Annotated in this window: 44 protein-coding genes, 1 pseudogene and 1 riboswitch (1 of these 46 running past the window's edge); of the genes and pseudogenes, 29 read left to right on the top strand and 16 right to left on the bottom strand. The window is 37.3% G+C overall.

The features are described from left to right. From ACSU6B_RS17460 to ACSU6B_RS17450, 3 genes are all read right to left on the bottom strand, one after another. Nucleotides 1–319, bottom strand: the 5' portion of a protein-coding gene (locus ACSU6B_RS17460) for a competence protein ComK (protein ID WP_410887129.1). It extends 185 nt beyond the left edge of the window; 319 of the gene's 504 nt are visible here — the first part of the coding sequence; it begins with the start codon at nt 317–319; its stop codon lies beyond the left edge, outside the window. 530 nt (nt 320–849) lie between these two features. Further along, nucleotides 850–1065 carry a helix-turn-helix domain-containing protein gene (locus tag ACSU6B_RS17455; RefSeq protein WP_439277366.1) on the bottom strand — a complete coding sequence of 72 codons (216 nt, stop codon included), beginning with the start codon at nt 1063–1065 and terminating at the stop codon, nt 850–852. A 251-nt stretch (nt 1066–1316) separates the two neighbouring features. Further along, nucleotides 1317–2144, bottom strand: a complete 828-nt coding sequence (locus ACSU6B_RS17450) for a hypothetical protein (protein WP_410887125.1) — start codon at nt 2142–2144, stop codon at nt 1317–1319. 495 nt (nt 2145–2639) lie between these two features. On the opposite strand from ACSU6B_RS17450, the gene ACSU6B_RS17445 reads away from it, so the two are divergent. From ACSU6B_RS17445 to ACSU6B_RS17425, 5 genes are all read left to right on the top strand, one after another. After that, on the top strand, nt 2640–2771 hold the full coding sequence (locus tag ACSU6B_RS17445) for a hypothetical protein (protein WP_439277347.1): 132 nt from the start codon (nt 2640–2642) through the stop codon (nt 2769–2771). Between the two features lie 190 nt (nt 2772–2961). Continuing rightward, nucleotides 2962–10029, top strand: a complete 7068-nt coding sequence (locus tag ACSU6B_RS17440) for an Ig-like domain-containing protein (RefSeq protein ID WP_410887123.1) — start codon at nt 2962–2964, stop codon at nt 10027–10029. A 664-nt stretch (nt 10030–10693) separates the two neighbouring features. Then, nucleotides 10694–14215, top strand: coding sequence for an Ig-like domain-containing protein (locus ACSU6B_RS17435; protein WP_410887121.1), 3522 nt, complete (start codon nt 10694–10696; stop codon nt 14213–14215). Between the two features lie 1378 nt (nt 14216–15593). Beyond that, nucleotides 15594–16931 (top strand): DUF3895 domain-containing protein, encoded by a 1338-nt coding sequence (locus ACSU6B_RS17430; RefSeq protein WP_410887119.1) that lies wholly within the window; start codon nt 15594–15596, stop codon nt 16929–16931. 115 nt (nt 16932–17046) lie between these two features. After that, nucleotides 17047–17967 carry an HNH endonuclease gene (locus ACSU6B_RS17425; RefSeq protein WP_410887117.1) on the top strand — a complete coding sequence of 307 codons (921 nt, stop codon included), beginning with the start codon at nt 17047–17049 and terminating at the stop codon, nt 17965–17967. A gap of 463 nt (nt 17968–18430) precedes the next feature. Here ACSU6B_RS17425 and ACSU6B_RS17420 read toward each other — a convergent pair whose 3' ends face one another. Further along, complete coding sequence (locus ACSU6B_RS17420; protein WP_410887115.1) at nt 18431–18997, bottom strand: hypothetical protein; 567 nt, start codon at nt 18995–18997, stop codon at nt 18431–18433. A 551-nt stretch (nt 18998–19548) separates the two neighbouring features. Here ACSU6B_RS17420 and ACSU6B_RS17415 point away from each other — a divergent pair. The 3 genes from ACSU6B_RS17415 to ACSU6B_RS17405 all read left to right on the top strand — a co-directional run bounded on the left by ACSU6B_RS17415 (nt 19549) and on the right by ACSU6B_RS17405 (nt 21640). After that, nucleotides 19549–20001, top strand: coding sequence for a hypothetical protein (locus tag ACSU6B_RS17415; protein ID WP_410887113.1), 453 nt, complete (start codon nt 19549–19551; stop codon nt 19999–20001). A 484-nt stretch (nt 20002–20485) separates the two neighbouring features. After that, complete coding sequence (locus tag ACSU6B_RS17410; RefSeq protein ID WP_410887111.1) at nt 20486–21079, top strand: hypothetical protein; 594 nt, start codon at nt 20486–20488, stop codon at nt 21077–21079. A 126-nt stretch (nt 21080–21205) separates the two neighbouring features. Beyond that, nucleotides 21206–21640 carry a hypothetical protein gene (locus ACSU6B_RS17405; protein WP_410887109.1) on the top strand — a complete coding sequence of 145 codons (435 nt, stop codon included), beginning with the start codon at nt 21206–21208 and terminating at the stop codon, nt 21638–21640. 967 nt (nt 21641–22607) lie between these two features. On the opposite strand, the gene ACSU6B_RS17400 is transcribed toward ACSU6B_RS17405, so the two are convergent. Next, nucleotides 22608–22721, bottom strand: coding sequence for an anti-repressor SinI family protein (locus tag ACSU6B_RS17400; RefSeq protein WP_410887107.1), 114 nt, complete (start codon nt 22719–22721; stop codon nt 22608–22610). A gap of 27 nt (nt 22722–22748) precedes the next feature. Next, nucleotides 22749–22832: riboswitch (cyclic di-GMP riboswitch) on the bottom strand. Between the two features lie 209 nt (nt 22833–23041). Here ACSU6B_RS17400 and ACSU6B_RS17395 point away from each other — a divergent pair. After that, nucleotides 23042–23367 (top strand): annotated as a pseudogene (locus ACSU6B_RS17395) (hypothetical protein); the annotation flags it as partial. A 680-nt stretch (nt 23368–24047) separates the two neighbouring features. Here ACSU6B_RS17395 and ACSU6B_RS17390 read toward each other — a convergent pair. The 3 genes from ACSU6B_RS17390 to ACSU6B_RS17380 form a co-directional block, all read right to left on the bottom strand. Next, nucleotides 24048–24317 (bottom strand): excalibur calcium-binding domain-containing protein, encoded by a 270-nt coding sequence (locus ACSU6B_RS17390; RefSeq protein ID WP_168241120.1) that lies wholly within the window; start codon nt 24315–24317, stop codon nt 24048–24050. A gap of 417 nt (nt 24318–24734) precedes the next feature. Further along, entirely contained in the window at nt 24735–24932 is a 198-nt protein-coding gene (locus ACSU6B_RS17385) for an IDEAL domain-containing protein (protein WP_410887105.1), read from the bottom strand. Between the two features lie 203 nt (nt 24933–25135). Continuing rightward, entirely contained in the window at nt 25136–25270 is a 135-nt protein-coding gene (locus ACSU6B_RS17380) for a hypothetical protein (RefSeq protein WP_410887103.1), read from the bottom strand. A gap of 391 nt (nt 25271–25661) precedes the next feature. Here ACSU6B_RS17380 and ACSU6B_RS17375 point away from each other — a divergent pair, with 391 nt between their 5' ends. Next, entirely contained in the window at nt 25662–26042 is a 381-nt protein-coding gene (locus ACSU6B_RS17375; RefSeq protein ID WP_410887101.1) for a winged helix-turn-helix transcriptional regulator, read from the top strand. Between the two features lie 29 nt (nt 26043–26071). On the opposite strand, the gene ACSU6B_RS17370 is transcribed toward ACSU6B_RS17375, so the two are convergent. Next, nucleotides 26072–27142: an SDR family oxidoreductase gene (locus tag ACSU6B_RS17370; protein WP_410887099.1), complete on the bottom strand. Its 1071-nt coding sequence runs from the start codon at nt 27140–27142 to the stop codon at nt 26072–26074. A gap of 294 nt (nt 27143–27436) precedes the next feature. Next, complete coding sequence (locus tag ACSU6B_RS17365) at nt 27437–28858, bottom strand: PLP-dependent aminotransferase family protein (RefSeq protein ID WP_410887097.1); 1422 nt, start codon at nt 28856–28858, stop codon at nt 27437–27439. A 256-nt stretch (nt 28859–29114) separates the two neighbouring features. Between ACSU6B_RS17365 and ACSU6B_RS17360 the strand changes: the two genes are divergently transcribed. Together ACSU6B_RS17360 and ACSU6B_RS17355 are read left to right on the top strand one after the other, a co-directional pair. Then, nucleotides 29115–29942, top strand: coding sequence for a dihydrodipicolinate synthase family protein (locus tag ACSU6B_RS17360; protein ID WP_410887095.1), 828 nt, complete (start codon nt 29115–29117; stop codon nt 29940–29942). A gap of 508 nt (nt 29943–30450) precedes the next feature. Continuing rightward, nucleotides 30451–31935, top strand: coding sequence for a flavin monoamine oxidase family protein (locus tag ACSU6B_RS17355; protein WP_410887093.1), 1485 nt, complete (start codon nt 30451–30453; stop codon nt 31933–31935). Between the two features lie 216 nt (nt 31936–32151). On the opposite strand, the gene ACSU6B_RS17350 is transcribed toward ACSU6B_RS17355, so the two are convergent. After that, entirely contained in the window at nt 32152–32502 is a 351-nt protein-coding gene (locus ACSU6B_RS17350) for a winged helix-turn-helix transcriptional regulator (RefSeq protein ID WP_308160803.1), read from the bottom strand. A gap of 143 nt (nt 32503–32645) precedes the next feature. On the opposite strand from ACSU6B_RS17350, the gene ACSU6B_RS17345 reads away from it, so the two are divergent. After that, nucleotides 32646–33272 carry a nitroreductase family protein gene (locus ACSU6B_RS17345; protein WP_410887091.1) on the top strand — a complete coding sequence of 209 codons (627 nt, stop codon included), beginning with the start codon at nt 32646–32648 and terminating at the stop codon, nt 33270–33272. Nucleotides 33273–33788: 516 nt separating this feature from the next. On the opposite strand, the gene ACSU6B_RS17340 is transcribed toward ACSU6B_RS17345, so the two are convergent. Continuing rightward, the gene (locus ACSU6B_RS17340) at nt 33789–35219 is read right to left on the bottom strand and encodes a M20 family metallopeptidase (RefSeq protein WP_410887089.1); all 1431 of its coding nucleotides are present in this window, start codon (nt 35217–35219) and stop codon (nt 33789–33791) included. Beyond that, nucleotides 35216–36433, bottom strand: a complete 1218-nt coding sequence (locus ACSU6B_RS17335; RefSeq protein ID WP_410887087.1) for an MFS transporter — start codon at nt 36431–36433, stop codon at nt 35216–35218. The genes ACSU6B_RS17340 and ACSU6B_RS17335 overlap by 4 nt, the downstream gene beginning before the upstream one ends. Before the next feature lie 281 nt (nt 36434–36714). Here ACSU6B_RS17335 and ACSU6B_RS17330 point away from each other — a divergent pair, with 281 nt between their 5' ends. Together ACSU6B_RS17330 and ACSU6B_RS17325 are read left to right on the top strand one after the other, a co-directional pair. Next, entirely contained in the window at nt 36715–38019 is a 1305-nt protein-coding gene (locus tag ACSU6B_RS17330; RefSeq protein ID WP_410887085.1) for a transcriptional regulator, read from the top strand. Between the two features lie 134 nt (nt 38020–38153). Continuing rightward, a complete protein-coding gene (locus ACSU6B_RS17325; RefSeq protein WP_410887083.1) occupies nt 38154–38531 on the top strand; it encodes a hypothetical protein in 378 nt (125 codons plus the stop codon). Nucleotides 38532–38681: 150 nt separating this feature from the next. Here ACSU6B_RS17325 and ACSU6B_RS17320 read toward each other — a convergent pair whose 3' ends face one another. Then, the gene (locus tag ACSU6B_RS17320; protein WP_410887081.1) at nt 38682–39833 is read right to left on the bottom strand and encodes an asparaginase; all 1152 of its coding nucleotides are present in this window, start codon (nt 39831–39833) and stop codon (nt 38682–38684) included. Between the two features lie 610 nt (nt 39834–40443). Here ACSU6B_RS17320 and hutH point away from each other — a divergent pair. From hutH to ACSU6B_RS17290, 6 genes are all read left to right on the top strand, one after another. Next, nucleotides 40444–41964, top strand: a complete 1521-nt coding sequence (hutH, locus tag ACSU6B_RS17315) for a histidine ammonia-lyase (protein ID WP_410887079.1) — start codon at nt 40444–40446, stop codon at nt 41962–41964. 189 nt (nt 41965–42153) lie between these two features. Beyond that, nucleotides 42154–43635: an amino acid permease gene (locus ACSU6B_RS17310; RefSeq protein ID WP_410887077.1), complete on the top strand. Its 1482-nt coding sequence runs from the start codon at nt 42154–42156 to the stop codon at nt 43633–43635. 571 nt (nt 43636–44206) lie between these two features. Continuing rightward, on the top strand, nt 44207–44929 hold the full coding sequence (locus tag ACSU6B_RS17305; RefSeq protein ID WP_410887075.1) for an amino acid ABC transporter ATP-binding protein: 723 nt from the start codon (nt 44207–44209) through the stop codon (nt 44927–44929). A gap of 23 nt (nt 44930–44952) precedes the next feature. Next, nucleotides 44953–45744 carry an ABC transporter substrate-binding protein gene (locus ACSU6B_RS17300; protein WP_410887073.1) on the top strand — a complete coding sequence of 264 codons (792 nt, stop codon included), beginning with the start codon at nt 44953–44955 and terminating at the stop codon, nt 45742–45744. Between the two features lie 62 nt (nt 45745–45806). Continuing rightward, the gene (locus ACSU6B_RS17295) at nt 45807–46523 is read left to right on the top strand and encodes an amino acid ABC transporter permease (protein WP_410887071.1); all 717 of its coding nucleotides are present in this window, start codon (nt 45807–45809) and stop codon (nt 46521–46523) included. Nucleotides 46524–46817: 294 nt separating this feature from the next. Beyond that, a complete protein-coding gene (locus ACSU6B_RS17290; protein ID WP_410887069.1) occupies nt 46818–47438 on the top strand; it encodes a YARHG domain-containing protein in 621 nt (206 codons plus the stop codon). A 298-nt stretch (nt 47439–47736) separates the two neighbouring features. Here ACSU6B_RS17290 and ACSU6B_RS17285 read toward each other — a convergent pair whose 3' ends face one another. After that, nucleotides 47737–48396 carry a FadR/GntR family transcriptional regulator gene (locus tag ACSU6B_RS17285; protein WP_410887067.1) on the bottom strand — a complete coding sequence of 220 codons (660 nt, stop codon included), beginning with the start codon at nt 48394–48396 and terminating at the stop codon, nt 47737–47739. 272 nt (nt 48397–48668) lie between these two features. Between ACSU6B_RS17285 and ACSU6B_RS17280 the strand changes: the two genes are divergently transcribed. The 8 genes from ACSU6B_RS17280 to ACSU6B_RS17245 all read left to right on the top strand — a co-directional run bounded on the left by ACSU6B_RS17280 (nt 48669) and on the right by ACSU6B_RS17245 (nt 56979). Further along, nucleotides 48669–49379, top strand: a complete 711-nt coding sequence (locus ACSU6B_RS17280) for a FadR/GntR family transcriptional regulator (RefSeq protein ID WP_410887065.1) — start codon at nt 48669–48671, stop codon at nt 49377–49379. 482 nt (nt 49380–49861) lie between these two features. Further along, nucleotides 49862–50749, top strand: a complete 888-nt coding sequence (locus ACSU6B_RS17275) for a fumarylacetoacetate hydrolase family protein (protein ID WP_410887063.1) — start codon at nt 49862–49864, stop codon at nt 50747–50749. 2 nt (nt 50750–50751) lie between these two features. Beyond that, the gene (locus ACSU6B_RS17270; protein WP_410887061.1) at nt 50752–51537 is read left to right on the top strand and encodes an SDR family oxidoreductase; all 786 of its coding nucleotides are present in this window, start codon (nt 50752–50754) and stop codon (nt 51535–51537) included. Between the two features lie 177 nt (nt 51538–51714). Next, nucleotides 51715–52890 carry a pyridoxal phosphate-dependent aminotransferase gene (locus tag ACSU6B_RS17265; protein WP_410887059.1) on the top strand — a complete coding sequence of 392 codons (1176 nt, stop codon included), beginning with the start codon at nt 51715–51717 and terminating at the stop codon, nt 52888–52890. 41 nt (nt 52891–52931) lie between these two features. Continuing rightward, nucleotides 52932–54182: a dicarboxylate/amino acid:cation symporter gene (locus ACSU6B_RS17260; RefSeq protein WP_410887057.1), complete on the top strand. Its 1251-nt coding sequence runs from the start codon at nt 52932–52934 to the stop codon at nt 54180–54182. Between the two features lie 324 nt (nt 54183–54506). Next, the gene (gene gdhA, locus ACSU6B_RS17255) at nt 54507–55889 is read left to right on the top strand and encodes an NADP-specific glutamate dehydrogenase (protein WP_410887055.1); all 1383 of its coding nucleotides are present in this window, start codon (nt 54507–54509) and stop codon (nt 55887–55889) included. Between the two features lie 107 nt (nt 55890–55996). Then, nucleotides 55997–56626 carry a fumarylacetoacetate hydrolase family protein gene (locus ACSU6B_RS17250; RefSeq protein WP_410887053.1) on the top strand — a complete coding sequence of 210 codons (630 nt, stop codon included), beginning with the start codon at nt 55997–55999 and terminating at the stop codon, nt 56624–56626. 212 nt (nt 56627–56838) lie between these two features. Further along, nucleotides 56839–56979, top strand: a complete 141-nt coding sequence (locus ACSU6B_RS17245; protein ID WP_410887051.1) for a hypothetical protein — start codon at nt 56839–56841, stop codon at nt 56977–56979. Nucleotides 56980–57219: 240 nt separating this feature from the next. On the opposite strand, the gene ACSU6B_RS17240 is transcribed toward ACSU6B_RS17245, so the two are convergent. Beyond that, a complete protein-coding gene (locus ACSU6B_RS17240) occupies nt 57220–57351 on the bottom strand; it encodes an FbpB family small basic protein (RefSeq protein ID WP_215005878.1) in 132 nt (43 codons plus the stop codon). Nucleotides 57352–57671 lie beyond the last annotated feature (320 nt).

Below are 57671 nucleotides of genomic sequence, written 5' to 3'. Positions count from 1 at the left end.
TAATATGTACAGGATTAAACCATTTTGTATCGTTATGTTTTGAGGATTTATCAGGGAACACACAAATTCTATGTACAGGATTAACCATAATTGGACACATATTTTTATTACCAAGGAGCCACCTGGCTGTTTCCATGGCACCCCTTAAATCAAAGCCAATACATCTGATACTGTCATTTAGAATTTCTAGAGGTGATTTGTCTACGATAAAAGTTCTATCCAGTTCCGTTACTATTGTGCAGAGCTTTGCATTTCGATCATACTGACCAGCCATATACATAAATTGCGGATTGATAATATATTTTTTTAGTATAAACAAGATTTCAACTCCCTTAAATGATTTGACTCCAATACCATCTATTATCTATGTTGTGATATTGGTGCCCCCCTAATTTGCCTTCCAACCTCTACTTAATTAGAAACTTCCTTTCCTCATTATTTCGATAACTTTTCACATCACATCTTGCCCAAACGGGTTTACAAAGATATGAGGATATTTAAAGAAATAAGCAGCTATTCTATCGATAATAGACCTATTTCGTTAAAACGTTTACATTTCTGGTGATGATTTAATGTTGATTAGATTTGTGGAATAAGTATGTATGTGTGTTTTATAGTGGTTACACAATATCTGATCATCGAATGATGAAAGATACACATATGAGGTATCAAGGAGGGGATGAATCACAGAAGTAAATAGCACTTGAGTAGTCATAATGTAGGAAATCTTTATATAGTATTACCGAACTATTTTTCTAACATTTAACCCTATGGCGAATGTGAATTAGAGTACTTCAAAGGCCATTGTCATAGAGCTGTGTTGCCTAACTAAAAAAGAGAGAAAGCGACTTAATCATCGTCGTCGTCGTCATCTGTATCTACCAAGGCAATGATTTGATTCATATCGTTTATTTTTAATGCTTTAGCAATCTTCTCTATATGGCTGAAATTAATATTTTGCCTTTGTTGATTAACTAATTGATTGAGTGCTGCCTGGCGAACACCTGACAAGAGGGATAATTGCCTGATTGACATATTTCTTTCTTCTAGTATTTTAAGAAACATCACGATAACTTTTTTTCCCATAGCGCCTGGTCCACCTGCCTATAAATGACTCTAAGGAAAAATTAACATATAAAAAAAACCAATGTGGTACGCTTAAGCGTCTCATTTTGATTCTTTTGAGAATAATATGGTGATTAATGCGTTTTTTGTCACTTTTTGTACATTGTTGCAGCAATCCGTGCTAACTTGGGGTTGCATATAGTGAAACCAAAAAACTGGATCTCTTCACCAAAACCGTTATCACTAAACTGTTAATAATTCAGATTGGAACCCAGACCAAATACAATTTCCTCATCATTCAAATCAAACTTCTCTTCGAGTGCTTCATGATAAAGGATGAAAAACTTTTGGTCTAAGATTCCATAAAAATAGCCGAATGGGTTCTTGATGTTGCTGTTGAACTTCAGCTTCCTGATGAGCTGCTTAAAGGATTGGATGGCGACATCTAGGATTAGTTCGGGATCATTCTCCCAATGGTGCTGATAGGCAGTGATTTTCACGATTTTCCAATACTCCTCGATTGTCTTTGCTTCAGGAAAGAAACATTTTACCAGCTGAACAAAAGGCTGTGGAACTCGGTCACTCACATAGGTATGATCTAATTCGGACGGTCCTTCTTTACGTTCTTTAATCTTTTGATCTTTTTTAGTTTTTAAAAGATTATTAGTTTCTTTAGGGTGGTTCAAAGTTTTCTCTTTAGGTAGTTCATTTGAAGGAAAGCGATTAAACGAATACAAGTTACTAGACTGCGAACCATTTTTCCTTTCTGTTTCATAAACCGATAGGATGCCCAAGTCCTTTGCTTTTAGAATCATTCGTTTAAAGGTAGAACGTGAGATTCCATGATCGCTGTATTCTTGATGAATCGCTATTAAAATGGTCCCAATTTTCGCATTGCAAACGCCAGGTATTTTGGCAGAAAAACGAACCAGCCGCTTCAATCCAACCAGTGCCCCTTTTGAAAAATCATCCTTGTGCTTCGCCAACCACATCTCGATATGGGTATTCAATTCCTGTAGCGAAGTAAATTGTGAAAACTGCTCAAATCCTTCGATATTGCCAGATTTTAAACCTGCCATTTCATACACCCTTCCACCGCATTGAGTTGTGCTTCCAATCGTCAATTTAACGATTCCAGCACCTCAACGATATCGGGTTTGGTTTCGTAAATCGAACGACTAAAATTCACTTTTGGAGCCGTTTTTGTAACGAAATGCATCAAAAAGGGGGTCAAAAGTGATTTTTGTAGCCGTTTTTTGCATTTTTAGCTAGTTTTCATATCATTTTGCATCTTTAACCCCGGAAGGGGTGTTAGTACCTGATTTTGATAACCTTCTATATTTATTCTGTTAACTAGGTTTACTAGAGGACACTCAGTAAAAAGCCACATATGAGAATTGGGGGCAATCCTAATTCAGCCGCCCAACTGAGTTCCTTTTTAAAAAAGGCATTGTTGGAGACAGCTATCGACATTCTTTTCAGGTATTTAAAACGGAAAGTTCAGTCATGGTGGGTATTGAGGCGAGTTTTAACTAATCGTTTGAGTAGTGTTGAAATGATGGAGAATTTATCACATGAAGGTGGTTCATAAGAAACCTGGTGCATTTTGTGGAAATGTGGGGTATTTCCTGGTGAATATTCTTGCGGTTCTCGACAATCTTCGTTCTAGGTTTGCAGGGAGAATTGTTATACACCGATACTTATAGCTGTTTTAACCAAACGTTTGATTAGTATAGCCTATATGGAATGTAGTCGAATTTAACCTATCAGGAATGTAGAAGTAGGTCGAAAGTTGGAAATAGTTGTTTCAAATAATAGTAGCTTGAATTATACTAATAATATAATTTACATAATTTAGTCGGTGTAACTATTACTTGCAACCGCTATGGAGGACAGATGATGAAAAGAAAGGGTTTTGGTTTATTTTTAGTAGTTTTTTATGTTTTATTTACTAGCTTAGGGGGGATTCATGCTGCTGCAGACACTACTGGTGGGATTAACTATATCAAGGTTGCAAAAGCGAATATCCTAAGTCCAAATCTCCAGACGGTTACTGTTAGTTTGGTAGATAACGCTCTGGTAAAAGATATACAAGTCAATTATCTTAGGCCGGATGGTTATCAATCACAGAAATCCCTGTATATGAATAATGAAGGCGTGTTTGAAGGATATGTAGAACCTTATGTTTCTACCGAAGGAAATTGGACAGCAACTTCATTATTGGTTAATTATCGGGACGGGTCATTTAAGGTGTTGGAGGATAATGATTTTGGCGGAAGCTATGAATTGAATGGAGGCAATTTCAAAGTATTTTTTTCTGATACAAAAAGTCCTGTTTTTAACAAAGTCATCATCGATAAGACCAAAATAGGAACAGGTGGAACGGTTACTGTGACTGTAGGTGCGGAAGATGATCTGAGTGGAATTAAGAATATTTCGCTTGAATATATGCTCCCTAATAATAGTTATATGAGTTTTACTGCCTATAGTATTGGACTCAACCAATACCAATATACTGTTCCTTCCTCCTTAACATCGGGAAGTTACGGGGTTGGGAAGTTTGAACTAGTGTCCCTCACCCTCCAAGATTATAAAAATAACTCCACATCAATCTATGATTACAGCTACAATCGAACGGGAGCATTAGATGGAGGGGATTTTACAACTATTACGGATACAACTGGTCCAGTTTTGAATAATGTATCCGTGGATAAAACCAAGTTAGAACCGGGTGGAACGGTTACTGTTACGGTAAATGCGGAAGATGATCTGAACGATATTAAGAATATTTCGCTCGAATATCTCCTTCCCAATAATAATTACATAAGTTTTACGGCACAATTGACTGGCAAAAACAAATATCAATATACGGTTCCTTCCTCTTTCACATCGGGTAGTTATGGGGTCGGCAAGTTTGAACTAGCTTCGCTCACCCTCCAGGATACTAAAAATAATTCCACAACGATTTATGATTATAGCTACTATCGTACCGGAGATTTGGATGGAGGAGATTTTATCACCTATACCGATACAACTGGTCCAGTAATCAACAAGTTTTCAGTAAACCAAACAAGAATACTGTCAGGAGGAACGGTTACTGTTACGGTAGATGCAGTGGACGACTTAAGCGGAATTAATAGTGTTTCACTTGAATATTTACAGCCAAATAATAGTTATATTACTTTTACGGCTCAAAGTATCGGAAACAATCAATATCAATATACGATTCCTTCCTCTTTTACATCCGGAAGTAACGGGCTCGGCAAGTTTGAACTGGTATCCCTCAGCCTCGCTGATAATAAAAATAATTACACATCCATCTATGATTATAGCTGGTATCGTACCGGAGACTTAGGTGAAGGGGACTTTACTGTTATTCCAGAGGCAAATGCACCTGAAGTAAAATGGATTTCGGTTGATAAGAAAGAAATTACAAACGGAGACAGTTTACGAGTAGCTGCCGAAGTGGAGGATGCTTCAGGAGTAGCGGAGGTTAAGGTTACTTACTTGAAACCTGATGGAAATAGCTATACTGCGATTTTAAGTCATTCGCATGATAACTTATATGAAGCGGAAATTCCTGGATATGCAACGACTAACGCAATCGGGAATTGGAACACGCAGTTTGTCTGGGTAAATGATATTTATGGGAATTCAACTTATGTATGGAGTAACTTTGCCTATTCGTGGGGTGAAGATCTATCAGGTGCAAATTTCAATGTGAAAGAAAAGGATATTTATCCGCCGAATCCTCCAAGTGTAGATAGTGTTGATGAAAATTCGACGGTGGTCTCTGGTAGTACCGAAGCAGGATCTACCGTTTCAGCTTCCGTAAATGGAGTGGTCATCGGTTCGGCATCTGCCGATTGGAATGGATATTATCAAATGAGTATTCCTAAACAAGCGGCTAAAACGGAAATTCTGGTTACAGCTACTGATTTAAATGGAAATACAAGTTCAGCTACGAGTGTCGTTGTTAGAGATGTGACACCTCCTACAAAGGCAGATATTTATGCTGTGTATGATTACGACTATTATGCTACGGGTTACGCAGAACCTAGATCAACGGTGTATGTCTATAAAAATGGATATTACGTAGGGGAAGCTACTACAAATGTTTATGGAGCCTTTAGTGTTCCTATTTATTATCAATCTGCTGGCACTAAGTTGAGTATTTACGTTGCAGATGAGAGCGGAAATACATCTGAGCCAACAGTTGTAACCGTTCTGGATGGAACTGCCCCTGCGAAGCCTGAAGTTTCGACTGTAACAGATCAGTCGAATCGTGTGACTGGTAAGGCGGAGGCTGGATCAGTTGTAAAAGTGACCAAAAATGGAGTATCGATTGGTACTGGGACAACGAACCTAAATGGAGAATTTGCCATTGTTATACCTGTTCAGCCAGTCGGGACTGAGCTATCGATTACTGCAACAGATAAAGCAGGCAATGTAAGTGAAGCAATTAATATTGTCGTTAAAGACGCAACCGCTCCGGCAAAACCTGAAGTAAATGCTGTAACGGATAAAGATCCTGCCGTTAGTGGAAAAGCAGAGGCTGGGTCAAAAGTGGAAGTGAAGGTAAATGATTCTGTAGTAGGAACAGGAACAGCGGGAGAAGATGGCAAGTTTACAGTGACCATTCCAACCCAGAAAGCTGGTACAGAATTAGTGATTATCTCAATCGATCAAGCTGGAAATGTAAGCGACACAGCTAAAGTAGTGGTTAAAGATACTACAGCACCGGCAAAACCTGTGGTAAATGTAGTAACGGATCAAGATACTTCAGTTACTGGATCTGCAGAGACTGGGTCAAAAGTAGATGTGAAGATAAATGAAGCTGTAGTAAGTACAGGCGTAACGGGAGAAGATGGGAAATTTACAGTGACCATTCCTGTTCAGAAAGCAGGGACTGAATTAGTCATTATAGCCACAGATGAAGATGGAAATATAAGTGATGCAGCTAAGGTTGTAGTTATAGACGCAACAGCCCCGGCAAAACCTGTCGTCAATGAAGTAACCGATAAAAATACTTCGGTTACTGGAGAAGCAGAACCAGAATCTAAAATTGAAGTCAAAATAAATGGTTCAGTAGTTGAGTCGGGAACAGTGGGAGAAGACGGCAAGTTTGCTTTGACCATCCCAGCCCAAAAAGCAGGGACAGAATTAGTTATTACCGCAACCGATCAAGCAGGAAATAAAAGTGAAGCAGCTAAAATAGTATTTCAAGACGCAACAGCCCCGGCAAAACCTGCGGTCAATGAAGTAACAGATAAAGATACTAAAGTCACAGGGGAAGCAGAACCAGGATCGAAAGTTGAATTGAGAGTAAAAGGTTCGGTAGTAGAGTCGGGAACAGTGGGAGAAGACGGCAGGTTTATTTTGACTGTTCCAGTTCAAGTAGCCGGAACAGAACTGATAATTATCGCTACAGATAATGCAGGAAACGTAAGTGAGTCAACCGCAGTCGTAGTAAAAGACGTAACTGTACCAGAAAAACCAGTAGTAAACGAGGTAACCGACAAAGAAACTACTGTAACAGGTAAAGCAGAAGCTGGTTCCAAAGTTGAAGTGAAAGTTAATGAATCTGTGATTGGTACTGGAACTGCTGGAGAAGATGGTCAATATAAAGTGAACATTCCCGTACAAAAGGCAGGCACAGAATTAGTCATTATTGCAACGGATAAGGCTGGCAATGTAAGTGAAACAACCACAGTAGTGGTAAGAGATGTAACCGCCCCGGAAAAGCCTGTAGTAAATGAAGTAACCGACAAAGATACTTCTGTTATTGGACAAGCGGAAGCTGGATCAAAAGTAGAAGTGAAGGTAAATGGTTCGGTGATTGGTACTGGAATTACCGGAGAAGATGGTCAATATAAAGTGACCATTTCCGCGCAAAAGGCAGGGACCGAATTAGTCATTATTGCTACGGATAAGGTTGGGAATGTAAGTGAAACAACTACAATAGTAGTAAAAGACGTAACCGCCCCAGAAAAGCCTGTAGTAAATGAAGTAACTGATAAGGATACGACAGTTACAGGACAAGCAGAAGCTGGATCAAAAGTAGAAGTGAAAGTAAATGGCTCCGTGATTGGTACAGGAACTGCCGGAGAAGATGGTCAATATAAAGTGACCATTTCCGCGCAAAAGGCGGGAACCGAATTAGTCATTGTTGCAACGGATAAAGCTGGTAATGTAAGTGAAACAACCACAGTAGTGATAAGAGACGTAACAGCGCCAGAAAAGGCTGTAGTAAATGAAGTAACCGACAAAGATACTTCAGTCACCGGTAAAGCGGAGGCTGGATCAAAAGTAGAAGTGAAAGTAAATGATTCGGTGATTGGTACGGGTACAGTCGGAGAAGATGGTCAATATAAAGTGACCATTTCCGCGCAAAAGGCAGGGACCGAATTAGTCATTATTGCAACGGATAAAGCTGGTAATGTTAGTGAAACAACCACAGTAGTGGTAAGAGACGTAACAGCTCCAGACAAGCCTGCAGTAAATGAAGTAACTGATAAGGATACTACAGTTATAGGACAAGTAGAAGCTGGATCAAAAGTAGAAGTGAAAGTAAATGGCTCCGTGAATGGTACTGGAACTGCCGGAGAAGATGGTCAATATAAAGTGACCATTACCGCTCAAAAGGCGGGAACCGAATTAGTCATTGTTGCAACGGATAAAGCTGGCAATGTAAGTGAAACAAACACAGTAGTGGTAAGAGATGTAACAGCGCCAGAAAAGGCTGTAGTAAATGAAGTAACCGACAAAGATACTTCAGTCACCGGTCAAGCAGAGGCTGGATCAAAAGTAGAAGTGAAAGTAAATGATTCGGTGATTGGTACTGGTAGAGCCGGAGAAGATGGCCAATATAAAGTGACCATTTCCGCGCAAAAGGCAGGGACCGAATTAGTTATTATTGCAACGGATAAGGCTGCGAATGTAAGTGAAACAACCACAGTAGTGGTAAGAGACGTAACAGCGCCAGAAAAGGCTGTAGTAAATGAAGTAACCGACAAAGATACTTCAGTCACCGGTCAAGCGGAGGCTGGATCAAAAGTAGAAGTGGAAGTAAATGATTCGGTGATTGGTACGGGTACAGCCGGAGAAGATGGTCAATATAAAGTGACCATTTCCGCGCAAAAAGCAGGGACTGAATTAGTCATTGCTGCAACGGATAAAGCTGGCAATGTAAGTGAAACAACCACAGTAGTGGTAAGAGACGCAACAGCGCCAGAAAAGGCTGATGTAAATGAAGTAACCGACAAAGATACTTCAGTCACCGGTCAGGCGGAGGCTGGATCAAAAGTAGAAGTGAAAGTAAATGAATCGGTGATTGGTACAGGTACAGCTGGAGAAGATGGTCAATATAATGTGACCATTTCTGCTGCGCAAAAAGCGGGAACCGAATTAGTCATTGTTGCAACGGATAAAGCTGGCAATGTAAGTGAAACAACCACAGTAGTGGTAAGAGACGTAACAGCGCCAGAAAAGGCTGTAGTAAATGAAGTAACCGACATAGATACTTCAGTCACCGGTCAAGCAGAGGCTGGATCAAAAGTAGAAGTGAAAGTAAATGAATCGGTGATTGGTACGGGTACAGCCGGAGAAGATGGTCAATATAAAGTGACCATTTCCGCGCAAAAGGCAGGGACCGAATTAGTCATTATTGCAACGGATAAGGCTGGTAATGTTAGTGAAACAACCACAGTAGTGGTAAGAGACGTAACAGCTCCAGACAAGCCTGCAGTAAATGAAGTAACTGATAAGGATTCTACAGTTACAGGTCAAGCGGAGGCTGGATCAAAAGTCGAAGTGAAAGTAAAAGGTTCGGTGATTGGTAAAGGAACGTCCGGAGAAGATGGCCAATATAAGGTGACCATTCCTGCGCAAAAAGCGGGTACTGAATTAGTCGTCATTGCTACTGATAAAGCTGGTAATGTAAGTGAAGAAACTGCAATAGTGGTGAAAGATGCAACCACCCCTGCGAAACCAGTAGTAAGTCAAGTTAGCGATAGAGATACAACTATAACAGGTGTAGCGGAAGCAGGATCCAAAATCGAAGTGAAGGTAAATGGTTCAGTAATCGGTTCAGGGACAGCAGGACAAGATGGCAAATATAAAGTCACGATTCGAGTTCAAAAAGCTGGAACCGTATTATTAATCACTGCAATAGATGCTGCTGGAAATCAAAGTGAAGGAGCCACAATAAAGGTTATAGACAAAACAGCTCCAACAGTTCTAACAGTAAATACGGTTTCAGACAAGTCAAAGGAAGTAGCCGGAAAGACTGAGGTGGGAGCGACTGTATCGATCTTAATTGGCACAAAGATTTATACAGCTAAAGCTGATACAAATGGGAACTTCAAAGTGATCATTCCTGTCCTAAAAGCAGGTACAAAGTTAATTGTAACTGCCAAGGATGTAGCGGGTAATGTGAGTGTTGCAAAAAGTATCACAGTTATTGATAAAACGCCACCGGTTACTCCAACCGTTTCCAATGTCTCGGACCAAGCAAAAGTGGTAACTGGTAAAGCAGAAGCAGGAGCGATTGTTACTGTTACAATTGGAACGAAAAAGTACATCGCCAAAGCGGATTCAAAGGGTAACTATAAGGTAACAATTCCTGTCCAAAAGGTAGGTACAAAGGTAATTGTGATAGCAAAAGATGCTGCAGGAAATGTAAGTGTTGCTAAGAGTGTGATTGTCATAGACAAAACCGCTCCATTGGCACCGAAAATCAAAACTGCAGTGAAAAGCACAACAAAAGAAGTGACTGGAACTGCCGAAGTATACTCTACCATTACGATTAAAGTAGGTAAAATAGTTATTGGTACAGCCAAAACAGATTCCAAGGGGAACTTCAAAGTGAAAATCAAAGCTCAAAAGAAAAACACGGTTTTAAGCGTGACAGCAACTGATAAGGCAAAGAATGTTAGTAAGGCCGCGACAGTTAAAGTAAAATAATATTTTAAAAGGAAATCCTCTTCACTTTTTGTGGAGGGGATTTTTAATGATAGTTAAAAAGCGGATTCTAGAATGTTAAATCGGGCACAAATCCTCTTTCAATCGATAACTTAGGTTCCTTTTTAAGAGAGTCATTTTTGAAGACATCCCTCGACGTTCTTTTCGGGCATTTGAAGATGGAAAGACAGGAATGGAGAGACCTGAATTTGCTTTTAATCAAACGTTTGGTTAGTTTCGAAAAGGCGGGGGTTTAATAGAATAATGGAAGTTTGCAAGAAACCGATCTGATTTTGTAGAAAGGTGGGGTATTTCCTGCGAAATTATCAAGCGCATCTCGACAATCCTCTTGCTTCATTTGCAGATGAAATTATTATCATCCAGTACTTGGAGCTGATTCAACCAAACGTTTGATTAGTATAGCTTATATGGCATTTAGTCGAATGAGTGTTGTTTACTGACTATTTTGGTTGCATGGGTGAAGTAGATTTGGACGTAAGTTTTAATTAAGAACACGCTATATTAATAGTTAGTAAATTTATAGAATGCATCTTATTTGTACTGATATATAATTTTATCGAAAAACTTACTTTTTTTAGGGAAATAGAGGATATATGCTAGCAAAAGATATATTATTAATCTAAGAAACTATTAGAAAGGGTTTTATATGAGAAAATTATTCAGCATTTTGATTGCAACAATTGTCTTTCTTGGGATTGTTCCTAGTTATAAAGGTGCAGCAGCGCTTGCTACAGAGCCACAGATACAGGTACAGTTAGTCAATTTTTTAGGTAACCAGTCAAGTATTTCATTAAAAATAGTGGGAAGCTACTATTTAAATGGAAATTCTTCGAATCTATTAATTTCTAATAAAAGCTATACGGTAAAGGTAGAGAATGGCACTCTAAGTTTATATGATGGAAATACGGTATTGGCCGAGGGGACGGATGTATCGATTACGCCAGTTAAAGGAAAGGACCATGCCATCATTAACAAGCGTGAATATGCCGGAAGTTTTCGTTTTACGGTAGAAAAAAATCAATATGTTAGACCTATTAACACCATTAATCTCGAAGATTATGTTAAGGGCGTGGTTCCATTTGAAGTATATGAAGATTGGCCGATGGAAGCTCTAAAGGCTCAAGCTGTTGCGGCACGAACCTATGCCTATAAGCGTTTGAACACAACGATCGATGATACGACTTCCAAACAAGTATATGGAGGCGTTACAAGCGAATCACCTAATTCATCGATTGCGGTTGAAACGACAGCTGGTGAACTATTGACCTATAATGGCAATGTCATTGATGCTGTCTTCTCAGCCTCAAACGGTGGAAAAACGGAAAACAAGTTTAATAGCGAGATCAGTATCAACAGCAGTCCTTTATCGTATTTTAAGGTTCAAACCGATGAGTATGATACGACCATCACCTGGAATGCTACATTACATAAACAGCAAATCAATTACACTTCATTGGATCTAAAAAATCCTGATAGCTGGTGGGATTCAACTAATGAATTAGATGCTGACTTTTCCAAAAATATTAAAGGGTGGATGATGAATCATCTCCCGGGGTATAGCAATAAACAAATTAAAATTGTTTCAGTACCTAAAGTCACCTTTTTCGAACCTACCGAAAGTGGTCGATTTTCATACGGTGAATTATCGCTCGTTTTTTTTATAAAGGATGAAATTAATCCAAATGGGGAGCTTGAACTTCAAACCGTAAGTACTGGAAAAAACCTTGCAAATATTCTCCGTCCAATCATCAGCTCAAAAATGAAAAGTAATTTGTTTACTATCGATGAGACCACGGATGCTTATTCGTTTTCAGGATCAGGGTATGGCCATGGAGTTGGCTTAAGCCAATATGGTGCATATTATCGAGGCCTTGCAGGAATTTTATACAAGGACATATTGTCCTTTTACTACCCAGGAACTGTCTTATCCAAGCACTACGCATCCACACCGATTGTAAACGAGATAACAGACAAGGATACTACTGTGACAGGTAAAGCGGAAGCGGGGTCAATAGTAGAAGTAAAAGTAAATGGATCCATCATTGGATCAGAAAAAGCCGGTACAGATGGAAAATTCACAGTGGTCATTCCCGCTCAAGTAGCAGGAACGGAATTGGCCATCACTACAACTGACACTGCAGGAAATGTAAGTAAAATCACCGTAGTAGTGGTGAAAGATGCAACGGCTCCTTCGAAACCTGTAGTGAATGAAGTCACAGATAAAGATACTTCTGTGACAGGCAAAGCAGAAGCGGGTTCTAAAGTAGAAGTGAAGGTAAATAGTTCCGTAATTGGTGCACAAACAGTTGGTGAAGATGGTCAATATAGAGTGACCATTCCAGTACAAAAGGCAGGTACTGAACTAGCAGTTATTTCAACTGATAAGGCTGGAAATGTAAGTGAAATTAGCACAGTACTAGTAAAAGACATAACCGCACCAGAAATGCCAGTAGTAAATGAGATAACTGACAAGGATACAACTGTAACTGGTGAGGCAGAAGCCGGTTCTAAAGCTGAAATTATAGTAAATGGTTCGGTAGTCGGTAGCGGGACGGCTGGTGAGGATGGCCAATATAAAGTTACTATTCCATCACAAAAAGCAGGCACAGAAATAGCCGTTGCAGCTACAGATAAGGATGGAAATGTAAGTGAAACCACCAAAGTAATGGTAAGAGACGTAACCGCTCCAGACAAACCTGCCGTAAATGAAGTAACTGATAAAGATACTACAGTTACAGGACAAGCGGAAGCTGGATCGAAAGTAGAAGTGAGTGCAAGTGGTTCAGTGATTGGTACTGAAATTGCTGAAGGAGATGGTAACTTTGAAGTGACTATTTCCTCGCAAAAAGCAGGGACTGAATTAGTTATTTTTTCAATGGATAAATCTGTAAATATAAGTGAAACCACCGAAGTAATGGTAAGAGACGTAACCGCTCCAGACAAGCCTGCTGTAAATGAAGTAACTGATAAAGATACTACAGTTACAGGACAAGCGGAAGCTGGAGCTAAAGTAGAAGTTAAAGCAAATGGTTTGGTGATTGGTACTGGAACTGCTGGAGATGATGGCCACTATGAAGTGACAATTCCAGTACAACAAGCAGGCATTGAACTAGTTATTATTTCTACTGATAAAGCTGGTAATGTAAGTGAAGAAACTGCAGTATTGGTGAAAGATGCAACCGCCCCTGCGAAACCAGTAGTAAGTACAGTAAGCGATAGAGATACAACTCTAACAGGTGTAGTAGAAGCGGGATCCAAGATCGAAGTGAAAGTAAATGGTTCAGTAATCGGTACAGAGACAGCAGGACAAGATGGCAAATATAAAGTCACGATTCGAGTTCAAAAAGCTGGAACGGTATTAGTAATCACTGCATCAGATACTGCTGGAAATCAAAGTGAAGGAACCACCATAAAGGTTATCGACAAAACCGCTCCAACAGTTTTAACAGTAAATACGGTTTCAGACAAGTCAAAGGAAGTAACCGGTAAGACTGAGGCGGGAGCGACTGTATCGATCTTAATCGGCACAAAGATTTATGCAGCTAAAGCTCATGCAAATGGAAGCTTCAAAGTGATCATTCCTGTCCTAAAAGCAGGTACAAAGTTAATTGTAACTGCCAAGGATGCAGCGGGTAATGCGAGTGTCGCGAAAAGTAACACAGTTATTGATAAAACGCCACCGGTTGCTCCAACCGTTTCCACTGTTTCAGACCTAGCAAAAGTGGTAACTGGTAAAGCAGAAGCAGGAGCGATTGTTACTGTTACAATTGGAACGAAGAAGTACATCGCCAAAGCGGATGCTAAGGGTAACTATAGGGTAATGATTCCTGTCCAAAAGGCAGGTACAAAGGTAATTGTGACAGCGAAAGATACAGCAGGGAATGTAAGTGTAGCTAAGAGCGTGATTGTCATTGACAAAACCGCCCCATTGGCTCCAAAAATCAAAACTGCAGTGAAAAGCACAACAAAAGAAGTGACTGGAACTGCGGAAGCTTACTCTACCATAACGATTAAAGTAGGTAAAAAAGTCATTGGTACAGCCAATGCAGACTCCAAAGGTAATTTCAAAGTGAAAATCAAAGCTCAAAAGACGAAAACAGTTTTAAGCGTTACAGCAACTGATAAGGCAAAGAATGTTAGTAAGGCAGTGACAGTTAAAGTAAAATAATATTTTAAAAGGAAATCCTCTTCACTTTTTGTAAAGGGGATTTTTACATTGAAAGTTAAAACCCGGATACTAGAATGTTAATTTTGGCAAAAATCCTCGTTTAGTCGCTAACTTTGGTTCCTTTTTAATTGAGTTATTTTTGAAGACATCCCTCGACGTTTTTTTCGGGCATTTGCAGAGAGAAAGTCAGGAATGGAGGGTGATGAGGCTGCTTTTAATCAAACGTTTGGGTAGTTTCGAAAAGGCAGAGTTTTAATAGAAATATGGAAGTTTGAGAGAAACCCATCTTTTTTTGTAGAAAGGTGGGTTATTTCCTGCGGAATTTATATACGCGTAGCGACAATTTTCTTGCCATGCATGCATGGGAAAAGCTTATAAATAAATAGCCGCGCATGTTTTAACCAATCGTTTGAATAGTATAGCCTAAATTGAAATTGGTCGAATTCACCTATCTATCATATAGAAATATGATGTGAATTAGTTGTTTCAGTTAGTATTAGCTTGTGATAGAGGAATTATATTAATAATACAAAAGTATTTATAACTATTTTTATAAGGAGTATCGAAAAGTAATACCCAGGCTTTGATTAGCCTGGGTATGGTTATGTGTTTAAATAGTGATCGTACATTTCCAAGCATTCCAGCAGTTCTGTTCTATATACCATTAATGCTTTTTTTATAGTTTCGTTATGATTGTTATTAAGTTCATTGTTGTATTTCTCTAATTCCAGCGACTTAATGGCAGTAATTTCATTATATTCGTTATATTGTAATTTTAATAAATAAATTGGGTGGTAGAAAGTAGGTATATTATACTATAATAAATGTATAGATAATTTTACCAATATGCATGTGAAGACCAAATATTTGATTAAAAATATGACTTTAAATAGGGGGAAACAATAGACTTATATTGAGAGGAAGCTTAATCAAATCCTTCCATGCCACCAGATTGTAAACCCACCATCCCATGACACCCTTTTATTGCTTTGCTGAAGTCGCTCCCTCGCAAGTGCTATGAATCTTGCTGACATTCCGGCACTTCTACTATAAATCGGGTTTGCACTGGTAAATTGAACGGCTTTTTTCAATTTTAAGAGCAGCTTCGGAGTCAAAACATTCATTTTGATGTTCAAAAATGAATTTAGAAGGAGATTTTGGATTTTAAGATTTTTTTTATATCCATTTACCAGGTCTGGGACAGACCACTCAACTAAATTGCAATACCTTTTAAAAACTTGCAGATTGCCCCATGATTATAGCTGATAATTTTTTAACCTATTCATTTAGTTGGTGTTTGTAAGTGGTGAAATTTAACTATATAAGAATGGATTTATAAATCTATGTTCAGTGGATAATATGAAAGGAAGGATATTCTATGCAAGAAGCGATATATGAAGGGAAGTATTTTGATTTAAGTATATACCTAGAATCCAGAACAAATATAAAAGCTGAAATAGAGCAGTTAAAGAAACGTGCGGATAAGGGAGCCTTTCGTTGTCCATATTGCGAGGAAACTTTAATTCTAAGATCAGGTGAAATCAGGGAAGAACATTTTTCTCACCGTCATTCTAAATCATGTGAAATTTCAAATGCAAGCGAGGTATATCAGAAGCAGATTAAGAGAGAATCGAAAAAGCATTCTGTTATAAAGGATATTATATACGATGAATTAAAAGTACAAGAGAAAGTCAATGAGGATCTTGACGTAGGTTATGGGTTTGTTAAAAAAGCAACTGAGAAATGGAAGTGTTACCCTGACATTATTGTAAAAAATAAAGATAATGAACTAGCCATTACTATATTAACAGACGTTACGCACAAAAATGATTTGAAATTAGTAAAGCAAATTAAAAATCGTAATAGTTACTATAAAAGTAAAAAATTAGTTCCAATCTGGTTTATAGAGAATTCAGAGCAATCCATTGATATGGAAAATCGTGTTATCCATTTATGGGAAGCAGAGTTAGACCTTGCGCTTAAAACCCCTGAGGATCACACGTGGGAAGAAACTTTGAAACAATTATCCATAAAGCAGTCTTTATTCACGCTGTTTAATTATTATCATAGGAAACTTCCAGCAACCTACAATGTTCAAAGTCTCTATTACGTACACTCTACAGATACAAACATTGAATTCACTGTTCAACGGTTTATTAAAGATGAGGAGCAATACCCTTATCGGGCATTTGCTCTAAATGAAGGGTATCAAATTAGCTTATCAACTGCTCTTTTGGCCACTCAGTCTTTACAGTTAAGTAACCCGGGAACCGAAAAGAAGCAAAGAGAAAGTTTTATCCAGACTGTTAATCAAAAAGAGGCAGAATATATTAAGAGCCAGCAAAGCCATCATAAGAAGGTGCAGCAGAATAATATTCAAACATATGCCCAAAAATCTAATAATTATCTCCCCCAGCAACCTTTGCCAACCCAAGCTTTTAAGGATAGGATGCAAACATTTAACAAATCTACCATAGTAGGCGAAAATATGTTTAAATCGCACATTATGAATTATATAAAAAAACATGAAAAAGCTTCTGCTACAGAGATAAGTGAACACCTAGTAAATAATGGTGCATCATCAGAAAAGTATTTAACGGGTCGTTATAAAATTTACAATGTTATTTGCACCTACCTTATCTCTTTAGAAAAGGAGGGATTTGTGGAGTTAGTAGAAAAGGATTACGTAAATGATAGGGTATATAAAAGTAAATGAGTCCCTAAAAAATTAATGTATTTCTTAATACAGCAGAAAATTTCAGTGTTTGTCACTGCTGATAATCTACCTATTGCTTTAAAATTTAGAAATTTGTCAAAAGGAGATAGTCGTATTGGGAAAAACAACAAAAGGGAAAGTCATAAATCCGGCACGCAGATATTTGGCTGATATCGTTGGAAGCTATATTGATAACTCCATAAAAAACAAGATTGGTTCAGGGTTTAATATAATAGGAAATTTAGATGATGATTGGAATGATACATTATCACACTTTGAAGGAAAATGTATTTATTGTGGCGAGGAGAAAAAAGGAGCTATAACTCAGGAACATCTCAAGCGGATAGTAGATGGAGGACTCCATTGTAAAAGTAATGTTGTTCCTGCATGTGGAGATTGTAATATAAGAAGAGGAAGTAAAAAATGGGAAAATCATGTTAGAGAAACAAAAAATCCTGGTAGTGTTGAGAGAATTGCAAAGGTAAAAGAGTTTATTAAAAATTGTGGCCTAGATGAAGTGGAAAAGCATCCTGCAAGTAAAAACTTCGGAAATATGATGAGTGTTTATGAAGACTGGATAAAAGAAGATATAGAAGGATTTGCTAAAGGTTGGGTTGAACAAGATAAAGGTTCCCGAGATTACGCCTATTGTATCATGGAATTAGGGGATTGGAAAAAAATAGAGAAGAGGAACAACTTTAAGATAAAAAGAATGACAAAAATCAATGAATTTTCCTATCCCACACTAGCATACTCTGACTATATCCTTACATTTGCTAATGTTCTATATTCTGAAGTGGGGAAAAAGGTGAATTTGATGCTACTCTGCATCGATTTGAGAAATATTAATTATAAACGTCAGAAATTTGGTGGATTTGAAGATTTTGGTGACCTTCCAGTAATTGAAGAAAGTGTTAATTTATCTTGTGTGACTGCTCGGAAATTTGTGAAACAAGGTAGAAGGAAAAAAAGAAAATATGTGATTCCAAATGAAATTAACTGGAATCATCCAAATAATATAATTCGAGAAAAATAGTTCACTTTATATCATTTGGAGGAGAGAATGCATAGAATAATCGAAGCCAATTCAATCAATCTTTGGATTTAACCCCGGTGCCTGTCACGCCCCGGGATTTGTCGAAGATTGATAGGCTTTTAGATTGTGGAAAATGGAAGAAAAAAGACTAAAAACTAAAAACCACCTTGGATCTACTTAATAGTAGAGGCTATAAGGAAATTAGTCATGAGAACAGCTAACAGACCCTTATAAGGTAAAGGAAGTAGGGATGGTGTATACTTTAATTGAAACCTGAAGGCAATGGGGACGGTTCTGGTGGCTAGAAGTAACTTCATTAGGAAACCAAAAGAACTATCCCTGTGTAGTTGTCACCGCCAGAAGGTTGGCGCCAGCGACCATGAGAAGAACGAAATCGCATCCCATGGCCTTACAGCGGCCTTCATTAAAAAGTGAGGGACTGCCCCCTTTTAACAGTTATTGATTAATACTTCCATTCAATAAATTCATATTTCCCCTTAATTTCTTCCCGATATAATCCGATTTCAGACGTAATTTTTTCAAAAGATTTCATCGCATTCACTGTATCATTATGATTAATATTGAAATTTTGACTTTCATATTCGTGATGCAAAGTTAAAGCTAACTTACCACCTATGTCTACCTTAATCCTGTTAATTTCATCTTCAATTGTTTGTAGATTATTTCTTAAATTAAAGTGGGCTTGTCCCATATTTGTTAATGAAGTAATTATGATATTATGACGAATACTTAATAATCGCTTGTCTATTTCATCAAGCATAATCGCATGTTTAAAATAACTTTTTAAAAAGGTATCCTTATCTTTATCTAAAATAGTGTATCTGACGCCAAGCAATGTCAATCCACCAGCAATAATGCCTCCTATGACAGCACCAGCAAATCCAACCCATTCTGAGGTTACCCCAGGATTCCAATTACCAAACCTTAATGGTAAAAATATAAAGACTGAAAACATACAGGTCAGTATAATTCCTAAAAACGTTACGTACAAAAAATTATTTCTTTTCAATTTCCCAACCCCCGCATTAAAAAACTCTCGTGATATTGATAGTTCAACAGAGTAACACTACCTATTGACCTATCCAATAATAACGTTGAACACTTATTAGGCTTATATTATAGGTATTTAGAACCCTGTAACCGTCAAGAACGACACCATGGTGACGGTTCTAGTGGTCGGAAGTAAATTCATTAAAAAACCATGAGAACCGTCCATATGGAATTTTTTTCCAAAGTAAGGGGTTTAGTTATTTGTGGTTATGCCTCAGTGTTCCTCTCTTTTGCATTTAACAAAGGTCGATTAGGGAGTCTCATATCAATTATTAGATAATGACTTCTTAGGCAGCACCATGACAGATAATGTTTATGTTGCTAATTCTAAATTTGCTAATCGATTAATAATCTCTAGATTTTTATCCAGGGATTATTTTTTTAACAAAGTTCTGCTAACGAATTGTCTTAATATTTTTTTCTAGCTTAGAATACAATTGGTTTTCCATGCATACTTAATAATAATGAGGTTGTACGACAGTAGTAGTAAAAAGTAGGGAGAGATTCATAATGTTTAATAAAAGAAAAGAAGAAACAATACCGGTAATGACCTTTTTAACCCCAGGCGTGTATAGATTTTCGCTTCCGTTTTTTTTAGGTCATTCAATCCCATTGTCGGACGAAGGTCAAGAACGTAGGGTATATCATTTTCCTGTGGATGCCTATATTCACACTGAAGAGGTCTCAGAAAAAGGAATAGCAGCGAGATTTGTCATAAACGGAGGTAACCACGGAGTGCCAGGAGGTCACTATGAATCTTTAGCCACAATTTTGCGCAGATCTTATTTCACACAAGTATTAATGGAAACCCCTCCAGAACAAGTTAAGTGGATTTTATATTTCGATGCTGAACATGGTTCGAATGGGGAAGAGGAAATCTTTGAAAAAATGTTAAAATGGGACGAGAAAACCTCAAACTACTATCCTGCAGGACAGAAACTATTGACCAGTGTTTTTGATTAAAACGTGTGTTTTTATCAAAAAGTTCTTACGAATATAATAGAGTTTTTCAAAGCAAAGAGACTTCATTTGTTTATATATGAAGTCTTTTTATTTTGAAAAAGATGAGGTGTTACCATAGTGAGATGGAGACTTGTGACCGCTTGAAAGAGATGACACAGTTTTTGCTTGATAAATTGGGGCACTTTTTCCAGTTTGAAACGTACATTTTTACATGGAGAGACATACATGATTGCCTTGGTTAATCGGGCAGACCTTTGTTTGGATGTTTCTGGAAATTAATTAATGTATGTTTTGGCAGTAAATTTATGAATCTATACTCAAGAAAAAATGTATATAAGCTAATATTTATACATATTTGTGAAGTTATGCTTGCTGCACTAACGGAGCAGGTTAGCTACAGAAGCGGTACCATATAAAACCATTGAAATTCATATGATTTTTTCTATACAATGAAGCAAAAATATACTCTGAGAGAGTGACAACGTTGAAAGAAAATCGACTGTTTTTCTTGTCGTTAGCAAGCAGCATATTAGTTATTTTAGTTATGTTTTTTCAATGGAATTTGGTTGAAATAATTACCGAATTTTTAATGTTACCTATTTGGTTAGTGGTATTTGGATTTTTTATTTTCATTACAGTTAAGACAATTATCAATTTATTCAAAAAGAAGGATTGGAAACCCTTCGTCATACAGTTATTGACTATTTTACTATGGTGGTTCTTTCCTTTCACTCAAGTTATGTTAGATTTGGATTTTAAAATGAATAAATCAGAAAGAGAAGAAGTGGTGCAATTGGTGGAAACGGGTGCATTAAAACCAAACTTGCCAAATAGCCCTTCTACTATTCATTTACCTGAGAAATATGAACAATTATCTAAGGGCGGTGGGGAAATATTCATCGAAAAAAAGGATAATCAATATTCCATTTTATTTTTAACTCACCGTGGAGTATTAGATGGATTTTCTGGTTTTGTTTATTCCCCTGAAGATAAAAAGCCAAATCACAATGACTTTGATGGAGATATTAAAGAGATAGATAAATTAGATAAAAATTGGTATTTTGTAGTTTCTTATTAACCTAACAGGTACGATTCTTCAGTAACGAAGGTCGCTCTTTTCTTATTCAGCTAACAGGCACTTTAGTGGAAAAAGAGGTAATATTATATTAATATATTCCATTCAATTTTTATAGGAAGTGAAAAGATGTTCTTTTACTATGCAATGCTCGTGGTTGGAGCTTCGTTCGTAATAATCGCAGTATTATTTTTCATTGCTATGTATAGTGATAAAGACTATCCATTTTTAGATGTAGGTAGATGCTTAGGAATGTTTTTATTTGGTGTTTTAATTTTAGCCGTTACTCTCCCAAGCCTAAAATATGTTGTGCTAAAGGAATATGATGTCGTCAGTGGGAAATGTGTTATCGAAATAGATTCATCAGGTCGTTCTTCTGGAGCTGACTTTAATATGCTCAATACAGGTGAGATGTTTACTTTCAAAGATATTCCTACGCTTGATGCTTATGGAAAGTCAATCCCTTATTATTGTAAAGTGACAGTAACAAAAGACCATAATTTTGAAATTGGTTATAAAATATATGATGCCAAAACACGAAAGTTAATATTAACAAGTGAATAGCCTGCTTCAATAACAAATTCCACTTACCGCCAGTCTTTTTTCTTTATAGTTATTGAACTAACGGAGCAGCATCCCTGTAATGACTGAAAATGAGGTTTGAACAAAAATATAACCTCTTGGTAGAATAAGAGTGTCCTGAAGCTGGCCAGCGAAAAGGACAACACTCAAATACCAGGAGGCCTAAAATGTCAGCTATATATTTGTATTCCCTCCTTTGTTTGCTTTTTTTTTCGGTGCCACGCCCCGAAATTTGTTGCTATTATCCACTTTATAACGCTATAAAAAACGGTATAAATTTATATGTTGAAACTTATATAGCTGCTGCTCTTTTCTTTCTAATGAGTATTGTAACAACTATCTTATCCACTTGTTCTTCTGTAAAATGGAATTTTGTACTACAGTCAAGAATGGTTTTGATTAAAGAAGACACTTTTACAATTATTGCATCCGATTTACCTTCAATATCCCTTTTCGAGCGGTCGGTAAAAATAACAATGGAATAAAATCCAATTGTAGAGTTATAAATATAGCTGGTGTAATTAGGAAATTAAAAATCCCTTTCGAATATAGATTGATTTTGGTAGATTAATATCTAAAAGAACTGTATATTCATCCCCTAATTTAAGTAATTCTTCATGAACCAATTAGTTCGGCGTCGTCTCCCAAATTTACAGCTCTTTTTGAAGTCCCATGGACCAAAGAAGTCTTGTTTTAAGTTCATAGGTGTGAGTACTATTTTGTATTACTGGATTGTACATGTCTTGAATATTTCATCAAACTAAACCAGACAACATCAACGTCTTTTTAATAAAAAGATTGTGAAGAATTACACTTAGACTATAGGGTGCTTTCCTTAAGAAAAGGCTGCAAAAAGGCAGCATTTTTTCTTCTTCAGCTAACTAGTTTTATGTCGCATTCGACACAAAGTGCGAAGGAATTAAAAAAATAGACCTCACAGAGGTCAAGATTATTTATTTAGAAATTCTTTAATTTCATCAACAGAAATTCCTAAATTACGAGCTTCCAAAATGAGGTCAAACCAATCTTTGTCTAATTCTTTTTTGCCAGCAGTTGCAGTCATAATATTCCCCCTAAAATATGTACTATTATAGGCAACTCAGCCATCTTAGTTTATAACCTTAGACCTGTAGCTTTGCGTCCCATTCTTTCAAATGGTTTGCTTTTTTCTAAAAATTGTTAATAATATGAAACAATTGTACTACAAACGTTCACTATATTGAACAAAATAAAATCGAAAAAATTCGACAATAAATAGGAAGTTATGTCGCACTTCCGAAATTGTGCATTATTAAGGAAGGGATCTATTAAGCTCCTTCAGTTAGATACGATTATCTCTCGAATACTCACTTATTCACAGGATTTCAAATCACTTGAACAAATGCCAACTATTACAATACCAAGTACCGTTTAACAGGACATGTCTATGAAAAACGCTATTATGACAAGGTGATTGAAGATAAAGAAGGAATGTTAGAGGTAAGCCGCTACTTTATTTAAATCCTGTTGATGCAAAGATGGTCAGGCAACCTGAATACTATCCTTGGAGCAGCTTTTATCTATTTAAGTATCCCAGCTCGATACCGCCACGGTTTATGTATATGTACTGCCTTTTAGACTATTACGAAGGGACAATAGAACAGAGGCGGGAGAAGTACTGCAAACCTTTTTATATTCATGCCGAAAACTACGACACTGGTGAAAATTAACCAATCGCAGCAATACAGGGTAAAGGCACAAAATTCTAGTTCAGCAGCTAACTGGGGTTCCTTTTAAAAAGAGTCCTGTTGAAGACATATCTTGACAAGCTTCTTAGATGTTTGAAAGGATAAAGTCTGGAGTGGTGCGTGATGAGGCCACTATTAATTAAACGTTTGTGTAGTGGGGAATGGACGGGCAATTAATAGAATTATGTAAGTTTAATAGAAACCTATCTGATTTTGTGGAAAGTTGTGTTATTTCCTGCGGAATTTATTTCCGGTTCTCGACAATTTTCAATCTTGCTTGGCAGGGAGAATCCTTATATATCAGTGCTTATAGCTGTTTTAACTAAACGTTTGATTAGTATAGCCTATATGGAATTTAGTCGAAAGGGTGTCGATTACTGACAAAAGTGGTTTGGAACTTATAAAAGTCAAATCTCTTGTACATACGGCCGGTTTTGTCCAATAGGGATCGTATAAAGGACAAATCTCTTGCTCCAGCTACGGGTTTTAACCTTTATACCGCTTAGATGGCCAATTATGAATGTCACCTTACTAGTGACTTTAAAAAAATGGATTTGGCGGTAACGAGTAACATATTCTCCAACGAAGAGAGCCACAATCTCTCAGAAGACAACCAAAAATAAAGGAGGACTGATCAGCCCTCCTTTTGACATGTATACCTATTATCGCTCACATGCAATAAAATCTTTATCCCGGTCACTTTTCTTATTAGCGTCATACAGCGCTTTTGAAACATATGGCTTGTACTTAGTTTTTCCACCCTTGTTTTTAACATTAGATGCTCTTGCCACTCCACCTTTGAAATCCTTATTCAAAGCAGTACAGTTTTGGTAAGTTTTAATCTTCACCTGTGCTTCCGCAGAATCAGTCAAACTGAAGGATAACCCCACAACTAATCCCAAAGATAGTAAAATAGTAAACAACTTTTTCATATTTTTCAAACTCCCTATATTGAAATCTAATTTCCATAATAGGATATTATTAGGAAAATATCAATGCAAATATGATAAGTTCCGGTACATTGGCACTACCTCACATAGCCCAATGACCATGGGGTCGGTTCTGGTGGCTTTATTGGACAAGGAAAAATTGATTGAATAAGACCATGAGAACCGTCCCTGTGGAATTTTGACTTATTTTTTACGTTTTGCTTAGCAATCAACGTTTCTGATGGCTGGCGATTTTACGGACTGTCATCTAGTGTTTTATTTAAAAAGTGATATTTAAGCAATAGGGCGCTTTAATTGAACAAGCAGCAAAAAGGATCTTCCGATCGAAGATCCTTTTTCAATGCCGATAATGTCTCATTATGTTAAGTTCAAAATCATCTCGATATATAATACAACATTTTAAGTAATATTTTTCAATTCCTCTGTTAGTCGTAGGAATTTTTCTTTGTTTCGTTCCTGTAATGACTGGTCAATCTCTTTTCGGATTTGCTCTTTTCGTAAATTACGAAGGACTTTATTTAACAACGTTTCAGCAAATTCAGAATCCATGACGTTTACTTCATTTTGTGGTGGTGTATTAAGCAAATTCCTTTCCATAGGAAACCAACTCCTTGACCTTTTTTCTATTATACTAACGATTTTCAGACTATTCAAATATTTTGCTTGGCAGTTCCATGGTATTTATAGCTAATGAGTTTACATCTGAAAGTGTAACTCATTGAAACCTTCTGTTATGGTCTTTAGAATATTTTTAATTCATCTCAAAGACTATTATTCTTTCAGTTTACTTAATCGTTAATCTATACCATTCTATCTTTAGACTGATCCGGATCATTATAATAAAATTGATGGATCAAATAGGTAAGAAAAGAGTTTAGTTCAAATCGATCTTTATTAACAAAATCAGACAACGTTAATTTGCTTTCTCTTGTCACTATTTTACCTCCTTTATTTAACTTCTTTATCTTTATGATTCCCAAGCTATTATTCTTTTATACATATAAATTAATAAAACTGAGAATAAGTATTATGCAACTAGAAATATTCATTATCTTAAACAACTTCTTTTTTTTCATACCGATCATAGACCTTTTCTGGAGTAATAAATGTTTAAATTGCTAATCGTGTTCCATTAAAGGGCCATATTCTTGATTAAGAGAAGGAATTATTCGTATGTAATTGAATTATTCAATTAATGGGGGCAGGATAGCGTAATATTTTGCTTGTAGATATAAAATTCAAAGACGGAAATTTAATGCTTCAATTCATCTGATGTTTACCAGTGACATGTGTCGGAATATTAAAAAAAGGGAGGCGAGGTATGTAATGAAGGATCCTGATAAGATTTACAACACTGCGGTAGAGGCAACTTTGGAAGTAATTGGAGGGAAATGGAAACCCGTAATTCTTTTTCATCTAACCTTTGGCAAGAAACGTAACAATGAATTGAAAAGCTTGATACCCGCAATTACTCAAAAAATGTTAACACAGCAACTTCGGGAGCTTGAAGAGGAAGGCGTGATCTTACGCATTTCTTACAACCAGGTTCCACCCAAGGTAGAGTATGAATTGACAGACTACGGCTGGAGTCTAAAGGAGATCCTGCATCTGATGTGTAGGTGGGGGGATTCGCATATAGAGAAAAAGTACGGGGGAAGGGCTACCGTTCTAGCAAACCCACAGCTTGATGAAGTACATAATATATAAGCCGACCTAATACAAGGCCGGCTTTTCGTTTATGGGATGACTTTGCGTTTGCGAAAGTCGTCGAAGATGTTCATAAACATCGCTTCGGTATCGACGTATTCGTGAAAACCTAAGCGACGGGCCTTAGTTCCGTCGGCGAAGAAATCGTAATCCCAAGAGAACACGAAATCACCGAATCGCCAGGAGGATACGTCTTTATAGGAATGCCGAGCAAGCCCATGATTCTCGACCATTTTGTTCCAAAGCTGCTCCTTGTCCGCCATGACAACGTCCAGTGGCATCTGCAGTGGAGGCGCCGTCTCCAAGCCGAAGTAGTGAGCGATCTTCGGCCATAATTCGTTCCAGCGGAACAGATCGCCGTTCGTGATGTTGAATGCCTGATTGGCACAACGCTCTTCAGTCGCCGCCCATACTGTTGCCTTCGCGAGAAGCCCGGCATCTGTCATCTCCAAGAGGCTGTCGTAAGCACCTGGCTTGCCCGGAAACCGAAGCGGAAGTCCAAGCTCCTTCGAAATTGAGGCGTAGATCGCAATAACCATGGCGAGGTTCATCGGATTTCCAAGCGAGAAGCCGCAGACTACAGAAGGACGTAGCGCAGACCAAGTCCAACCCTTACCTTTTTGCCTTTGTTCTAAGAAATCTTGCTGATCAACATTGAACTCGGGCGGCATATGGTTCGCGTCTGTCTCACGAGCAGGCGTTTTGAAAGGGCCGAGATGTGCGCCGTATACCTTGTATCCCTGCAACAAACTGACATGTTTTAAGCTCGCCGCGATGGGTTCGATCGACTCTACGGTGTTCACTAGCATGGCAAGGTTAGGCGGAACAAGTTCGGCCCAAGTCGGACGGTCCTGATAGGCGGCATAGAAGATGTGTGTTACCTCAGTTAAACTCTTTAGCTTCTTGCGGGTGTCGTCTATATTGAGCAAATCCACAGCCACATACCGGACACGGCCGACAGACTCTCCGCCTCGACGCGATACGCCGATCACGTCCCAATCAGGGAGGGTAATGAGGTGATCAATGAGGTTGCGACCGATGACACCATTTGCGCCTACGACCAAGGCGACTTTGCGTATTGTTTTAGATTCATTATTCATAGTGTGCAGCTCCTTCTGTACTGTGCTTCGTTCACTGTTATTTTGCATCAAGGAACCACACTTGAGAAGTACGCACTTTGAAGTGCCATAAGCACTTTTTTGTAATTCAGCAGTGCTCTTAAGAGTAAGTCTTCTTGAACTAACAGGCAGTTGCTTAATAAGAGACTATAATAAATTCCTTACCAGTCAGGTGAAGTTAGGTGTGACTATAATGTTCTAAAAAAATCGAAGAGCCAATGACATTATTGGTTCTTCGTCTTTTTGTATGCTTATGTTTATAGGTAGTAGCATTAGTTAGAACCAAGCTTTGGAAAGTAAGTGAACTCCCTCATGAATCCTATTCTCATCTAAACCGGCAAATCCAAGAAGCACTTGAGAATATTCTTGAGAAGGTGGTCGCTCATAAAATGAGGACACTGGATACACTAAAACTCCCTTCTCTTTAGCAGTAGCGATAAGCTCTTTCTCTGTCATGTTATTCTTGGGTCCTAATAGCACGTGTAAACCAGAACCTGAACCAATTATTCGGACCTGATCATTCATGTTAGCTTTAATAGATGTGAGTAAAGCGTTATGCCTTTTCTTATAAATATTTCTTACTTTGTTCAAATGCCTTGACCATTGGCCACTTTCCATAAAGAGCTTTAGAGTATGTTGATGTAATCTTGAAACAGTTTGCTTATAACCAATAAAGTTTTCATTGTACTTTACTAGCAACTTTGTCGGAAGTACCATATAGCTCAAACGCAAAGATGGAATTAGTGACTTGGCAAAAGTCCCCATGTATACAACATTTCCATACAGATCAAGGCTTTGAAGCGATGGAATGGGCTTTCCTTCGTATCGAAATTCACTATCATAATCATCTTCGATGACATATCCACCCTTCTCCCTCGCCCATTCTATCAATTCTAAGCGCCGTGATATTGGCATTACGGTTCCTAAAGGGAATTGATGGGAAGGAGTGACGTAGACAACTTTCACTTCGCTCTCTGTTAATTCAGTAACATTAATTCCATTTTCATCAAGATGAATGGGCTTAACTGTTCTTCCATAGTCCTTAAATATAAGGCGTACTCGGTCATAACCGGGTTCTTCTATACCATAAACTAATTCTCTGCCAATCATTTTACATAGCATGCTTAATAGGTATTGTGTACCTGCTCCAATTACTATTTGATCTTCAGAACATTCAACTCCTCTAGATTGATAAAGGTATCTAGCAATGTGTTTTCGAAGTTCAAATTCTCCTTGTGGATCTCCATACAATAACAGCTGGTCTTGTTCGGCAGCGAGGCTTTTCATGGTCAATTGACGCCATAACTTAAATGGAAAATGAGTTAAATCTACATCCCCATACTTAAAATCGTATTCAATCTTTGGTGGTTGATCTTCCTGATGATCAAATTCCCAATTTGCAGTTTTATCCATATCGTTGTTGTTAGAATCTATAAGGAAGAGGTCATTTTTTATCTCTACAACAAACAATCCTTTTCTTTCTTCACTTCTAATATAACCTTCAGCAACAAGTTGTTGGTAAGCAGCATCAACTGTGTTACGACTCACGTTTAAATAATCCGCCAAATTTCTTTGAGAAGGTAACTTACTGTGAGGGGGAATGTTTTTTCTTTGTATTTCTTTTCTAAGATACTCATAAAGTTGGATATAAATGGGCTCTTTTTTTCTAACATCTAAGGTTGGCGTTATTTCTAACATATTTAACCTCCTTATAAACTGGCACTTGAAAATGCTTGTAAACTGGTACTTTTATTGATGCCAGATGCTTTATTATAATAAGTTTACATTTTAGTGATCAAAAAGCAAAAGAGTGTGTTCTAATGTACATCCCATCGCACTTTAAAGTTGTTATTAAAGTAACGGGTCTTTACTTAAATAAGGTTTTGAAACGATCTTCCAGAAACGGTGCAGGTAAGTTGAAGTAGAGATAAAAAAGGATAAAGGAGATAACATTATGCTAAAAGAAACATTTCACATTGCTGTGCCAACTGCATTTTTTGAAGACGAATCTGTAAATATTCAGGGGACAATAGATCATATAAGAGATTTGTATAAACAAGGAGTAAAGTCTGTTCTTGTCTCTGGATCTACTGGTGAGCAGCATAGTCTGAACCTTAAAGAGAAAATTGAAATAATAAACAGTTTAGTATTGGAAGAAGAACTTATTAATAATATGGAAATTTTATTTGGGGTGTCATCTATTAGACAGAAAGAGGCAGAAGAACTCGCTAAAAAGATTCGGACTACAAAAATATCAGGTATTTTGCTTGGGTATCCACCATATGTTCTACCAACACAAGAAGAGGCATTAGTTTATACAAAAACCATTATTAATCTTAGTAAAAAGCCTACTATCTTATATAACAATCCAAAAAGAACTGGATTTAATTTATCAGTAAACAGTATTATTCAGTTAAGTAAGATAGAATTAGTAGTTGGATTAAAAGAAGCTGGTAATAAAGAAAAAGTTGGACTACTAAAAAACAATATTAACAGAAGCAACTTTCATTTTTATGCTGGTGGAGAAGTGGAATTAGAGGAAAAAGTATTACAGGGGTTTGATCGTCTTTCTTCAATCGCTGGAAATATTTCACCTATGGAAATCAGTCAATGGTTTAATAAAATGCTTACGAAAGAAAATATTACTCAACAAGAAAGAGTAAAGATAGAAACCATCATTCAACAAGTTTATCAAGGGTCACCTTTAGTAAACCTAAAGAAAGGTATTAATCAAAAGAGAATTCCAATGGGAATTTGCAGGAGTCCAATTGGAAATATTTAATTAGATAGATCATTATTTTCTTAAACTCGTGTGATTACTACAAAGTTAGCCTCATTTTATATGGGTAGGTATTTATTTTACTTACTCAATGTTCTTCAACAAACGGGCGCAATTCTGTAGCAAGAATTGTGCTCGTTCTTTATGTATTGGGCTATATTGTGGTAAAAGAGATTGTAGTTGTTTTAATTAAATATTCTTATTGAACTGATAGGCAGATTTTTAAGATCAACTTCAGTGATGCATATTATCCTCCCTAACCCCAAAATTCTGAACCTCAACGGATTGATTTGATTTCTCCCTATGCTGAATCTAACTTCATTCTCCTATAGACTTATTAGCTGCTCGTATTCAAGATTCAACGGCTATCAATCCCACCTTTCTGAGTGGTAATGTCAGTATGTCCAAGTTTAATAGATTTTTGTCCTTCCATGCATAATTTTACTTTCTAGTTGAATAGGATGGCAGTAAGCCATATTACGGTCTAATTAGAAGTGTAGAGGAGAAAAATATGTTAAATTACGTATTTCCTAAGCTATCCTCTGATCAAATGATTTCAATCATCAGAAATGGACTTGAAAAAACCACAACACCTAAGAAGATCATTATTATTGGCGCAGGTATGGCAGGACTGGTCTCGGCCTCTTTACTTAAGCAAGCTGGACACAATGTTACAATCCTTGAAGCTACTGATAGGGTGGGAGGGAGGATCTATACGTTAAGAGGCGATTTCAGGGATGGGCAATATCTTGAGGCTGGGGCAATGCGAATTCCTCATACTCATTTGTTGGTTTTGGAATATATAAAAAAATTTAAACTTCCGGTTAATAGGTTTATCAATTCGACTCCTAATGACATTATCTATATTAAAGGAATCAAAACTCATTTTAAGGTGTATGAACAGAACCCTGATATTTTGCGCTTTCCCGTGTACCCACAAGAAAAAGGTAAAACCGCTAAGGAGTTGCTTCAATTAGCAATAAAACCGGTGACAGATTTTATTGAACAAAACCCAAAGAGAAATTGGCCTTGGGTCATAAAAGAATTGGATAAATACTCAATGGACACTTATTTGAGATATAACCCGTTTGGAGTCACATTATCTCCGGGTGCCATCGAAATGATTAAAGTAATGCTTACACTGGAAGGACTTATGGAGCTTTCTTTCTTGGAACTGTTACGTGAACTGTTAATCCTATTTACCCCTGATATCACCTTTTATGAAATCACGGGCGGTAACGATCAACTTCCTAAAGCATTTACGACTCAATTGAAAGATGATATATTTTACGGACAAAAAGTGAGGAAAATTGTGCAGCATGACAACCAAGTAACCATTCATTCTGTCCATAAAATCTTAGAGCCATTTCAAATCACCGGTGATCTTGCGATTGTGACCATTCCTTTTTCAGTGTTACAATTTGTGGAAATCGAACCGCGAAATTCTTTTTCTGAAAACAAATGGAAGGCAATTCGGGAACTTAATTATGCGGGCTCTACGAAGACCGGCATCCAGTTTAAAAACAGGTTCTGGGAAAGGCAAGGTTTGTATGGTGGGCAAACCGTTACGGATCTCCCTATTAAATATATTCAATACCCGAGTTATGACCTCGGTACACAAGGATCGGGTGTTATTTTAGGGAGTTATACATGGGAGGATGATGCTGTACCTTGGGACAGTTTGGAAAATGATGATCGCTTGGAATATGTATTAAAAAACTTGGCTGCCATTTATGGTAAACAGGTGTTCAGTGAGTTTCAAGCAGGAGTGAGCCACAGTTGGGTTCGATATCCGTATTCTGCTGGGGCATTTACGATGTTTAAACCCGAACAGGTAAAAGAATTATCTCCTTATATTTCTACTCCCGAAGGAAGAGTTCATTTTGCTGGCGAACATGCCTCAACTACTCATGTTTGGATCCAAGGTGCAATCGAGTCCGGAATACATGCTGCATTTGAAGTTAATGACTTACCAAGAACTTTATTTCAGGTTTAATCAGCAAAAATAGAAGAAACTCGTCAAAAAAAGCCTTTGCTCAACGAAAGCAAAGGCTTTTATCAATTAAGGAGTTCCTTTTATTTTTCAACAAACGGGCCAGTTGTTGAACAAGGTATTAAAAATGAAAATGAATATTTATATTAAAATGAGGATTTGAGTTTAGTTTAAGATTAATCTACTTGAATAAATCTTTACAATTTATAAAAATTGAATTTAACTATAATGACAACAAATTTCCTCATCTCGATCTATCTCTCTTACAACCGCATAATTATTCCCCCACTCACACATTGTGTTTAAAACTGGTACAAATGATTCACCTAACTCTGTTAAGCTGTATTCTACTTTTGGAGGCAATTCCTTAAATACTTCTCTTCGGACTATCCCATCTTTTTCTAACTGCTTTAATTGATCAGTCAAAACTTTTTGTGTAATTGCTGGGATTCTTTCATAAAATTCTTTTGTTCGCATTGATTTTTGGCTCAAGAAATAGAGGATTAGACATTTCCACTTTCCTCCTACTGTATTCATGAAAATATTAATTCCAGTATTTTGACTCCCCACCCTTTATTCCCCCTCGTATATAATGATTAAGCCTAAATAGGCACTAAAAAGTGGCTATGCCACATTAATGTGCGTTATTTTCTCTTAGTTTAGTGTCTATTATAATCGGGTTTGTAGCAAAAAAAAAATTTGGAGTGGATACCATGAGTGTAAAGGATATTTTGGAAAAAAGACGTTCCGTTAGGCATTATGATTCAAACTTTAAAGTCAGTTCAGAAACGGTAACATCCTTGATTGAAAGTGCTAGTAAGTCGCCTAACGGAAATAATATACAAGCAACGCGATACTTAGTCATAGACGATGCTCATCTGCGAGATTTGTTGTTACCGATAGCCTTTAATCAACAACAAGTGACAGAAGCATCCACATTAATTGTGATACTTGGGGATTACCATGCTTTTGAGAAAGAAAATATCATAAAGATACATGAAGAAGGATTTCAGGCAGGTTTTTTTGATGCAAAACTAAGAGATTATTTGGCAGGTGCTGCTATAAATTATTATGCAAATAAATCAAAAGAAGATTTAAGCATCGAATTAACAAGAGATGCAAGCCTGGCTTCCATGTCATTAATTCTACTGGCTAATGAAGCTGGTCTTGAAACAATTACAATGTCAGGATATGATTCCCAACAGCTTAAGTCGGCATTGCATATTTCTGAGAGGTATTTGGACGTTATGCTTTTAGCAATTGGAAAAGGTATTAAGAGTGGTCACAAAACTGTCAGGCATGATGTGGAGAAAGTAATCTTTAATAATAAAATACAATAACGATTATCAAAGTCGTTTAATAACGTAGACAAACCCATGTTTTAAACATTGTTGAAACTATTGATAATAAACCACTCATACAATACGATGCATCAAAACATTTGGCAGCTTTAATTTAAATAAAAAAATAATAGTAATTTTATGTAGCTTAAAGTTGTATTTATTCAATGTACAGTTGAATGATCCGACTATCTAGTCACAGCAGCTGTTACTTATCCCACTAAAGGGCGCTCTTCTTGAATAAGAAAGAGTCCTAACAAAATTCTTGAATAAGTGAAGAATATATATGGTTAACGGGTAAAGGTTAAAATTAAAAATATGTCTCCGAGGAAACCTAAGTAAAAGTTAGGGTAATATCGTTACCCTAACTGATTTTTAATTCGTAACAAGGACAAATATCGGGCCATTTTTTATATGTGATTTTAGAGAGATTTTGCTGGGATTTGATGAATAGAGAAAAGCGCAAAGCACCATAGGGTCTATGTTTAAGACAATGGTGCCTCGCGCTGTTTCAAATTATCTTCGATTACAAGGTGGTTCCACCTCTTGGGGAATTGGACATTGATAAATATTTTCCCCTAAACGATCTTTGAGTTCTTCTTTAGCTTTTATGAGCAGTTCCTGGTTTTTCATGATTTCAAATGCTGTTCCCGCTAAAACCTTTCCTGCCAAAAGCATTCCTTTATGAGCAATGGATGTCTTTCCGATTGTGACAACCTGCCAAGTGTGTGCAGGTGTTCCTAGTACCCAGCAGGCACTGCCTAGTTGGGCTGTTGGTGTGACCCAGCTTACATCCCCAACGTCGGTCGATCCTCCAAGGGGTTTTTCAGATAATGCTAGAGTATATGGGTTAATCCGATCGGACATGGCTTTTCCCTTCAGATGCCCGGCAACCTCTTTCGGTAAATTATTGATTTCGTTCGCTTTGTCTTCATCAGCTAATGTGGCTTGAAGCTGCTCGGCAAAATGAATTTCTTCGTCATTATAAGTTGGTGTACCAACTTCCGTAAATACATCTGCCATGACAGATTCGAGTGTGGTATTTGGAACCAGATTGGAACAGGCTTTGTCGAAAATAATTTCCACTTCCGTTCCTGTCATCAGTGCGGCTCCACGTGCAATATTGCAGACTCTTTCATAAATTTCCTGGACTTGAGGCGTTTTGGGAGCTCTGATTAGATAAAGCACTTCAGCTTCTGCCTGAACTACATTTGGGGAAAACCCGCCTGTGTTGGTGACGGCATAATGGACTCTTGCTTCTTGAATGATATGTTCACGTAAGTAATTGACACCTACATTCATCAGCTCCACGGCATCAAGGGCACTTCTTCCGAGATGCGGTTGAGCAGCAGCATGTGCACTTTTCCCTTTGAATTTATAGAATACTTGATAATTAGCCAATGAATTCGATGGTAAAATGGTATTTGTTGTCCACGGATGCCAGCATAAGGCGAAATCTACATCGTTAAAACATCCTTCTCTTGCCATATACGTTTTTCCTGACCCACCTTCTTCAGCCGGGCAGCCGTAATATCGGACTGTTCCTTGTAACCCTTCTTGCTGCACCATGTCTTTGAGAGCGACAGCGGCAGCAAGGGAGCCCGTTCCAAGGAGATTATGCCCGCAGCCATGCCCGTTCCCGCCCGAAATAATCGGATCCTGATTGGAAACACCGTCTTTTTGACTTAGTCCGGAAAGGGCATCATATTCACCAAGGATGGCAACCACTGGTTTCCCCCTGCCAAAACTGCCGACAAAAGCAGTAGGCATGCCAACGATTCCTTTCTCGACCGAAAATCCTTCTGATTCGAGGGCTTGACAGATTAGATCAGCGGAGCGGAATTCTTCGAAACGTGTTTCTGCAAATTCCCAAATTTGATCACTTATCTTGATCCATTTGTCCTTTTTCTCCTCGATTAAATCTACAACTTTTTGAATATTATTCATGCTGCGTCACTCCTCATGTCTTGTGTAGCTGTTTTGAAATTAAGAAATAGGCTGGTTACAATCGGGATCATGAGAGCAACAATCAATAGTGTAAACGCTCCGGTGTACGATCCATTAAATAAAGTGATGGTATACCCCATGAGTGTAGGGGCAATCGTACCTGCCATTTGACCTCCAAAATACATAATCCCAACTGTCGTACCCATTGTACTTTGTGAGAAATATTTCAATGGTAACGCAAGCACAACGGAGGTAAGACCTACTCCAAAATAAGCAAGGCAAAGATATGTGAGAGCCAGCGGAACAGAGGAGGCATTCATTGTTAAATAGAGAGAGATAATTCCTATGACAGCACCGGTGATAATAAGGTACTTTTCTTTACCTGCAGCCATTTTATCCAACGCCCATGAGCTGATTGTAATCCCGATCAGCGAACACGCTACCGGCAGCATAGAAATAAATCCTGTTTTAACGAGCGCGAGACCACGCACGTTTACCCAATAGGAAGGCAACCATGAACTTAATCCCCAGTTCACCGTGCTCATTCCAAAATAAATTAGCATCAGCTTCCAGGCTGTAGGATTTTTTAAAACCTTTAAATAAGAAACCTTTTGTACTTCAGTGTTCCCTTTTGCGGCCGTTCTTTCCGGGAGATACTTCCAAAGTAAAAGAAGGAAAAGGAAACCGAGAGCCCCAAAGATGAAGAACATAATATTCCATCCGATACTTTGAATAAGCAATGCAGCAACGAGTACAGCAATGATGGCCCCGATTTGAGTAGCGGCTGATAACACTCCTTTTGCACGCCCACGTTGTTCTTTAGGGAAATTTTCTGCTAAGGCAACAGAACTTGCGGACGGAAAGCTTCCTTCTCCCAATCCAAAAAGAAATCGAATGACGATTAGAGAGATGAAGGACCATGCAAAACCGGTCAGGATAGTAAAGATGGACCAAACAATTAATGAGACGAGAATGATTTTTTTCGATCCATATTTATCCGTCAGCCATCCGCCAATTAATTGCATAATCGCATATGATAGGAAGAAGCTGCTGATGACCATACCAGCTTGGGTAGGAGTTAAACTAAATTCTTTAGTAATGGAAATAATAGCAACATTCATGGAGTTTTTGTCCAAATAGTTGACAATCCATGTCAAAAATAGAAGTGATAAAACGGTGGTCTTTGTCTTATTGTTGTATCCATTTACATTCATAAAAGTTCCCCTTTCAAATAGTGTTCGTAAGAAAGTCCTTGATATTTTATACCAAATAGTACCTGTATTTTGCGTAGAAGGTAGATAGTAGTCTCACTTCAAAGCAAACTATTTTTGGACCTATTTCGGACCTTTCTTAAAATAAATTATAAACTAGCCTAAATATATGTACAAGAATTTTTTTAAATAATTCAGAAAAAAAAGAATAATTGGTGAAGATGAAAGTTTGCTAGTATACTAAAAATAACAGCTTATGTTCGGAGAAAGGAACGATTATAACTATGATTAATATCGGTGTTATTACCGCACCCTATTCTATCGATGAGATTAAACAGATTGAAACTCTTATCCAAGATCAATGTCAGTTAACGTTTATCCCTTATCGCCAAATTAGTGAAATCAAGGAGTTATATGAGAGTAATCATCTTTTTTATGATGGAATTCTTTTTAGTGGTAAATTAGGCTATCATATTGCGCAGCAGGAATTAGGCGTATTCAAAACACCCACGTTTTACTTAGAGATTACGGAAGGGGATTTTTATAAACGCTTATTTGCCATCAGTAATTCCAATAAAAATTTAAATTTCGCACGGGTATGTATCGATTTAACGTTCGAAGAAATCAATTTTATGGGGCTTGAAGGAATATTGAAAAAGGAGGAATTTCCGATCTGTATAGATTTGGAATTCTCAGGAGAAATCTATGAAAGAACGTTCCAACAGCATCAATCATTATGGCAGCAGGGAAAGATTGATTTGTCAATCACTCGTGTAAGCAATGTAGTGGATCGTTTGAATCAGGCGGGCATTCCAAACATTTTTATTTTTCCTTCTAAAGAATCAATGTTAAAGCAAGTGAAACAGATTATTAATGAATTGCAGATTTCGAATTTATTAGAAAATCAGTGGGCCATTGGGGTGATTACGATTGAAAATCAGGATAGGATGACAGACCTGGATTTCAAACAAATCCTTCTTCACAAAGCGCTTTTGGAATTCAATGGGCAAGCGAAAGCTTTATCCGTCATTCAGAAAAAGCATGCAAATTTTGAGGTGATCACTTCCCATGCCGAACTTAGAAACTTAACAAATGAATTTACCCAGTGTTCAGTGCATTCCTTTTTGAATCAAACACTTCCCTTTCATGTGAATATTGGATGGGGGATCGGAACCACACTCTATCAAGCCAAAACGTCTGCACAAACTGCATGCAAGCAAGCTGAATCGAATGATTTTCCGTGTTCTTATGCGATTACAGCAAATGAAGAAGTGATTGGCCCATTAGGAGATGATACTTGTCTCCACTTTGAGAATTCTGTCGATCCCTATATCGAAAAGCTAAGTGAAACATTGGATGTATCCATTCTACGTATTCAAAAATTAATGGCTGTGACTTCTAAGCTGCAGACAGATGAACTAACCGCAGAAGATTTGGCCTACCATCTGGGAATTACATTGCGCCAGGCCAATAGGATATTAAACCAACTGGAAGTAAAGGGTGCTGCTCATATTTCATACAGAAAACAGGAAAAACTTAGAGGCCGCCCTAAAAAGGTTTACAAGCTAGACTTTAGGAATATCCCTTAGAAATCCCGGAGACCACGGAGACCACGGGGACGGTTCTTGCGGTAGGAACGAACCTCATCTTGTTAGTCTAGCGCTGAACTTACTGGAGCAACTAGTGTCTGGAGCGCTTGTAAAAATAAAAAGGAGAATGTAGTATGACATATATTACTTTGGTAGCAAATCTGTTATGTGGTTTATTAGTACTTATGGCAGGGATTATTTATTTTAGAAATACTATTATTTGGACCAAAAGTAACAAGAATGCTACAACTGATGTTAAAGATCTATTAAAAGAATTTGAGGTAGGAGATTTTATGAAACTTCTACTAATTGCGTTTGTTTTGATTACCCTAATAGGCTTTATAAACAACACGGATATGAGTTTTATACCTAACGTATTTTTCTCCGCAGTGGTTATAGCAGCAGGAGTGGAAAGTTTTAGCTATATTTTAAAAAGAAAAAAGTCACATTCATCTGCTTATAAAATTGTTGCACTTATTGCCTTAAGCCTTGTTAACGGTATCTCAATCTAGTTATCGTCACTATAACACGGAGCCTAAAGTAAGTGTCAAATAGCCCCTTATCCCAAAATCGGGATAAGGGGCTATTTGACGATTACATTTAAAATATTCTTTCGTAAGCCTAAAAGGTTAGACAGTAACTTAGCTATGCTGAATCAAGCCTTAGTATTCGTTGAAATACTCTTGGATCTTTTTAGAGTCTTCGGTTTTGGTAAGTGCCAACATCAACAGGATACGAGCTTTTTGCGGGTTAATGTTGCCAGAATTGACGAAGTGGTTGTCTACGTCAATTTGTTCGGGAGTAACCATGCCTACTGGTACACGGGTGTCACGAACAACGACAACACCATTCTTCACAGCATCCTGCAGACCCGGAAGCGTTTTTTCATGGATAGAACCGTTACCTGTACCAGCGTGGATAATTCCCTTCGCACCGGCAGCAACCGTAGCGTCAACTATTACACGGTCATCATTGGCATGTGAATAAACAATATCAACACGATGCAGATTGTCTTCAGTGATCTTGCGAATGTCAAACTCGGACTCAGTGGTGTGCTTTTTAATTGGCAGGTTATAGAAATAGGGTTTACCGCCTTGTATAATGCCGAGGGAGCCGAGCTCCGGATTATTGAAAGCATCAACGTCGGTGGTATTAGTTTTAAATGTGTCGCGAGCACTTCCAATCTTATCATTCAGGGTGATCAGGACGCCCTTGTCGCGAGCTTCTTTGGAACCAGCAAGTGCTACAGCGTTGTACAGGTTCAACGGACCGTCAGCAGAGATTGACGTAGAGGGGCGCATTGAACCAACCACGACGATCGGTTTGTCAGAATGAACAGTCAGGTTGAGAAAGTAAGCCGTTTCCTCCATTGTGTCGGTACCGTGGGTGATGACAACACCGTCACACTTTGGATCATCCAATACCTTTTGGACTTCCTTCGCCAGTTTGACCATTATGGCATTAGTGTTAGACGTACCAGAATCAATGCTTGATACCTGCTCAGTGGAAATGTTAGCAATATCTTTTATCGTAGGAACTGCTTCTATTAGTTGATTTGGGGTTAGGACTCCAGCCTGATAGCCGGTTGTTTGGGTAGAAGTAGAACCAGTTCCTGCGATGGTGCCACCCGTTGCCAGAATTTTAATGTTAGGTAATTTTTTCTCAACAGGATCGGTTGTATTAGATGTTGTAATCTGTTTAGCTTCAACAGGATGCAATGCACCAGTGTAACTTGAAGAGATGGTGATAATCCCGGTTGACATTAATGCTAGTGAGGTGAGAGCAACTTTTTTCTTTGTAGTTAGTTTCTTCATTAGAAATTCCTCCATATATCGTGTGATTGGCAAAAATAAAAGCGAAACTTCCATCAGTGGGATCTTACTGCCCGTTAATTCGGGATAAATCTTAGTAAGCGCTTTCGCATTTGTTCTAAAAAAGGATAAGTTTAATCTATAATAAGAACTACTAAAAACTACAAAAACTCACAAAAAAATGAAAATTTAAAAAAATAATAGTTTTAATACCAGTTAGCTGAAATGAAAACGATCATGTATGTGTATGGCTGAATGAACTATAGGGGTAATATTTTTATGAAAGAAGATTACTACTCGCGACTAGTTGATGCACGTAAATGGAAGTCGGCATTTAATTTAGGGTGACAGTCTTTCATTTGCTATTGTGCTAAAGTATTATTGTGTTAAAATTCTGAAAAATCGATTGACAGATAAGGTTACGTCACATAGAATAATTATCATAGCAATAGGATTAAAGAATATGAATAAAGGGATGATTATCCATGAGGCTGCGAAAAAAAATAGTGCAATATTCAAAAATGGTTATAAAAGAGGCTGGACTCCAATTCTAATAGGAATCGGAATCCAGCCTCTTTCTTTATTATACTAAAGTGCTAGAGGAGGAACGTTAATGATAACATTAACAGGTCAAAGTTTAACATTAAAACAAATGAAGGAAATTTTATTTGGAAATCAGAAGGTAAGCGCTTCAGAAATGAGTATGGAGTCTGCTAGAAGGAGTAGGGAAGCAGTAGAGAGAATAGTTGCAGAATCAAAAGTAGTCTATGGGATTACAACAGGGTTTGGAAAATTTAGTGACGTCCTTATTAATAAAGATCATGTTCAAGATCTGCAGCTTAATTTAATTCGTTCACATGCTTGCGGCGTAGGTGAGCCGTTCCCAGAGGTTGTTGCAAAAGCAATGGTTCTTCTTCGCGCTAACGCACTTTTAAAGGGCTATTCTGGAATTAGGCCGCTTGTTATTGAAAGGTTATTAGATTTAGTAAACAAGGATATTATCCCTGTGATTCCGCAGCAAGGTTCCCTTGGAGCAAGCGGAGATTTGGCACCGCTTTCACACTTGGCGTTAGTGCTAATCGGGGAAGGAGAAGTATTTTATAAAGGAAATCGAATGGATTCACTTGAAGCCTTACAGCAAGAAGGAATCTTCCCAGTAACACTTGAGGCAAAAGAAGGCCTTGCTCTTATCAATGGAACCCAAGCAATGACAGCAATGGGAGTTGTCGGTTATCTAGAAGCAGAACAACTCGCATACCAAAGTGAGCTAATTTCCTCTATGACCATTGAAGGATTACATGGGATTATTGATGCCTTTGCTGAAGAGGTTCATATCGCAAGGGGTTATCAGCAGCAAATTGATACCGCAGCACGAATCCGAGGTTACCTAAGCGATAGTTTATTGACGACGACACAGGGGGAATTGAGAGTACAGGATGCGTATTCCCTCCGCTGTATCCCGCAAGTTCATGGTGCCACGTGGCAAGCACTTGATTATGTAAAAGAAAAATTAGAAATTGAGATGAATGCAGCAACAGATAATCCACTAATTTTTGATGATGGTGAAAAAGTCATTTCCGGTGGTAACTTCCATGGACAGCCAATTGCGTTTGCAATGGATTTTATGAAAATTGCTGTTGCGGAATTGGCAAATATATCAGAACGACGAATTGAACGATTAATCAACCCACAGTTAAATGATTTACCGCCATTTTTAAGCCCTGAACCGGGACTACAATCTGGTGCTATGATCATGCAATATGTTGCCGCATCTCTTGTATCAGAAAACAAAACGCTGGCACATCCAGCAAGTGTAGATTCGATTCCTTCTTCGGCGAATCAAGAGGATCATGTAAGCATGGGAACGATCGGTTCAAGGCATGCTCATCAAATTATTCAGAATACTAGAAGAGTCCTCGCAATTGAGTTCATTTGTGCGATGCAGGCGGTTGAATATCGTGGGGTTGAAAAAATGGCAAGCCAAACAAAGTGGCTTTATGAGAAAGGAAGAGAAATGGTTCCTTCCATTAAAAAAGACCGGATATTCTCAAAAGATATTGAAAAATCTGCTGAAGGTCTGAAAACAATGAATCTCTCAAAATTACTTCAGCAAGTGGACAAAGTAAACAAATAAGAAGAAGACCTACTAACAAACGTAATTGAAAATGAAATTCATATTTTAAGACGCCTTTTAGATTCCTGCTAATCTTCTAGTAATTTTCTCTATGCTCTTAATGAATTGATCGATTAAAAAAAAGAATTATCAACGCAATCAACAAATGCTAGAGTAAGGAGTTACTATAACTATAATAAGAGGTGTTATATGCAAAATACTGCACTTAAATCCCAAGAACCAGTACACGAACTCGAGTATGGAGAACATTTAGAAAGAAAGCTTAAAACACGGCATCTTTCCATGATTGCTATCGGAGGAACAATTGGAACAGGGTTATTTTTAGCCAGTGGAACCACGATTCATGATGCTGGTCCTGGTGGAGCTTTAGCTGCCTATATAATTGCAGGAATAATGGTATATTTTATCATGGGCAGCTTAGGAGAAATGGCATCTTTTATTCCAATTTCAGGTTCTTTTAGTACGTATACCTCAAGGTTTGTCGACCCTGCACTGGGTTTTGCTGTTGGTTGGAACTATTGGTACAATAATGCGATTATTTTTGCTTTGGAATTATCAGCATCGGCATTGATCATGAAATATTGGTTTCCCGATGCCCCAGGTATTATTTGGAGCGCAAGTTTCCTTATACTTATTTTTGGCCTAAACGTTTTATCCGTTAAGGGTTACGGTGAATCAGAATTTTGGTTTTCATTGATTAAAGTTGCAACCATTTTAATCTTTATTGTTGTTGGATTATTAATGATCTTTGGAATATTAAAGGGTCATGCTGGCGGTTTTGAAAATTTCACAAAAGGAGAAGCACCATTTAAAGGCGGCTTGTTATCCATATTTAGTGTATTTATGGTAGTAGGGTTTGCTTTTCAAGGCACGGAGCTTGTCGGAATTACAGCCGGTGAAAGTGAAAATCCTGAGAAAAATTTACCTAAGGCAGTGAAACAGATTTTCTGGAGAATTTTATTGTTTTATGTTTTAGCGATTTTTATTATTGGATGTATAATTAGCTATAACGACCCAAAATTATTAAGCGCAGATTTATCGAATATTGCAGTGAGTCCGTTTACTTTAGTATTTGAAAATGCAGGACTTGCCTTAGCGGCTGCTGCCATGAATGCAGTAATCCTTACTTCAGTTCTGTCAGCAGGAAATTCCACTTTATACGCCGCTTCGCGCGTCCTTTGGGTATTAGCGGAAGAAGGAAAAGCTCCGTCATTCTTGAAAAAGGTAAATAAAGGTGGTGTTCCGATTTACGCATTATACATGTCAACCTTTGTTGGGATGCTGTGCTTCCTTACCTCCTTTTTTGGTGATGGAACTGTTTATTCTTGGTTATTAAACGCTGCGGGCTTAGCTGGTTATATCTCTTGGTTAAGTATTTCGGTTACACATTATCGATTCCGTAAAGCTTATGTTGCACAAGGAAAAGATTTCAAAGACCTGCCCTATAAAGCAAAGTGGTTCCCATTAGGTCCAATTTTGGCGACAGTATTATGTTTAGTCGCAATGCTTGGAACAAATTATGCGGCATTTATCGGCTCTAAGGTTGACTGGTATGGTATATTGGTTTCTTATATTGGACTACCTCTATTCCTAATGAGTTATTTAGGCTATAAAATTGTTAACAAAACAAAAATGGTTCCATTAAAAGAGGCGGATTTCCGCAGAGATTAAGTATTTATTATTCATCTCATAGCATTCTTTTCATTGGTTTTAAAATTTTCAAAGTAGTAACTTGAAGACCCCTATTATTTCAATATTTTGATGTATGGGTGGAATGGTGTAATAACGCTCTCAAAGCCTTGATATATATGGGGTATTGAATAAGAGGGTAAATTTCTAACATTTTGACTATCCGAGGATTTTAACGGAAGCTTCTCATAAGTTGAGTAAACTTTTGGGGAGCTTCTTTTTTATTTCATGCGTAACGTTGAGAGAGGCAAGCACCCTTGAAAAAAAGTGGCTGTGTTAAAGGTTATTGTTGATTTTGCCACTCTGTTGATTGGAGCAGAAGGCGCGAAGCCCATTTTTAATTATTAGAATATTATTTTAGTAGAAGGGAGAATTGAAAAGAGAACACCAGAAACTAACAAACATTTAATATTAATCATTTTTGTATCCGCTTGCAATTTTATACACAATTTGTAATTTTCGGAATTTATTATTATAATAGAGTAAAATTCTATCATTTATGATGTTTCATCAGTTTGAATCCGTTTTTAATTATAGAAAAGGGGGGGTCTTGTTGATTCAGATAAAGCAATTATACAAGTCATTTGATTCATTGGAGGTGCTGAAGGGAATCGATTTGTCTGTTCAGCCGAAGGAAGTGGTGGTATTGGTGGGAGCCAGCGGTTCAGGAAAGAGTACATTGCTGCGCTGCATTAACTTCCTTGAAGTTTATGATAAAGGAGAGGTATGGATAAACAACGAACAGATCGATCCGGGGAAAACGGATTTAAATCGCGTACGTGCAGAAGTTGGGATGGTCTTTCAACATTTCAATCTCTTTCCTCATAAAACAGTGCTGGAGAATATCATCGAAGCCCCGATGCATGTAAAAGGAGAAAGAAAGGAGGATGCCAAGAAGGCGGCCTATAGTCTTCTGGAGAAGGTGGGATTAAGCGATAAGGCCAATACATATCCGAATTTATTGTCCGGGGGACAAAAGCAGCGGCTTGCCATCGCCCGTGCGCTTGCCATGAAACCCAATGTGATGCTTTTTGATGAGCCAACCTCCGCGCTTGATCCAGAATTGGTAGGGGAAGTTTTGCAGGTCATGAAAGAACTGGCCAATGAAGGGATGACTATGGTAATAGTTACCCACGAGATGGGATTTGCCCGGGAAGTAGCAGATCGTGTTGTCTTTATGGGAGATGGACAGATTCTTGAACAGGGGGCACCTAAGACGTTTTTTGAAAATCCGCAGCATGTAAAAGCAAAGCAATTTCTTAACAGTATTCTATAGCCAATGATAAGGGGGAAGAAAATATGAAAAAGTCAATTATCAGTCTTGTAGCAGCCTGTATGGCTGGAGTTTTGATCATGTCAGGGTGTGGAGCGAAAGAACAAGTTTCCCAGTCGACTTCTGCAGGGAAAAAAGAGTTTCACTATGCCATGAGTGGGCTGTTCAAACCGTTTAATTATAAAGAAAGCAACGAACTGAAGGGATTTGATGTTGAGATCGGCAAGGCACTTGCTAAAAAAATGGGAATGAAGGCCGTTCCGGTAACGAATCCTTGGGAAACGATCATCCAAGGCCTACAAGCCAAAAAATACGATGCCATCCTGGGCAGCATGACGATTACGGATGAGCGAAAAAAGGTGGTTGACTTTTCAAATCCTTATTACAGATCAGGCTCACAGGTTTTTGTATCCGAAAATAATACGGATATCAAATCGCCGGAGGATTTGAAAGGGAAGCGTATCGGGGTCGCCAAGGGAACGCCTTATAAAGATTTGGCGTTACAATACACATCAAAAGAAAACATTGTTGAATATGATACAGATTTAGTGGCTCTTATGGATCTTCCTACCAAAAGAATTGACGCTGCAATAACCGATCGAATGGTCGGACTGCCGATTATCAAGGCCGGCACCGTTAAAATCAAGGATGTTGGAAAGGCTATGACACATGATGATCAAGCGATTGCCGTCAGGAAAGAGGATAAGGAATTAATGGACAAGATGAACAAAGCTTTGGATGAAATCATAAAGGACGGCACTTATGACAAAATTTCTAATAAATATTTTGGCCGCAACATTTTAGGAACAAACAACTAGTGGGTGAAAAAGGGCGCCCTCGAGGGGCACCTGATAACAGATCATACGTGGGGTGAATCCATTTGCTAGAAATTCTTCTTTCCAATTATAAACTTTTTTTTGAAGCAACGTTGCTTACGCTTAAGGTTACCATTACATCTCTTCTGATTGGCTGTCTTATTGGCTTAATCTTTGCCTTTTTTCGTCTCTCTAATAACAAATTTTTGAACTTTATTGCTCATGTCTATATCACCTTGATCCGTGGAACTCCACTTATTGTTCAGATCGCGGTTCTTTATTTTGGCATCACATCGATTGTGACTCTGTCGCAGTTCTGGGCCGGAGCGATTGGCTTGGCTATTCATTGTGGGGCTTATATTGCCGAAATCTTTCGCGGGGCCATTCAATCTATTGACCGCGGGCAAATGGAAGCTGCAAGATCACTTGGAATGTCCTATCCGTTGGCAATGAGAAGAATCATTCTGCCCCAAGCGTTTAAATCAGCCATCCCTTCACTCAGTAACCAGTTCATCATTGGTTTAAAGGACTCTTCTCTTGTTGCCTACGTGGGCATGGGTGATTTGTGGGGGGCGGGCCTTAGCGTCGCGGCATCCAGCTTTCAACAATTGAATTCGTATGTGATTGTAGGATTGTATTATTTTGTTCTTGTGTTTATCTTCTCTTTCCTCTCCGGCAAACTAGAATCAAGAATGAATGTAACAGAGCCAGGAAGGAAGCAGAAGTCAAATTCAATATTTAATCCTTTTAAAAAGCCGGCGGAAGAGATAAACAGAGTGTAATTAAAAATAAGGTTGAAAACAAGGGCTGTCAGGTCCTGAAAAAAAGCGGATTAGACACATGTAAATGTGGGTTCTAATTCGCTTTTTTTGGGTGGGCTGAATCCCCCTCTTGTAGAAAGGAAGATTAACTGGATATTTTTAGGGGATTAAAGGACCTGAAATGGTGCTGTCACATCAGAATAATCTGTTTGAAATAATTCCAACCTCTTTTTGTTCTATAATATTTATGATTGAAAAGTATAGAATTTTGGATGTCCTTTACTAAGGAATATTCATAGAAAGGGGAATGTTTAAATGGATTTTTGCACAAATTGTGGTGAAAAATATATGAAACTAGTAGATTTCTGTACAAACTGTGGTTCGAGGGTTGCACAAGATAATAAGAACATGCCCTCAACCTTAAAAACGCGCATGGAAATAAAGAAAAATCGTTCGAAAACGAGATTATTAGTAGGACTCGGATCGATTATCGGTTTGCTGCTCGTCATAAGCGTTACCTTCATGGTTAAAGATTTTTTTCAGCCTGGACCTAAATCGAATGTAGCAGCCACCAAAACGATTGATCAATCAAAAGATAAAGCTGTAGAAAATAAAGATCAATCTAGTCATGATCACTATTCAACAAAAGAAAAAAGTCATGAAAGTTCAAATCTTTCCTCTTCAGATCATATTTTGCCTGCTAGTGATAAGAGGTTGGTGAGTGAAGAAGACATTGCTAATCTTACAAAAGGGCAGCTGCGTTTAGCCAGAAATGAAATCTATGCACGTCATGGGTATGGCTTTAAATCACAGGATCTGCAAGCATATTTTTCAAGTAAGTCATGGTATCATCCAGACCCTTCCTTTGATGGCTCTTTAAATGAAGTAGAAAAAGAAAATGTAGATTTCATAAAGGTGAGAGAGGACAGACTTTAGTGAGTTTCTTTTTTTAGGAAGACCCAAGTGATTAATCTTCACTTGGGTCGTGATTTAAGTCGTATTAGCGATTTGCTTCATTTGTAGGAATATCCAATTTGATTGTTACCGTATGTACGGTGGTGTGAGAGGGGCGAAAATAATTAAATTATTTTCCCTCTACTCGATTGCAACTAAAAGGGACGCAATACCCCCTCTTCAGAATGAGAAGAGAGGGCTCCTCTTTTTTGAAAAAGTGCATTATAACCTTATAATCTCTTGTTTGGCTTAATTAAAGGTTAAATTAATTTCCTTGATATTAGAATTGAGGGTTCGTTTTATCTAACTTGGTTAATTCATGAAATAATTCATTTATTCTTGTCTCATTTCTTTCTAAATAACAGTCTAAAAAGACATTAAATTTTATATTCAAATTAAGGGTACAAAAATAATCATTTTCTTCTAATACGTTATAATTATTTAACCATAAGGAAAGGAAAAATGGATTTTGTAAACCGGTAGCAATGTATTCTATCCATTTTGGAAAATCAGACCAGAAATCACCTGTAAATTTAAGGATCGATGTGTTCTCAATTAGTTCCTTATTTGATAAACCAAGAGAGAGGGATAGTGAGACAATCTGCTTGGAACACATAATAAATACCTCATAGTAATTTTGTAGATTTGTGTGGTCCAGCTGTTGTTTTATTAATTGAGATGGAATCAAAAATGGAGGTGGATTAGCTACAAATGTTCCTTCTCCCTGTCTTGAATCGAGGTATCCTAAAAGTTCAAGACTTCGAATACCTTCTCTGATTGATGAACGACTGACCCCTAATAATTCACTTAAATTTCTTTCGGTAGGAATTTTGGCCCCCCCAGATAGTTGCTCGGATTCAATATATTCAACAAGCTGATTTATAACCTGTTGATACATTTTGGGGGGCAGTTGAACTTTATAATTTCTATCTCTTTTCACTTATTAAACCTCCTGGATATTAGATAATTATCATCTGAATGAATATTAATAATTAATCGCTGACTAAACAAGTTACGATTCATTTTTGTAGATTTAATCAATTAAATATGGTGAAATATAGAGTATTGATTGTAAATCCCAACATATAACAATTCCTCTTTGGCTGTTATTAAATTATATATGATTATATAGTATAATAATTATTACTTATAAATGATACTTTAAAATGGTGTATGCATATTAACTTTAGAAGGTATAAAGAGGTGACAAGGTTGGTACTAAAAAATATTAAGAAAAAAAATTTATATGAAGAAATTATCTCTGAAATTATTCAATATATTCAGGAAGAAAATTTGAAACCGGGTGATAAGCTCCCTACTGAAAATGAATTTGTAGAAATATTTCAGGTAAGTAAAACAGCTATTAGAGAGGCGCTTAGTGTTCTTGTAGCTAAAGGGATTATAGAAAAGCGTTCAGGTGTTGGCAGTATATTGATAGGGATAAATGGTAGTACCTTTGTTGAACCCATCACCCAGAAGCTTATGATGGAAGAACAAACGCTAAAAGAAATTCTTGAGTTCCGTAGGGGAGTTGAAGTAGAGTCTGCTGCCCTAGCAGCCCAAAGAGCTACTAGCGAGCAACTAGAAGCAATTGAAAATGCCCACTTAGAATTGATTGAAGTAAATCGTAATGGAGGAATTGGGATAGAAGAAGATTATCGCTTTCATTCTTTAATTATTATTTCCTCTGGAAACTCAATCTATGAAACCATATTTGATATGATTTCTCCAACATTTTTAGAAGCATTAAAAGTCAGTAAGAATCAATCCAAGCGATTATCAAAATCATATTTAGAAGAGGCTCACCAAGAACATGAACGGATTCTTAAAGCCTTGAAGAAAAAGGATGCAGTAGAAGCTCGATTAGCTATGCTTGATCATCTCGAAAAAAACGAAATTAAAATTTGGAACAATGAGCTTTAAGTTTTTGAATTGATATTAGAAGGTATTACATTATTTTCGATGGTTTTACTTAAAAAAGGTAAGACCACTATATTTTCTTTTTTTCACAAAATATTATTTGGCTTTTCATTTCGTATAGAAACAAGCATTAGACTTGCTCTGTTTTACAAGAAGTTCTATAACGTTTTTTAGTATGTCACCATAATTGAAATTATTTTTAAAATCAGCCAAGGCAAAAAACTGCTTGGCTGCTTTTTATGTCTTTTAAATTACTTAAAGTAATATTTTCTTCTACATTTTAGAAAGAAAAGCCCTTGCTTTATATAATTAATCTCTAAAATCTATCAATATTAATCGTTGATTCACGAAATTTATAAAAAATAAAATACTTTACAAATTCAAATTATCTTTATATTATGAAAATAGATAAATTAATATGGTCAGACCATATTAATTTATTAAATGATACTGACTTAGCCAAAAATATGTAGGAGGAATATTCTATGAAATTAGCAACAATTCAGCGTAACGGAGAAGAAATGGCGGGGCTTGTAGTTCATGATGGAATTTTGTTGATAGAAGATTTAAATACTAAATTTAATCAGGAATGGTCAACAGACTTATTTGAAATGATTACTTCTAACCAATTAGATGGGATGAAACAATGGTATTACTCAGAAGGTAAAGAAAAAGTTGCAGAACTAGGAGATATTCTAATTCCTTTTCAAGAAGTAGAGTATGCACCTCTATATCGTCATCCAAGAAAAATTTGGGGAATTGGTTTGAATTATGTAGAGCATGCAGCTGATTTAAACGAAAAAGCACCGAATACAGAACCTGCAAGCTTTCTAAAACCGGATACTACCATTATTGGTCCCAATGATACGATCAAAATTCCTTTGCAATCTGATAGAACAACAGCAGAAGCAGAGCTTGGAATTGTTATTGGAAAGGAATGTAAGGATGTGTCTGAAGAAGATGCCCCTAATGTAATTGCTGGTTTTACTACTATAATTGATATGACAGCAGAAGATATTTTACAGAGAAACCCTAGATATTTGACTCGATCGAAAAGTTTCGATACATTTTTTAGTTTTGGTCCTCACCTGGTTACACGTGAAGAAGTTGAAGAAGTAGTAAATTTAAATGTTTCTACCGTTATTAACGGAGAGGTTCACCGGAAAAACATTGTTTCTAACATGTCATTTCTTCCTTGGCATTTAGTATCCTTTCACTCTAAGGTTATGAAATTATTACCTGGTGATATCATCTCTACTGGTACTCCAGGAGCTGTCGTAATTCGTGATGGAGACATCGTGGAATGTCATATCGATGGGTTTGAAAAGCTAGTAAATCATGTAATAGATTTAAAGATTAATGGAGGTAACTAAGCATGGAATTGAATCTTGTAAATAAAGTTGCCCTTGTTGTTGCATCAAGTCAAGGACTGGGAAAGGCTATTGCAAAACAACTAGTCAAAGAAGGCGTCAACGTCATGCTAACAAGCAGGGACAGCGTAAAATTAAAGGAATTACAGCGTGAACTTCACTCTTTGGGTAAAGGAAGGGTTGAATATTGTAAGGCTGATATTACAAATGTAGATGATATCCGTATGTTAGTTAGGAAAACGGCTGAGACATTTGATGGAATCGATATTTTAATTAATAACGCAGGAGGACCTCCTAGTGGTAAGTTTGAACAATTCTCCGATGAAGATTGGGAAAAGGCATTTGAACTAAATTTGTTAAGCTATATCCGTTTAATTCGTGAAGCCTTACCTCATCTCAAGAAACAAGGAGGACGCATTATCAATCTAGCTTCTTCATCAATTAGGCAACCTATACCGGGACTTATACTATCTAATACCTTTCGGTTAGGAATTGTAGGATTAACTAAAACTCTAGCTGAGGAATTAGCTCCATTTAATATACTGATTAACACGGTTGCACCGGGTAGAATTGCAACAGACAGAGTAGCATTTCTGGATCAAATCAAAGCAGATAAGCTTGGGACTACACGTGAAGAAGTGGCAAAAGCATCTCAAGAAACGATCCTGCTGAAGCGTTATGGAACTCCAGAAGAGTTTGCCAATGTGGTGACATTCTTGGTATCAGATGCAAGCACATATATGACAGGAAGTTCCTTCTTAGTTGATGGGGGTATGTTAAAGTCCATCTAAGAATAACAAAGGGTTTGTCATTTTCATAGTAGATCGTTAGAATGCAATGCTTATAAACGAAACCATACTTAGGTTGAAACAGAATGTCAGCCAGAAGTTAGATTAAAAAGCAGTGATATTAAGGTCAATACCGAAAATATCACATAAAAATTTATCCTGATAAATATGAGGAGATGTATGAATTTGCAAAGTGCTACTATGCTACAAGCATTGCCTGAGTCAAAAACTCTTTCAATTTTAAATAAAGTTACGCTTCTTAAACAAGAAGGTCACGATATCATTAATTTGGCTGGAGGAGATCCAGACTTTAATACGCCAAATATGATTATTGAAGAAGCAGAAAAGGCCATGAAATTAGGGATGACACACTATGTAAGTAGTAATGGAATTCCAGAGTTACGTAATGAGATCGCTCATAAGTTAAAGACTGAAAATGGAGTCAATTATGACCCTTCCCAAATTATTGTAACGGCAGGGGGGAAACCAGCGTTATATGTTGCGTTAAAAAGCATAATAAATCCTGGTGACGAAGTATTAGTTATCAATCCAGCATGGGTAAGCTTTGAACCGTTAATAACTATGGTTGGTGGACATGCAGTTTCAGTAGATTTAAATCCTAATGATCATTTTAAACTTACAAAAGATTTACTGGATGCTGCTTGTACTGAGCGGACAAAAGCCATTATTGTAAATAACCCAAATAACCCAACTGGTAGAGTACTAACTATTGAGGAATTTCATAATCTTAGGGATGTTGTGATAGAGAAAGACCTAATTATTATTGCTGATGAAGTTTATGAAAAGTTGGTTTATGGAACACATCAATTTACTTCGCTTGCGAGTATACCTGGACTTGAAAATCGTACTATTACCGTACAAAGCTTCTCCAAGGGGCATGCCATGACTGGATGGAGATTAGGTTATTTAGCATTGCCAAATGAACTTGTACCTGCTGCTTCTAATATACAAGGGCATCTCGCAACATGCACTCCAGCATTTATCCAAAAAGCAGGAGTCGTAGCTCTTAAGGAAGCGAAAGAAGAAGTAGAACACATGCGTAGCATATATGATAAACGTATTAATCAAGTAGTGACTTATCTAAATCAAATTCCGGGTGTTATATGTCCCCATCCTGAAGGCGCTTTTTATGTTTTTCCAGAAATCAAATTTCGCAACTTCGATTCAATTGAACTTGCCAATTATCTTCTTGATGAAGCTAAGGTAGCAGTTACTCCAGGGATAGCATTTGGCTCTAGCTATATGTATAACATTCGAATTTCATGTGCTATGTCCGAAGGGGAACTTGAGGAAGCATTAAGACGCATAGAAAAAGCACTTACTAAGATGGTGTAAGCTAAGCAAAACCACACCTTACTATTGAAAGGGGATAGGTAATGCAAGTTCTTAGAAGAATTCCTTTATGGCTCCAGATTTCCATTGCTCTTGTATTAGGTTTATGTTTAGGATCGATAAGTAAAACCATAGGGATAGAAGCAAAAATTTTAGGTGATGCTTTTATTCATATGATTAAGATGACAATTGTACCATTGATTTTCCCCCTAATTATATTAGGGATTGCTCAAATAAAATCAACCGGATCACTAGGTAGGCTTTCTCTTAAAGCCATTATCTATTTTGAAATTGTTACAACTTTAATCATCGTTATGTCCTTACTGCTTGCTAATATGGTGGACCTTGGAGTTGGAGCTGATTTATCAGGAGGAAATATGAAAGCTCTAGAGGGACTTGAGGCCAATAAAATTGACTTTAGAGAGTTTATTCTTCATATAATACCTTCTAATATATTTGTAGCCTTTTCAGAAGGGAATATATTAGCCATTGTCTACTTTGGTGTTTTCTTTGGCTTGGCCTTACGTTCCCTAAAGGGAAAAGCCAAACCTATAGAGGATGTTCTTGAGGCCCTTTCTAAAGTAATGTTTAAAGTTTTAGATTATGTCATTAAATTCTCTCCACTTGGTGTTTTTGGATCTATTGCTTATAGTATGGCTACTTACGGTTTCGAAAAGTTAAGTACCTTGCTTGATTTAATTTTAGTAACCTATGCTGGTTTAGCTATAGTTTTAATAATCATTTTTCCCATAATTGCTCGCATCTATCATATTCGGTATTGGGAGTTAATTAATGAAATAAAAGATTTATTATTAATTGCTTTTACAACACGGAGCTCCGAGTCTGTATTTGCCCCTCTTACAGCACGTTTAGAAGGATACGGTGTCAAAAATTCAGTAGTATCTTTTGTATTGCCTCTTGGCTATTCATTTAATCTCGATGGTGGAATGGTCTACATGGCTCCTGCTATTTTGTTTTTAGCTAATGCCTACGATATTCAACTCTCGCTATTAGAGCAGGTTCACATTATTCTTTTACTTATGCTACTTACTAAGGGTGTTGCTTCCGTTCCTTCAGGAGTAATAGTTGTGTTGACTAGTGTTTCTGTTGTGATAGGGTTGCCAATGGAAGGTATTGCATTACTTATGGCAGTTGATTTCATAATGGATATGGCTCGAACTGCAACTAATGTAGTAGGGAATGCATTGGCTACAGTAGTAATAGCCAAATCGGAGGGAATGTTTCACAAAAAAGAATTCGTAATTGCTGAACAAGAGAAAATAAAAAGCTCTTAAGACTTTGAGCAGGCTTACCCCTTTGGTGAGTCTGCTTCATTTTAAATATATGCATCGCCTCTAATCTAGAAATCCTGGCGTTTACTGCGGCTGACCGCAGACGGGGCAACTTGCAAAGCCACTGCTGCTTCCGTCATATGTTTATGCTTTGCCACTTAAATGAAATATTCGCTTTTTCTTAATTCCAATGTAAGATACTTTTTCTGATATTCAGATTACTTCTTTAAACTATAAATTATACCATGAAACTATTACTTACTAGCCTATTTATACAAACAAGTAAATTTTCAAGACTATATAACAAAAAAGAGGAGTAAAAAAGAAATGATAACATCACAAGAAGTCCGAAAAGATGATCTACAAGTGGCTAAAGAATTTGTAAGCAAGGTGTACGCACAAGTAAAAGAGCGTAATCCTCATGAAAGGGAATTCCATCAAGCAGTGAAGGAAATATTCCTTTCGTTAGTTCCAGTATTCGCAAAGCATCCAGCATATATGAAAAATGGGATATTAGAAAGACTCGTAGAACCGGAAAGAATGATTACCTTCCGTGTCCCTTGGGTTGATGACTTTGGGAATGTACAAGTAAACCGTGGTTTTCGGGTGCAATTCAACAGCGCGATTGGACCATACAAAGGCGGTCTACGTTTCCATCCGACAGTAAATGCTAGCATCATTAAGTTCCTTGGTTTCGAGCAAATCCTTAAAAACTCTCTTACAGGACAACCTATCGGCGGCGGAAAAGGCGGATCTGACTTCGATCCAAAAGGAAAATCAGACGCTGAAATCATGCGTTTTTGCCAAAGCTTTATGTCAGAACTAGGTCGGTATATCGGACCGGACACGGACATACCGGCTGGAGATATCGGAGTTGGAGCAAGAGAAATAGGATATCTATTCGGTCAGTATAAAAAGATGCAAGGAAGCTATTACGCAGGTGTTTTAACTGGTAAAGGGATAAGTTATGGCGGAAGTTTTGCGCGTACAGAAGCAACTGGATATGGAACGGTTTACTTCGTCGAAGAAATGCTAAAAGATAAAGGTTTACAGTTCCACGGAAGCACTGTCGTTGTTTCAGGATCTGGTAATGTATCTATTTATGCAATCGAAAAAGCTACACAGCTGGGTGCTAAAGTAGTTGCTTGCAGTGATTCCAATGGTTACATTTACGATAAAAATGGACTAAACCTAGATACAATTAAACGCTTAAAAGAAGTAGAAAGAAAACGTCTGTCTGAGTATGTCATTGCTCATCCAGAAGCCGAATACAATGAAGGAAGTTACGGTATCTGGTCTGTTTCTTGCGACATCGCCCTTCCGTGTGCAACACAAAATGAGATTGATGAAGAAGCAGCAAAATTGCTGGTTAAAAACAAGGTGAAGGCAGTAGGTGAAGGTGCCAACATGCCTTCTACCCTTGAGGCTATTGACATATTCCTTAATAATGGCATCTTATTCGGACCAGCTAAAGCTGCCAATGCGGGTGGCGTTGCCGTTTCTGCACTTGAAATGGCCCAAAACAGTGCTAGAATGCCTTGGGCATTTGAGGATGTCGATGCTAAACTTCACGGTATCATGAAAAACATTTATAAAAACAGTGTAGAAGCATCAGAAACATACGGCGAGCCTGGCAATTTAGTTGTCGGAGCAAACATTGCTGGTTTCCTTAAAGTAGCAGATGCTATGCTGATTCAAGGTATACTCTAAAAATAAGATAATGTAATAGGCGGCCCAATTTGGACCGCCTTAAAAAAATCTAGTGATTTTTTTAGCATGAAATTATATTTTTTTAAAAGAAAAGAGTGAGCTTAATAATGAAAGACATAAAAAATATTTATTGTGTAGGCCGAAACTATGCTTTGCATGCAAAAGAGTTAAATAATGAAGTACCAACTTCCCCTTTTTTATTTTCAAAACCAACTCATTCGCTTATAGAAGCAAATGGTCAGTCAATTACATTGCCGAGTAATCAGGGTTCCATTCACTTTGAAACTGAACTTGTCATACATATCTCAAAGCAGTACGAAACAGGAATGAAAGTAGATGAAATAGTAGATGCCATGGCCATTGGGTTGGATTTAACACTTAGAGATGTTCAAACACAGTTAAAACAAAAACAGCATCCTTGGCTTTTGGCTAAAGGATTTAAAAATTCAGCTGTTGTTAGTGAATTTATTCCGTTTATAGGTGTTGAAGCATGTAAACAATTAGATTTTTCGCTTTTTAAAAACGGAGAGCGTGTACAAGTCGGAAATATTATAGACTTACTTTTTGATTTGCAAACGATTATAGAATTTACAGCAGAGCATTTTGGGCTTGGGAAAGGAGATATTATTTTTACCGGTACTCCAAGTGGTGTCGGTCCTCTTTCAGATCAAGACAAGCTTTCACTAAACTGGGGTGGAAATGAAGTTGGATACTGTTCAGTCACACTACATCCATGAAAAAGAGCAGTCATTTTTGACTGTTTTTTTTTCGTGGAGATATCTCAATCTTAGACAAAAAGAAGAAACTCGTTCTATGGATGTGGGAACATACTAAATGGAATATCTGTTATTTCGTAATTTTCAGAAAAGAGATATTGACAGGAAAATAACCCTGTTATATATTATTAATAAGTTAAATTTATTGTTATATAACAGAAAGAGGGGACAAGATGATGAACAATTATGATAAAGCCTATGATAGTTATTTAAAGATTTGTGAAAGGTATGAAATAGAGCCGATCAACTTCTACCACTTCATCAAATATTTAACCAATGATCAGTTGGATGAATACAGTAAATTAGCAGTTTAAATATGAAAGGGCGTGATTGCACAAGATGGACCTCCCGGTTGATGTAGATGTAGAATGCAAATAGAAACCCCACCAGTTGCTAATGGGAACAGGTGGGGTTTTGTCATGTGTTTTAAGAGTTTATTTTTATTTAGTATGCTATCTTGATTGACGAACAATCTTTTGCATTGATTCAAGATTTGGTATTGGTTATTAGTATTAATTTGATCAAACTTTATTTTAAAGCAACAATAAAACGCATTAGGCCAGCCTTTTTAATGAATGTCGTTCTTCTATTCGTTTTTCAATTCTTTCCAAAGCCTTTTTATCATTTAAAAGATCCTGTTTATTTTCTTCGATAAGCTCTTTCAATGATTTAATATCTTTACGCACCTAAATACAGCTCCTTTCAATTTATTTATCTGAATATTCTATATTATAATAATACACGAAATAATCGTACTTTAAACAAATGTTTTTGAACAATTTGTGAAGTTTTTTACATATTTTTAGACTGATAATACAGTATGTCCGAGATTTATAGATTAATTTCCAGTTAGCTGAAATTCTACACCAGAACCTTAAATTTATAATTTCCCTAAAAATCGACATTATCTCTTTAAATGTGTTATACAATTTATTGTTGACAAACCAAATGTGACATACTATTATAATACTAGCAAATAAAAAACGCTTACATTTTAAGAAATTAA

Origin of the sequence: Neobacillus sp. C211, from assembly GCF_051842875.1 — a bacterium.
Taxonomy (GTDB): domain Bacteria; phylum Bacillota; class Bacilli; order Bacillales; family Cytobacillaceae; genus Neobacillus.
Note: the sequence above shows the minus strand (reverse complement) of the source record. Positions and strands in the feature narration are given on the sequence as shown.

What these genes read in the sequence shown, in the direction of transcription:
- ACSU6B_RS17310 (WP_410887077.1), top strand. Translation starts at nt 42,154, where the DNA reads ATGCAAAATACTGCACTTAAATCCCAAGAACCAGTACACGAACTCGAG.
- ACSU6B_RS17250 (WP_410887053.1), top strand. Translation starts at nt 55,997, where the DNA reads ATGAAAGACATAAAAAATATTTATTGTGTAGGCCGAAACTATGCTTTG.
- ACSU6B_RS17450 (WP_410887125.1), bottom strand. Translation starts at nt 2,144, where the DNA reads ATGGCAGGTTTAAAATCTGGCAATATCGAAGGATTTGAGCAGTTTTCA.
- ACSU6B_RS17440 (WP_410887123.1), top strand. Translation starts at nt 2,962, where the DNA reads ATGATGAAAAGAAAGGGTTTTGGTTTATTTTTAGTAGTTTTTTATGTT.
- ACSU6B_RS17260 (WP_410887057.1), top strand. Translation starts at nt 52,932, where the DNA reads ATGCAAGTTCTTAGAAGAATTCCTTTATGGCTCCAGATTTCCATTGCT.
- ACSU6B_RS17430 (WP_410887119.1), top strand. Translation starts at nt 15,594, where the DNA reads ATGCAAGAAGCGATATATGAAGGGAAGTATTTTGATTTAAGTATATAC.
- ACSU6B_RS17265 (WP_410887059.1), top strand. Translation starts at nt 51,715, where the DNA reads ATGAATTTGCAAAGTGCTACTATGCTACAAGCATTGCCTGAGTCAAAA.
- ACSU6B_RS17400 (WP_410887107.1), bottom strand. Translation starts at nt 22,721, where the DNA reads ATGACTGCAACTGCTGGCAAAAAAGAATTAGACAAAGATTGGTTTGAC.
- ACSU6B_RS17300 (WP_410887073.1), top strand. Translation starts at nt 44,953, where the DNA reads ATGAAAAAGTCAATTATCAGTCTTGTAGCAGCCTGTATGGCTGGAGTT.
- ACSU6B_RS17340 (WP_410887089.1), bottom strand. Translation starts at nt 35,219, where the DNA reads ATGAATAATATTCAAAAAGTTGTAGATTTAATCGAGGAGAAAAAGGAC.
- ACSU6B_RS17370 (WP_410887099.1), bottom strand. Translation starts at nt 27,142, where the DNA reads ATGAATAATGAATCTAAAACAATACGCAAAGTCGCCTTGGTCGTAGGC.
- ACSU6B_RS17455 (WP_439277366.1), bottom strand. Translation starts at nt 1,065, where the DNA reads ATGTTTCTTAAAATACTAGAAGAAAGAAATATGTCAATCAGGCAATTA.
- ACSU6B_RS17325 (WP_410887083.1), top strand. Translation starts at nt 38,154, where the DNA reads ATGACATATATTACTTTGGTAGCAAATCTGTTATGTGGTTTATTAGTA.
- ACSU6B_RS17330 (WP_410887085.1), top strand. Translation starts at nt 36,715, where the DNA reads ATGATTAATATCGGTGTTATTACCGCACCCTATTCTATCGATGAGATT.
- ACSU6B_RS17355 (WP_410887093.1), top strand. Translation starts at nt 30,451, where the DNA reads ATGTTAAATTACGTATTTCCTAAGCTATCCTCTGATCAAATGATTTCA.
- ACSU6B_RS17335 (WP_410887087.1), bottom strand. Translation starts at nt 36,433, where the DNA reads ATGAATGTAAATGGATACAACAATAAGACAAAGACCACCGTTTTATCA.
- ACSU6B_RS17405 (WP_410887109.1), top strand. Translation starts at nt 21,206, where the DNA reads ATGTTCTTTTACTATGCAATGCTCGTGGTTGGAGCTTCGTTCGTAATA.
- ACSU6B_RS17345 (WP_410887091.1), top strand. Translation starts at nt 32,646, where the DNA reads ATGAGTGTAAAGGATATTTTGGAAAAAAGACGTTCCGTTAGGCATTAT.
- hutH (WP_410887079.1), top strand. Translation starts at nt 40,444, where the DNA reads ATGATAACATTAACAGGTCAAAGTTTAACATTAAAACAAATGAAGGAA.
- gdhA (WP_410887055.1), top strand. Translation starts at nt 54,507, where the DNA reads ATGATAACATCACAAGAAGTCCGAAAAGATGATCTACAAGTGGCTAAA.
- ACSU6B_RS17385 (WP_410887105.1), bottom strand. Translation starts at nt 24,932, where the DNA reads ATGGAAAGGAATTTGCTTAATACACCACCACAAAATGAAGTAAACGTC.
- ACSU6B_RS17270 (WP_410887061.1), top strand. Translation starts at nt 50,752, where the DNA reads ATGGAATTGAATCTTGTAAATAAAGTTGCCCTTGTTGTTGCATCAAGT.
- ACSU6B_RS17390 (WP_168241120.1), bottom strand. Translation starts at nt 24,317, where the DNA reads ATGAAAAAGTTGTTTACTATTTTACTATCTTTGGGATTAGTTGTGGGG.
- ACSU6B_RS17360 (WP_410887095.1), top strand. Translation starts at nt 29,115, where the DNA reads ATGCTAAAAGAAACATTTCACATTGCTGTGCCAACTGCATTTTTTGAA.
- ACSU6B_RS17290 (WP_410887069.1), top strand. Translation starts at nt 46,818, where the DNA reads ATGGATTTTTGCACAAATTGTGGTGAAAAATATATGAAACTAGTAGAT.
- ACSU6B_RS17445 (WP_439277347.1), top strand. Translation starts at nt 2,640, where the DNA reads ATGAAGGTGGTTCATAAGAAACCTGGTGCATTTTGTGGAAATGTGGGG.
- ACSU6B_RS17415 (WP_410887113.1), top strand. Translation starts at nt 19,549, where the DNA reads ATGTTTAATAAAAGAAAAGAAGAAACAATACCGGTAATGACCTTTTTA.
- ACSU6B_RS17245 (WP_410887051.1), top strand. Translation starts at nt 56,839, where the DNA reads ATGATGAACAATTATGATAAAGCCTATGATAGTTATTTAAAGATTTGT.
- ACSU6B_RS17275 (WP_410887063.1), top strand. Translation starts at nt 49,862, where the DNA reads ATGAAATTAGCAACAATTCAGCGTAACGGAGAAGAAATGGCGGGGCTT.
- ACSU6B_RS17375 (WP_410887101.1), top strand. Translation starts at nt 25,662, where the DNA reads ATGAAGGATCCTGATAAGATTTACAACACTGCGGTAGAGGCAACTTTG.
- ACSU6B_RS17320 (WP_410887081.1), bottom strand. Translation starts at nt 39,833, where the DNA reads ATGAAGAAACTAACTACAAAGAAAAAAGTTGCTCTCACCTCACTAGCA.
- ACSU6B_RS17435 (WP_410887121.1), top strand. Translation starts at nt 10,694, where the DNA reads ATGAGAAAATTATTCAGCATTTTGATTGCAACAATTGTCTTTCTTGGG.
- ACSU6B_RS17365 (WP_410887097.1), bottom strand. Translation starts at nt 28,858, where the DNA reads ATGTTAGAAATAACGCCAACCTTAGATGTTAGAAAAAAAGAGCCCATT.